The organism is Pseudomonas sp. WHRI 8519, from assembly GCF_040224055.2.
GTDB classification, from domain to species: Bacteria; Pseudomonadota; Gammaproteobacteria; order Pseudomonadales; family Pseudomonadaceae; genus Aquipseudomonas; species Aquipseudomonas putida_X.
The window spans coordinates 5,924,669-5,982,339 of sequence record NZ_CP167996.1 but is presented as its reverse complement, the minus strand read 5'-3'; the positions used below and the strand labels follow the sequence as shown (position 1 = coordinate 5,982,339).

Annotated in this window: 23 protein-coding genes, 4 tRNA genes and 7 rRNA genes (2 of these 34 running past the window's edge); 17 read left to right on the top strand and 17 right to left on the bottom strand. The window is 59.3% G+C overall.

Features of this window, described 5'->3' with window-relative positions; genetic code table 11:
• The 3 genes from ABRP30_RS27300 to ABRP30_RS27290 form a co-directional block, all read right to left on the bottom strand.
• Positions 1–1,558 carry the 5' portion of a Na/Pi cotransporter family protein gene (locus ABRP30_RS27300; protein ID WP_241806778.1) on the bottom strand. 101 nt of this gene lie to the left of the window's left edge, so only the first 1,558 of its 1,659 coding nucleotides appear in the window; its start codon is at positions 1,556–1,558; its stop codon lies beyond the left edge, outside the window.
• Between the two features lie 228 nt (positions 1,559–1,786).
• Complete coding sequence (locus ABRP30_RS27295) at positions 1,787–2,557, bottom strand: TerC family protein (RefSeq protein WP_267819638.1); 771 nt, start codon at positions 2,555–2,557, stop codon at positions 1,787–1,789.
• Between the two features lie 73 nt (positions 2,558–2,630).
• Complete coding sequence (locus ABRP30_RS27290) at positions 2,631–3,938, bottom strand: CitMHS family transporter (protein ID WP_012316833.1); 1,308 nt, start codon at positions 3,936–3,938, stop codon at positions 2,631–2,633.
• 267 nt (positions 3,939–4,205) lie between these two features.
• Between ABRP30_RS27290 and ABRP30_RS27285 the strand changes: the two genes are divergently transcribed.
• Positions 4,206–4,607 carry a GFA family protein gene (locus ABRP30_RS27285; protein ID WP_349975532.1) on the top strand — a complete coding sequence of 134 codons (402 nt, stop codon included), beginning with the start codon at positions 4,206–4,208 and terminating at the stop codon, positions 4,605–4,607.
• A 104-nt stretch (positions 4,608–4,711) separates the two neighbouring features.
• Here ABRP30_RS27285 and ABRP30_RS27280 read toward each other — a convergent pair whose 3' ends face one another.
• From ABRP30_RS27280 to gcvA, 10 genes are all read right to left on the bottom strand, one after another.
• Positions 4,712–6,670 (bottom strand): DUF4105 domain-containing protein, encoded by a 1,959-nt coding sequence (locus tag ABRP30_RS27280; protein WP_349975531.1) that lies wholly within the window; start codon positions 6,668–6,670, stop codon positions 4,712–4,714.
• Complete coding sequence (locus ABRP30_RS27275) at positions 6,667–6,987, bottom strand: DUF2388 domain-containing protein (protein ID WP_225779918.1); 321 nt, start codon at positions 6,985–6,987, stop codon at positions 6,667–6,669. Before ABRP30_RS27275 ends, ABRP30_RS27280 begins: the two co-directional genes overlap by 4 nt.
• On the bottom strand, positions 6,972–7,316 hold the full coding sequence (locus tag ABRP30_RS27270) for a DUF2388 domain-containing protein (protein WP_267819630.1): 345 nt from the start codon (positions 7,314–7,316) through the stop codon (positions 6,972–6,974). The genes ABRP30_RS27275 and ABRP30_RS27270 overlap by 16 nt, the downstream gene beginning before the upstream one ends.
• Before the next feature lie 83 nt (positions 7,317–7,399).
• Positions 7,400–7,717, bottom strand: coding sequence for a DUF2388 domain-containing protein (locus ABRP30_RS27265; protein WP_241806772.1), 318 nt, complete (start codon positions 7,715–7,717; stop codon positions 7,400–7,402).
• Between the two features lie 314 nt (positions 7,718–8,031).
• The gene (locus ABRP30_RS27260) at positions 8,032–8,247 is read right to left on the bottom strand and encodes a DUF1127 domain-containing protein (RefSeq protein ID WP_241806771.1); all 216 of its coding nucleotides are present in this window, start codon (positions 8,245–8,247) and stop codon (positions 8,032–8,034) included.
• A gap of 374 nt (positions 8,248–8,621) precedes the next feature.
• The gene (locus ABRP30_RS27255; RefSeq protein ID WP_039604671.1) at positions 8,622–10,115 is read right to left on the bottom strand and encodes an acetyl-CoA hydrolase/transferase family protein; all 1,494 of its coding nucleotides are present in this window, start codon (positions 10,113–10,115) and stop codon (positions 8,622–8,624) included.
• A gap of 187 nt (positions 10,116–10,302) precedes the next feature.
• Positions 10,303–11,739, bottom strand: a complete 1,437-nt coding sequence (locus ABRP30_RS27250) for an NAD(P)(+) transhydrogenase (Re/Si-specific) subunit beta (RefSeq protein WP_241806768.1) — start codon at positions 11,737–11,739, stop codon at positions 10,303–10,305.
• A 2-nt stretch (positions 11,740–11,741) separates the two neighbouring features.
• A complete protein-coding gene (locus tag ABRP30_RS27245) occupies positions 11,742–12,056 on the bottom strand; it encodes an NAD(P) transhydrogenase subunit alpha (protein WP_012316824.1) in 315 nt (104 codons plus the stop codon).
• A gap of 11 nt (positions 12,057–12,067) precedes the next feature.
• Entirely contained in the window at positions 12,068–13,189 is a 1,122-nt protein-coding gene (locus ABRP30_RS27240) for a Re/Si-specific NAD(P)(+) transhydrogenase subunit alpha (RefSeq protein WP_349975530.1), read from the bottom strand.
• Between the two features lie 409 nt (positions 13,190–13,598).
• Entirely contained in the window at positions 13,599–14,507 is a 909-nt protein-coding gene (gene gcvA, locus ABRP30_RS27235) for a transcriptional regulator GcvA (protein WP_349975529.1), read from the bottom strand.
• Positions 14,508–14,668: 161 nt separating this feature from the next.
• On the opposite strand from gcvA, the gene ABRP30_RS27230 reads away from it, so the two are divergent.
• From ABRP30_RS27230 to rrf (ABRP30_RS27170), 13 genes are all read left to right on the top strand, one after another.
• Positions 14,669–15,850 (top strand): acyl-CoA dehydrogenase, encoded by a 1,182-nt coding sequence (locus ABRP30_RS27230; protein WP_349975528.1) that lies wholly within the window; start codon positions 14,669–14,671, stop codon positions 15,848–15,850.
• Positions 15,851–15,864: 14 nt separating this feature from the next.
• A complete protein-coding gene (locus ABRP30_RS27225) occupies positions 15,865–17,085 on the top strand; it encodes a CaiB/BaiF CoA-transferase family protein (RefSeq protein ID WP_349975527.1) in 1,221 nt (406 codons plus the stop codon).
• A gap of 568 nt (positions 17,086–17,653) precedes the next feature.
• Positions 17,654–19,190: ribosomal RNA gene (locus tag ABRP30_RS27220) — 16S ribosomal RNA — on the top strand.
• Positions 19,191–19,276: 86 nt separating this feature from the next.
• Positions 19,277–19,353: transfer RNA gene (locus tag ABRP30_RS27215), tRNA-Ile, on the top strand.
• Between the two features lie 26 nt (positions 19,354–19,379).
• Positions 19,380–19,455: transfer RNA gene (locus tag ABRP30_RS27210), tRNA-Ala, on the top strand.
• Positions 19,456–19,697: 242 nt separating this feature from the next.
• Positions 19,698–22,589: ribosomal RNA gene (locus ABRP30_RS27205) — 23S ribosomal RNA — on the top strand.
• A 134-nt stretch (positions 22,590–22,723) separates the two neighbouring features.
• Positions 22,724–22,839, top strand: a 5S ribosomal RNA gene (rrf, locus tag ABRP30_RS27200).
• Positions 22,840–23,289: 450 nt separating this feature from the next.
• A 16S ribosomal RNA gene (locus tag ABRP30_RS27195) occupies positions 23,290–24,826 on the top strand.
• A gap of 86 nt (positions 24,827–24,912) precedes the next feature.
• A tRNA-Ile gene (locus tag ABRP30_RS27190) sits at positions 24,913–24,989 on the top strand.
• Between the two features lie 26 nt (positions 24,990–25,015).
• Positions 25,016–25,091: transfer RNA gene (locus ABRP30_RS27185), tRNA-Ala, on the top strand.
• Between the two features lie 242 nt (positions 25,092–25,333).
• A 23S ribosomal RNA gene (locus ABRP30_RS27180) occupies positions 25,334–28,225 on the top strand.
• A gap of 134 nt (positions 28,226–28,359) precedes the next feature.
• Positions 28,360–28,475: ribosomal RNA gene (gene rrf, locus ABRP30_RS27175) — 5S ribosomal RNA — on the top strand.
• Between the two features lie 109 nt (positions 28,476–28,584).
• Positions 28,585–28,700 (top strand): 5S ribosomal RNA (rrf, locus tag ABRP30_RS27170).
• The 16S, 23S and 5S rRNA genes sit together here with 4 tRNA genes alongside, the layout of an rRNA operon.
• Before the next feature lie 165 nt (positions 28,701–28,865).
• Here rrf (ABRP30_RS27170) and ABRP30_RS27165 read toward each other — a convergent pair.
• Positions 28,866–29,555 carry a GntR family transcriptional regulator gene (locus ABRP30_RS27165; RefSeq protein ID WP_267819619.1) on the bottom strand — a complete coding sequence of 230 codons (690 nt, stop codon included), beginning with the start codon at positions 29,553–29,555 and terminating at the stop codon, positions 28,866–28,868.
• A 204-nt stretch (positions 29,556–29,759) separates the two neighbouring features.
• Between ABRP30_RS27165 and lapG the strand changes: the two genes are divergently transcribed.
• Together lapG and lapD are read left to right on the top strand one after the other, a co-directional pair.
• On the top strand, positions 29,760–30,521 hold the full coding sequence (gene lapG, locus ABRP30_RS27160) for a cysteine protease LapG (RefSeq protein ID WP_267824136.1): 762 nt from the start codon (positions 29,760–29,762) through the stop codon (positions 30,519–30,521).
• A 10-nt stretch (positions 30,522–30,531) separates the two neighbouring features.
• Positions 30,532–32,478: a cyclic di-GMP receptor LapD gene (gene lapD, locus ABRP30_RS27155; protein WP_349976633.1), complete on the top strand. Its 1,947-nt coding sequence runs from the start codon at positions 30,532–30,534 to the stop codon at positions 32,476–32,478.
• Positions 32,479–32,532: 54 nt separating this feature from the next.
• Here the strand turns inward: lapD and ABRP30_RS27150 are convergent, their stop codons facing one another.
• Genes ABRP30_RS27150 through ABRP30_RS27140 form a run of 3 tightly spaced genes read right to left on the bottom strand, consistent with a single transcriptional unit; the run spans position 32,533 to position 37,437 of the window.
• Complete coding sequence (locus tag ABRP30_RS27150) at positions 32,533–33,909, bottom strand: HlyD family type I secretion periplasmic adaptor subunit (RefSeq protein WP_241807203.1); 1,377 nt, start codon at positions 33,907–33,909, stop codon at positions 32,533–32,535.
• Positions 33,899–36,055 carry a type I secretion system permease/ATPase gene (locus ABRP30_RS27145; RefSeq protein WP_241807202.1) on the bottom strand — a complete coding sequence of 719 codons (2,157 nt, stop codon included), beginning with the start codon at positions 36,053–36,055 and terminating at the stop codon, positions 33,899–33,901. The genes ABRP30_RS27150 and ABRP30_RS27145 overlap by 11 nt, the downstream gene beginning before the upstream one ends.
• A gap of 44 nt (positions 36,056–36,099) precedes the next feature.
• On the bottom strand, positions 36,100–37,437 hold the full coding sequence (locus ABRP30_RS27140; RefSeq protein ID WP_267819615.1) for a TolC family outer membrane protein: 1,338 nt from the start codon (positions 37,435–37,437) through the stop codon (positions 36,100–36,102).
• Between the two features lie 351 nt (positions 37,438–37,788).
• On the opposite strand from ABRP30_RS27140, the gene ABRP30_RS27135 reads away from it, so the two are divergent.
• On the top strand, positions 37,789–57,671 hold the 5' portion of the coding sequence (locus ABRP30_RS27135) for an immunoglobulin-like domain-containing protein (RefSeq protein ID WP_372490376.1). Its footprint extends 4,672 nt past the window's final position; 19,883 of the gene's 24,555 nt are visible here — the first part of the coding sequence; it begins with the start codon at positions 37,789–37,791; its stop codon lies beyond the right edge, outside the window.

The window sequence follows — 57,671 nt, the reverse complement described above, 5'->3', positions numbered from 1 at the left end:
ACCGCTTCATGTCCGCGATCAGCTCCAAGTGTAGCGAACTGGTCTCGATACTTTGCACCACCTTGCGTTGCAAACGGCTGACATGGGCATGGGCCAGGCGCCTTTCCTGGGCACGGAAGCGGCGTTTTTCCCGCAACAGCAAGCGCGCGCTCTCTGGGTCTGCGCTGAGAAATACCGAAAGGCCCAAGCGCAGGTTGGTCAGCAATTGCTCTTGCAGGCCGGTGAGCTCCTGCAGGCCGACTTGGGAAAACTCCCGGCGTTGGCTGGTCTTCTGCTGTTGGACCTTGCGCAGCATGCGTTCGACCAGGTCACTGGCCAGCTTGAGGTTGATCGCCAGTTCGATGATTTCGGCCCAGCGCCTGTTGTCCTGATCGCTGAGGTCTTCCCGAGGCATTTGCGCCAGGTACAGTTTTATGGCGCTGTACAGCGCTTCGGCGTCTTCGCCCAAGGCGCGGACCTGCTGTGGCAGGGCGGCCTGGGTGCCGCGCAGGGCGTTGAGCATGGCTTCGAGCAGGCTGTCGACGATATCGCCCAGGCGCAAGGTCTCGCGGGCAGCGTTGGCCAGGGCCAGGCTCGGCGTTGTGAGCGCCGAGGCGTCCAGATGGCGTGGGCGCACTTGGCCGTTACCGTTCTCGCGCTCTGGCAACAACGCGTTGCACAGGCGCCCCATGGGCTTGACGGTGGGCAGCAGGATCAGACAACGCAGTGTGTTGTAGAGCAGGTGGAAGCCGATCACCAGCTCCTGGGGGCTGAAGCTGAGCGAGTCCATCCACGCCACCAGTGGGTGCAGCACCGGTATGATCAGTACCAGCCCGATCAGCTTGTACAAAAGGCTGCCCAAGGCCACCCGCCGGCCCGCAGCGTTCTGCATGCTGGTGCTGAGAAACGCCAGCAGCCCGCTGCCGATGTTGGCGCCGACCACCAGGCCGATGGCCACTGGCAGGCTGATGAGCTCAGCGCCGGCCAGGGTGGCGGTCAGCAGCACTGCCGCCAGGCTGGAGTACGACACCATGGCGAACACCGCGCCAACCAAAGCATCGAGCAGGATGTCCCCGGTCAGTGAGGCGAACAGTACCTTCACGCCCTGAGCCTGGGTGATCGGGGTGGCCGCCTGAACGATCAGCTGCAGCGCCAGAATGATCAGGCCCAGGCCGATGCCTACCCGGCCCAGTTGGCCTGCACGCGTCTGCTTGCGCGACAGGAAAAAGATCACACCCAGGAACACCAGCAGTGGTGAGAGCCAGGAAAGGTCCAGGGTAAGCACCCTGGCCATCAGTGCGGTGCCGACGTCTGCACCGAGCATGATGGCCAAGGCGGGGGTCATGGCCATCAAGCCCTGGCCGACGAATGACGTCACCAGCATGGCGGTGGCGTTGCTGCTTTGAACCACGGCCGTGACCAGGATGCCGGCGATGAACGCCAATGGCCGCCGGTCCATGTTCTGGCTCAGAACCCGGCGCAGGTTGGAGCCGAACACTCTCAGGATGCCGGTTCGCACGATGTGCGTGCCCCATACCAGCAACGCGACGGCGGAAAGCAGGTTGAGCAGGGTCAGCATGGTGTAGCCCCCCTCTTATCCGGGCTCCAAGGGCGGAGCCAATGGGTGAAACGGTAAGCCTGGCCCGGGGGTGGGTGTTTTTATCCAGTGCTTACTCAAGCTTTAGTTGTTTTGCGGACCTGTCGCCAGCTTGGCATGCTCGGCCAGCATTTGAAACCTGCCTGTCATGAAATCCAAGGCATGAAAAAGGGCCCTGATGAGGGCCCTCGACTACGGCGTTCGCGGTGCTTACTGGCCCGGAATGTCCTTGCGCAATTTCACTGCGTCCTGCTCCTTGCCGCGCTTGCGCGCCATGGCGGTGCGCATGCGGATGTTGATGGCCTCCACCCCAAGGGAGAACGCCATGGCGAAGTAGACATAGCCCTTGGGCACATGTACATCGAAAGATTCGGCGATCAGCACAGTACCCACAACGATCAGGAACGAAAGTGCGAGCATCTTCAGCGAAGGGTGCTTGTCGATGAAGTTGCTGATGGCACCGGCGCACAGCATCATCACCAGTACTGCAACGATGATTGCCGCGACCATCACGGGCACATGCGAAACCATGCCGACAGCGGTGATCACCGAGTCCAGGGAGAACACGATGTCGATGATGGCGATCTGAATGATCGTGAAGAGGAAGGTGCCGCCCTTGCCCTTGGGCTCCTCACCGCTTTCGTCCTCACCTTCCAGGCCGTGGTAGATCTCCTGGGAGCTTTTCCACAGCAGGAACAGGCCGCCACAGAACAGAATCAGGTCGCGGCCCGAGATGCCTTGGCCGAATACCACGAAAAGGTCGGCAGTCAGGCGCATGACCCAGGTGATCGATAGCAACAGCATAATGCGGGTGACCATGGCCAGGGCCAGGCCGAAGATTCGGGTGCGCGCCTGCATGTGCTTGGGCATGCGGCTGACCAGAATCGAGATCATGATGATGTTGTCGATACCGAGAACGATCTCAAGCGCAGTGAGGGTGAAAAAGGCAACCCAGATTTCCGGGCTGGTCAGCCATTCCATGTGTATTCCTTCGAGCGATAGTGGCGAAGCGCCCTTGCACAGGGCACTTCGCGTTGCGGTGACAGGCGTTTATTTAAAGACTGCTGAACAGCGGAAAAATGCCCATCAGCAGTGCGGCGAGCATTATGCACATGCACACCAGTACTGCCCACTTGAGGGTGAAGCGCTGATGATCACCGAATTCGATGCCTGCCAGCGCCACCAGCAGGTAGGTCGAGGGTACCAGCGGGCTCAGCAGGTGTACCGGTTGACCGACGATCGACGCGCGGGCCATTTCCACCGGGCTGATGCCGTAGTGGCTGGCCGCTTCCGCCAGCACCGGCAGCACCCCGTAATAGAAGGCGTCATTGGACATGAAGAAGGTGAACGGCATGCTCACGATCGCGGTGATCACCGCCAGGTAAGGGCCCAGCGCCTCGGGAATGACCGCCAGCAAGCTTTTGGACATGGCCTCGACCATGCCGGTACCCGACAGGATGCCGGTGAAGATACCTGCAGCGAAGATCAGCCCGGTTACGGCGAGCACGCTGCCAGCGTGGGCGGCGATACGGTCCTTCTGCTGCTGAAGGCAGGGGTAGTTGACGATCATGGCGATGCTGAAGGCGATCATGAACAGCACCGGCAGTGGCAGCAGGCCTGCGATCAGTGCAGCCATCAGCGCGGCGGTGAGCGCACCGTTGAACCACAGAAGCTTGGGCCGGCGTGCGTCGGGGAACTGCGACACGGTAATTTCGCTGTGATCGATGTCGTCGGTAGGCAGGTGCAGCTCACCCAGGCGGGCACGCTCACGCTTGCCGTACATGTAGGCGATGGCGAGGATCGCCAGCACGCCGAAGACCATGGCCGGGATCATCGGTACGAAAATGTCCGACGGGTCTACGTGCAGGGCACTGGCTGCGCGGGCAGTGGGGCCGCCCCATGGGGTCATGTTCATGACCCCACCGGCGAGTATGATCAAGCCGGCCATGATCCGCGGGCTCATGCCCAGGCGGCTATACAGGGGCAGCATGGCGGCGCAGCAGATCATGTAGGTGGTGGCGCCGTCACCGTCCAGCGAGACCACCAGGGCCAGGACAGCGGTGCCGACCGAGACTTTCAGCGGGTCGCCCTTGACCAGCTTGAGGATCTTGCGCACCGCCGGGTCGAACAGGCCGGAGTCGATCATCAGGGCGAAGTAAAGGATGGCGAACATCAGCATGACGCCTGTGGGCGCGAGCTTGCTGATGCCTTCGAGCATCATCGGGCCGATCTTGGCGGAAAAACCACCGAACAGGGCGAACAGGATCGGTACCAGGATCAGTGCGATCAAGGCCGACAGGCGCTTGGTCATGATCAGGTACATGAAGGTGATGACCATGGCAAAGCCGAGGAAGGTCAGCATGGCAATACTCCAGGCGTGGCGCGGCGAAAGGAAAGTCGATCGGGGCGAATCAGCGCGTCAAGCGCTGCACGGGGAGCAAGCGGAGGGGTACTGCGAAAGGGCGGGCACAGGAATACATCAGAATCACCATTGTTGTTGTTGATTGGGCCGGGCGCGGAATAGTCCGGGTGCCCTGGCTGACCGGTCTTGTGCCGGTAGTGGTGGCTATCCTATGGGTGCAAGCTTTCAGCCAGCTTTCGCCAGAAAAAGGGCGACGGGAGGTAGGAGATGTCTGATGTAACTGAAGGTGGCTGCCATTGCGGCGCCTTGCGCTATTGCTTGAAGGGTGAGTTGGCCAATATCGCCCATTGCCATTGTTCGATCTGCCGGCGGGTCAGCGGGGGCCTGCTGGTGACCTGGCTCACCGTGCCGCGCTCCGGTTTCCAATGGGTGGCGGGCAGGCCGCAGTGCTATGTGGCACCGGCCAGTTGCAAGCGCTACTTCTGTGGTGATTGTGGTGCACATGTGGCATTGGTGACGTCGCATAGCCCGGGCAGCATCGATGTGACGGTAGCGACGCTGGACCACCCGGAACGGGTGCGGCCCACGCGGCACATCTGGACCGGGAGCCGGTTACCTTGGCTGCATGTGGATGAAGGTTTGCCTGAGGAGCAAGAGGAAAAACCCTAGCGTATGGACGCATTACTACCCTGTCGCCGGCAATTGGCCCTCATACATGACCCATGGTGCACGCTGGGGGAGCCGCCTTGCCGGCGATAGGGCCAGAAGGGCGATCAAGGTAGTTGCAGGCCGCCTGCTGCCTTGTGCAGCGCCCGCAGGTGTTCACCGATCTGCTTCACATTGGCCTCGACCGCTGCAATTTCCTTGGCCCGCGAAGGCTCCAGCAGAGCCCTGACTTCTCTGTCGAGGTCAGTGCTCAAACGCAGCAGCTGCGACTGCCGTTCACTACTGACTTTCTCCAGATGCTCGCGCTCATCCGGCTGCGGCAGCCCGTATCCCTTGGTATCCAGCAGTTCGGCCGGGCGGCTGAGGAAGCCACTGTTGGCGAGCATCTGTTTGAGTGTCTGGTCGGCCTTGTTGACACTGCCGTCTTTCAGCGCGGCCGCATTCAGATAGCGCTGTTTCACTTCATCCTGAGCCAGCAGCAGTTGGCGGCGCAGGCTGGCCTGTTCCAGCAGCAGCAAGGCGGCGCTGGTGCGCAGGTCGGCTTGCGAGAACCAGCCGCGGCGTTGTTCGGCGTCCTGGGCCAGCCAGTCCTCGACCTTGTCCTGCTTGACTGGCAGCTGTTTCTTCAGCACATCGAACATCGCCTGGTAGCGGTCGCGATAGGAGTCGAAACGGTAGCCCAGGCGCAAGGCTTCGCGCGGGTCGTCGAGCACGCTGGTATCGGCCAGTCCGCGACCTTTCAATACGGCGAGCAAACCGTTGGGCATGATGCTGTCGAGGTCGTTCAGGCGCGGGTTGGCGGTGCCGCTGCGCAACAGTTTCAAGGACTCTACCGCACAGTTGTTGGACAGGAACCAGTAGTTGCCGTCATAACTCCAGTGCATCTCTGCGGCCTGGCGTACCAGGTTTTCTACTTCGTCGCGGTTGAGCTTCAACGGCACCGACGCCAGGCTGCGCAGTTCGGTCTTGGTGTATTCGTCGATCACCTGGGCCAGCGGTAGCACGAACAGCCTTGACGGATAGGCTCCAACCAGGCCATCCCAGCTGGACAGTTGAACGTCGTTGACGAACGCCCGGTAGGAGAGCACCAGGTGCTGGTCGAGGTCCAGGCGGCAGTCTGGCCCCCTTGGGCGGCCGGGTTTGCAGATCACCAGGCGCAACATGCTGTGGCCCCAGCGGCTTACCAGGTTCTGGTTGGCCTCGGCCAGGAGAAAGTCCACCTCGTAGACCCGCTCTGGGTCGATTTCGCCCAACGGCTGGCGGGCGAAGTCGCTGCCGGCGTTGAGGAATGGCAATCCCTTGGCGCACGTTGTCTGCTTGGGCGCCCAGCCGAAATGATCAGTCAGGTACTGATTGAGCGCTGGCCGACGGCAGCCATAGCTCGGGTCCAGGAGGAAGTACTCCATGTTGACCGCGATGTATTCCTTGGGGCTGCTCAGCTCATAGCTGTCGGGGCTGCGCAGGAACTGGCCATTGTGCTGTTCGCGCTCACCGCGGCGGCCGACGTATTGCGGCCAGCCGGCCAGGTCGAGCAGGCGCGGGTCATCGCTCAGGGTAAAGCGGCGCTCGGCCTGGCCGCGACACTGCTCGGGCAGGCCGACCTTACCCACGGTGCCTTGCTGGCGTTTGCAGCGGGCGATCAACGAGTGTTCAGCACTGGGCCAGAGTCGGGCTCGGTCGTATATGTGGGTAAGTTCGTGCAGGACTGTAGCCAGCAACTCCTCACGCACCGTGCCATGCGGACGGTTGGTGCGCTCTTTGGCGGCACTGCCGTCCGCCAGGCTGGGCAGCAGGCGCCGGTTGAGCTGCAGGGTCGAGACCAAGGAGGCCTGGCCGTAGGCGTCAGCTGGCATGTTGTCGTTCCAGCTGACTTCGACGCGCCGGTTGAGCTGTTGCTTGAAGCGGGGAGGGAGCTTGGCCAGAGCCTCATCAAGCAGAGTTTGGGTGGCTTGAGCCTGCTGTGGGGTCAAGCCGGCTGCCTGCAGCTCGAGCTGCAGGTCAGCCAGGGCGGGCGTGCCCAGCAGCGTCAGGGCGCAGCCGAGCAACCAGGCACGTACGCGGTTCACAGCGCCAGGATGGCTTCGGCCAGCACCTGGTCGCTGGCGTCGCGCGCTTCAGGCACGCGTTCGCGCAGTGTGTTGAAAGCGGCCTCAAGCTGGGCGCCACGAATATCACCGTTGCTGGCGACGAAGCTTGCGGCGTCGTCATGGGCTTCACGCACGACCTTGGAGTCGCGGATCGAGGTGGTGGTGTCAGAGGTGAAGTCGATCGAGCGGCCGAAGGCTCGCACGATGATGTTGCTGGTGGCCACCAGAGTTTGTGCCTGGGCCAGGTCGGCCAGCAGCAGCATGCCGAGGGTAGCGGCGATCAGCGGTTTACGCATGGAGCATCTCCGGAAATACAGGGAGTCAGATTTAGTGATTGGACGAGAATTGCTTCTGCCAGTTCACGGTCGCCGATAGATTGACGAATGTCGTCGTGTCGTAGCGACTTGAACGCTGCTTCCAGGCGTGCTCCGTGAATCAGGCCGTCGCTGGCGACGAAGGCTGCGGCATCATCGCGAGCCTGCCTGACCAGCTTGCGGTCGAATGGGGCAGTCGTGACCTGGCTGGTGACGTAGCCTGTGATGACCAGGCCTTGCGTGGTGGTGTCCATGGCATGGGCACTGCCCATGGTGACTACGCAGAACAGTAGCGGCAACAGATAACGCATTGGCTTTCTTACGACAGGAACAGGAACGTCGAAGGCTAGCCCACAAGTACCGGCCAGGGCCAGCGCTTGTGGGCTGTAGCAGGTCAGAGCGCCAGGATGGCCTGAGCCAACTGCGCATCGCTGGCCTGCAGGGCTGGCATGTTCGAGCGGATGTGCAGCAAAGCGCTTTCGAGCTTGGCGCCGCGAATGGCGCCCTGGCTACCCACGTAGCTGGCCGCGTCGTCGCGCGCGGCCTGCACGATCTTGTCATCGCGGAACGACGAAGACACATCGGAGGTGGCGTCGGTGGAGGCGGCAACCGCGCCAACGACTGCGTCAGTAGTGACAATGAAGCTGGTGGCGTGGGCAGTGCCGGCCAGGCCGAGCAGCAGGGCTGCGCCAATCAGGTATTTACGGGTCATGGTCGTGCACTCCTGGGGAAGGTTCGGGTAGATCTGCTTGAGACGCTCACACGGGTCGTCCGTCACGGTGGCTTTGAGCATCTGGTTTTTATCAGACCGCCCAGTCAAGCGTATCACGCGCCGGAATGAATGGATGTTAATGAACGGCGCACAAGCAAACTGTTATGGTTGTTTTTTGAATCTACAAAACTGTACTTGTTGCTGACGGCAGCGCCTCGGTTGAACCACCGGGCAAACTCATAAAAAAACCCGCTGCAGTTTCCTGCAACGGGTTTGGAAATTCGCGGTGCCGGCCGCAGCCGGCGAGCCGGGGCTTAGCGCCAGAACGGCTTGCTCAGCTCTTCGTAACGCTGCGACTCGCTGATACCGGCATCTGCCAGCAGGCGGGCATCCAGGCGAGCCAGTTGACGACGGCTGGCCATGCGGCGCTGCCACAGCAGCAGGGTAGAGAGCGCGCGCAGCGGCAGGGAAGCGTGGGTTTGCTGGGCGTTGTTTTCAAAAACGAGACCGGAACTGAGGGTACGTTCCATGATGTTTCATCCTTCCGCTTATGGCGGGACTAGGGAGTGGTTTAACTGATGCCAATGATCCTCCTTTGCTGTCCATAACAGTAGATACAGTTCTGCTGCATAACGATGGTTCAGTTAACTGTGTAACCCTACTGTTGCACTCGAAACAGGCGCAACTGTACTGGTCGGCACTGTTTTGGTGCTTTTTTGAGATTTGGATGGGTTTGCTCAGGCGGAGCGGAGAGGAATTACCGGTACAGTAGTACAGTTTTTTGGCTTGGTGAGTGCCTTGCTGAATCGACTAGGCGCGAAAGGGCTGCAGAGCAGCCCTCACAGTATCGCTGGGGATGGGAAACGCGTGGCGGCCAATGGCAGTGGCTGGCCGCTGCTACAGATCAGCTGGCGAGCATGCGCCCACTTTCTTCCAGATTTTCGTGCCAGCTCAGCGCTTCACGCAGGATATGCGGGGTATGGCCGCCGCGCAGGCAAGCCCGATCGAAATAGTCGTTCAACGCCGCACGGTAATCCGGGTGGACACAGTTATCGATGATCGCCCGTGCCCGCTCCCGCGGCGCGAGGCCCCTCAGGTCTGCCAGCCCCTGCTCAGTCACCAGGATGTCCACATCGTGTTCGGTGTGGTCGACATGGCTCACCATAGGTACAACGCTGGAGATCGCGCCGCCTTTCGCGATCGACTTGGTGACGAATACGGCCAGGTGCGCATTACGGGCGAAATCGCCGGAGCCACCGATACCGTTCATCATCCGGGTGCCACAGACGTGCGTGGAGTTGACGTTGCCGTAGATGTCGAACTCCAGCGCGGTGTTGATGCCGATGATGCCCAGGCGGCGCACGACCTCAGGGTGGTTGGAGATCTCCTGCGGGCGCAGGACCAGTTTGTCCTTGTAGCGCTCCAGGTTGCCGAATACGTCGGCATTGCGACGGCCCGACAGGGTGATGGAGCTGCCTGAGGCAAAACTCAGCTTGCCAGCGTCGATCAGGTCGAAGGTCGAGTCCTGAAGCACTTCGGAGTACATGGTCAGGTCTTCGAACGGCGACTCGATCAAGCCACACATCACCGCGTTGGCGATGCTGCCGATGCCGGCCTGCAGTGGGCCGAGCCTGTTGGTCATGCGGCCTGCATCCACTTCGTTCTTGAGGAAGTTGATCAGGTGGTCGGCGATGGCCTGGGTTTCGTCGTCCGGCGGCAGCACCGTGGACGGCGAATCTGGCTGGTCGCTGATGACGATGCCGACGATCTTGGCGGGGTCGATCGGGATCGCGGTGCTGCCGATGCGATCATCCACTTTCACCAGCGGGATCGGCGTGCGGGTCGGGCGATAGGTCGGGATATAAATGTCGTGCAGGCCTTCGAGGTTGGCGTTGTGCGACAGGTTGATCTCGACAATCACCTGCTTGGCGAAGATCGCGAAGCTCGCCGAGTTGCCCACCGAGGTGGTCGGCACGATGTGGCCCTGTTCGGTGATGGCCACCGCTTCGATTACCGCGATGTCCGGCAATTTGAGCTGCTGATTGCGCAGTTGCTCTACGGTTTCCGACAGGTGCTGGTCGATGAACATCACCTGACCGTCGTTGATGGCTTTGCGCAGGGTGCTGTCGACCTGGAACGGCATGCGGCGCGCCAGCACGCCGGCCTCGGTCAACTGCTTGTCCAGGTCATTGCCCAGGCTGGCGCCGGTCATCAGGCTGATTTTCAGAGGCGACAGCTTGGCGCGTTCGGCCAAGGCATGCGGTACGGCCTTGGCTTCGCCGGCGCGGGTGAAACCGCTCATGCCGACGGTCATGCCGTCCTCGATCAGGCCAGCGGCATCAGCCGCACTCATTACCTTGCTGTGCAGGGAGGACAAGCGGATACGATCACGGTACATGGATTGTTATCTCGGGCTACTGAAGCTACTGCCGGGCAGTCTAGAGATTTACCCCGGCGCCGTCCCACGACCATGGTCGTATGAGGCGCCCGGGAATAGAGCCATTGATCTGGATAAGCAAAATGCAGAAGCCCCGGGAGGGGACTCGCCGGGGCTTCTTCACGTTCGACGTGTTGGTGGAAGCGGGTTACTCGACGGCTTTGACCATATCCTCGATGACCTTCTTCGCGTCACCGAATACCATCATGGTCTTGTCCAGGTAGAACAGTTCGTTGTCCAGGCCGGCGTAGCCGCTGGCCATGGAGCGTTTGTTGACGATGACGGTTTTGGCTTTGTACGCCTCCAGGATCGGCATGCCCGCGATCGGCGACTTTGGATCGTTCTTCGCCGCCGGGTTGACCACGTCGTTGGCGCCAAGCACCAACACGACGTCGGCCTGGCCGAACTCGGCGTTGATGTCTTCCATCTCGAACACCTGGTCGTAAGGCACTTCGGCCTCGGCCAGCAGTACGTTCATATGCCCGGGCATTCGCCCTGCCACTGGGTGGATGGCGTACTTCACGGTCACGCCGTTGTGGGTCAGCTTCTCGGTCAGTTCCTTGAGCGCGTGCTGGGCACGGGCTACCGCCAGGCCGTAGCCGGGTACGATGATCACCGTGTCGGCGTTACTCAGCAGGAAGGTCGCGTCATCCGCCGAGCCAGACTTCACTGGGCGTTGCTCTTTCGAGCCTTGCGCCGCGCCGGCATCGACATCTCCGCCGAAGCCGCCAAGGATGACGTTGAAGAACGAGCGATTCATCGCTTTGCACATGATGTACGAGAGGATCGCACCGCTGGAGCCCACCAGGGAGCCGGCGATGATCAGCATCGAGTTGTTCAGCGAGAAGCCGATACCGGCTGCCGCCCAACCCGAATAGCTGTTGAGCATCGACACCACCACCGGCATGTCTGCACCGCCGATCGGGATAATGATCAGCACACCCATGATGAAGGCCAGGACCAGCATCAGGGTGAAGGCGCTGTAGTGGCCGGTGAAGGTGAACAGCAGGCCCAGGGCAATCGTGGTCAGGCCCAGAATCAGGTTCAGCTTGTGCTGGCCGGCGAACTGTACCGGTGCGCCTTGGAAAAGGCGGAACTTGTACTTGCCCGACAGCTTGCCGAACGCGATCACGGAGCCTGAGAAGGTGATTGCACCGATTGCAGCGCCAAGGAACAGCTCCAGGCGGTTACCGGTGGGGATCGGGTCGCTGATGCTAGCGACAATGCCCATCGATTGCGGTTCGAGTACTGCCGCGATGGCGATGAACACCGCCGCCAGGCCGATCATGCTGTGCATGAAGGCGACCAGCTCCGGCATCTTGGTCATCTCCACGCGCTTGGCCATGATCGAACCGGCAGTCCCGCCGACCAGCAGGCCGACGATGACGTAACCGATACCGGCAGTTGCCAGCTCTGCGCCAAGCTTATAGATGAGGCCAACCGTGGTGAGGATCGCGATCCCCATGCCGATCATGCCGAACAGGTTGCCGCGCCGCGACGTGGTCGGGTGCGACAGGCCCTTGAGTGCCTGAATGAAACAGACCGAGGCGACGAGATAGAGGAGCGTTACCAGATTCATGCTCATGCTTACTTCTGCGCCTCGTTCTTGGTTTTCTTCTTGAACATCTCAAGCATGCGACGGGTGACCAGGAAGCCACCGAACACGTTGACTGCAGCCAGAGCCACCGCGAGGGTGCCCATCAGTTTGCCGGCCGGGGTCACGGTCAGCGCGGCAGCCAGCATGGCGCCGACGATGACGATGGCCGAGATGGCGTTGGTGACCGCCATCAGGGGCGTGTGCAGTGCCGGGGTCACGTTCCAGACCACGTGATAGCCGATGTAGATGGCCAGCACGAAGATGATCAGGTTGTAGATGCCGTGGGAAATCAGCATGTCTTCCATTGTCGTGCTCCTTAGCCGTTCTTGCGCACGACCTGGCCGTCGCGGCACATGAGGCACGCGGCGACGATGTCGTCTTCGAGGTTGATGACCAGCGCACCGTCCTTGTCGAACAGCAGCTTCATGAAATCCAGCAGGTTGCGTGCATACAGTGCCGAGGCATCTGCCGCCACCTGGGCCGGCAGGTTGGTCGGGCCGACGATGGTCACGCCGTTTTCTATCACGACCTGGTCGGCGACGGTCAGCGGGCAGTTGCCGCCTTGGGCGGCGGCCAGGTCGATGACCACCGAGCCTGGCTTCATCTGCGCCACGGTTTCGGCGCTGAGCAGCGTCGGAGCCTTGCGGCCAGGGATGAGCGCCGTAGTGATGACGATGTCGGCCTGTTTGGCCCGCTCATGCACGGCCTGGGCCTGACGCTGCATCCAGCTGGCCGGCATCGGCCGGGCATAGCCGCCGACGCCTTCTGCGCACTCGCGTTCCTCATCGGTCTCGTAGGGCACGTCGATGAACTTGGCGCCCAGCGACTCGATCTGCTCCTTGACCGCCGGGCGTACGTCGGACGCCTCGATGGCTGCGCCCAGGCGCTTGGCGGTGGCAATGGCTTGCAGGCCGGCGACGCCAGCACCCAGGATCAGCACGCGCGCGGCTTTCACAGTACCGGCGGCGGTCATCAGCATCGGCATGAAGCGCGGGTAGTGATGGGCAGCCAGTAGCACGGCCTTGTAACCGGCGATGTTGGCCTGGGACGACAGCACGTCCAGGCTCTGGGCCCGCGATGTGCGCGGCGCGGCTTCCAGGGCGAAGGCAGTGATACCGCGCTCTGCCATCTTGCCGATCAGCTCGTTGTTGAAGGGGTTGAGCATGCCCACCAGAAGGCTGCCGCTGTTGATCAGGGCCAGCTCTTGGTCGTTGGGGCCGACCACCTTGAGAACCAGTTGGGCGCCGTAGGCATCGGCTGCGCTTCCCAGGGAAGCACCCACAGCCTCATAGGCACTGTCCGGAATGCTGGCATTGAGCCCTGCCCCCCGTTGGACGGTGACCTGATGGCCCTGGCCAATCAGTTTCTTGATGGTTTCCGGGGTCGCAGCGACCCTTGTCTCACCGGTCTGCGTCTCGAGAGGAACACCAATGTGCACGACTATTTCTCCTGCGGTGACCTTTTTGTCTTTATGAAGCCAGCGCACTTCGGGTGGTGCGCGGGTTTGGCTATTGGGCGCCAGCCCGCCGAATCCAGGGCGGGCGGAGCATTTTGCAGACGAACCCAAGGCCCTTCAACCGGTTCTGGAGCGAAACGAAGTTAAAACTACAAGTCACCCTGTGACCGTATGTCGCAACGAGTGGGCCGCAGCCCGTCAAGCATGGGCTATTGGCAGGTTAGGGGATTTTTTGAATTTTTTTGCATTGATTTCGCGGATGGACTCGCGATGGTCGTAAAACCCTCTGAAAGCCGCGTGTTTAACGGTTTTATTGAGGTTTTTCGATTCACCTGAACAGTTTGCTTATATGCGACAAAAACATACATCTGTAGGTGTTCAAAATAATTGACTACAAAGGTAGGGAAGGGGCGGTGTAGTGCTGTGCCTGCGCCAGGAGCCAATCACGGAATGCCCGCAGCGATGCCGACTCGGCCTTGCGTTCGGGAATCATCAGATAATAGGCCTTGTCGCTGGACAGGGCGTATCTGTTAGCGACCACCAGCCTGCCTTGCTCCAGCTCCCGCTGAATCAAGAATGGTGGTATCAGCGCGATGCCCATCTGGTGGATTGCAGCCTGGGCCAGCATGGAGAACAGTTCATAGCGCGGACCTGTCATATCGCCGGAAACGTTCATGCCCAAACCGTTGAACCACTGGCGCCAGGCGTAGGGCCGGGTGGTCTGCTGCAGCAGCGGTAGGTTGGCGATACGCGTCGCGTCGAGCATGCCGTGGCCGTCCAGCAAGGCCGGGCTGCACACAGGTACCGGGTTTTCGCCCATCAGGCGGTGGGCGTGCGTGCCTGACCAGTCGCCATCGCCAAAATAGATAGCGGCATCGAACGCCGTGTCGGCAAACAGGAATGGCCGTGTGCGGTTGGTCAGGTTGACGGTGACGTCCGGGTGTCGCTGCTGGAAGTCCTTGAGCCGAGGCAGCAGCCATTGGGTGCCGAAGGTCGGCACCACGGCCAGTTCGATCACGTTGGCACCTTGCTGGCGCATTACCGACAAGGTGTCGCGCTCTACTGCATCCAGCTGGGCGGCGACCTGGCGGCTATAGGACAGTCCCGCCTCGGTCAGCTTGACGCCGCGCCGCGAACGCCGGAACAGCTCTACGTTGAGAAACGCTTCAAGGCCGCCGATCTGGCGACAGACGGCGCCCTGGGTCAGCGCAAGCTCCTGAGCAGCCTTGGTAAAGCTTTCGTGGCGCGCTGCCGCTTCGAAGCAGACCAATGCGGTGGTACTGGGGATCTTGCGGCGCATGTACGGCAACCTCACTCATAGTGTTTGCGACACTGGGTTTTTAGCGTTTCGGAGTGACAAATTATCACTAATGCGTGCGCAATCCTCGTTTGTCCTCGTTGTAGATCAGGCCTAGGATCAAAGGCACAAGAATCTGCTCCCCTATTTCGAGGATTTCGTTCATGGCCGGTAAAGCAAGCTTCAACTGGATCGACCCGCTGCTGCTGGACCAGCAGCTCACTGAAGAAGAGCGCATGGTTCGTGACAGCGCCTATCAGTTCGCCCAGGACGAGCTGGCACCGCGGGTGCTGGAGGCGTTCCGCCATGAGCAGACCGACCCCGCTATCTTTCGCGAAATGGGTGAGGTCGGACTGCTGGGCGCAACCATTCCCGAGCAATATGGCGGGAGTGGCCTTAACTACGTGTGCTACGGGCTGATTGCCCGGGAAGTGGAACGTATCGACTCCGGCTACCGCTCGATGATGAGTGTGCAGTCTTCACTGGTGATGGTGCCGATCAACGAATTCGGTACCGAGGCGCAGAAACAGAAGTACCTGCCCAAGCTCGCCAGCGGCGAGTGGATCGGTTGCTTTGGCTTGACCGAACCTAACCATGGCTCCGACCCGGGCTCGATGATCACTCGTGCCAGGACAGTGGACGGTGGCTATCGCCTGAGCGGCAGCAAGATGTGGATCACCAACAGCCCGATCGCCGATGTGTTCGTGGTCTGGGCCAAGGATGACGCGGGGGATATCCGGGGCTTTGTCCTTGAAAAGGGTTGGCAGGGTCTCAGTGCGCCGGCAATCCACGGCAAGGTCGGCCTGCGCGCGTCGATCACCGGCGAAATCGTGATGGACAATGTGTTCGTGCCAGAGGAGAACATCTTCCCGGAAGTGCGTGGCCTCAAAGGTCCGTTCACCTGCTTGAACTCTGCCCGTTATGGTATTTCCTGGGGTGCTCTGGGGGCGGCTGAAGCCTGCTGGCACACCGCTCGCCAGTACACCCTGGACCGTCAGCAGTTCGGTCGCCCGTTGGCTGCCAACCAGCTTATCCAGAAGAAATTGGCCGACATGCAGACCGAAATCACCTTGGCCCTGCAAGGCTGCCTGCGTTTGGGGCGGATGAAGGACGAGGGCACCGCTGCGGTGGAAATCACTTCGATCATGAAGCGCAACTCGTGCGGCAAGTCGCTGGAGATTGCGCGTATGGCCCGTGACATGTTGGGTGGTAATGGTATTTCCGACGAGTTCGGTGTTGCGCGTCATCTGGTCAATCTTGAGGTGGTCAACACCTATGAGGGAACCCATGATGTACACGCGCTGATTCTGGGGCGCGCGCAAACCGGCATCCAGGCCTTCTATTGATAAGGAGCCGGGTCATGGGTGCGCTATCTCATCTGCGGGTGCTGGATCTCTCCCGTGTGCTGGCTGGGCCTTGGTCCGGTCAGATTCTGGCTGACCTGGGCGCCGATGTGATCAAGGTCGAGCGCCCAGGCTGTGGCGACGATACCCGCGCCTGGGGGCCGCCCTTCCTCAAGGATGCACAAGGCGAGAACACCAGCGAGGCGGCTTACTACTTGTCGGCCAACCGCAACAAGCGTTCGGTGACCATCGACTTTACGCAGCCGGAGGGGCAGCGCCTGGTGCGTGAGCTGGCTGCGAAGTCGGACATCGTCATCGAAAACTTCAAGGTAGGCGGGTTGGCTGCCTATGGGCTGGATTACGCGAGCCTGAAGTCGGTGAATCCCAAGCTTATCTATTGCTCGATCACTGGCTTCGGTCAGACCGGGCCCTACGCGAAGCGCGCCGGCTATGACTTCATGATCCAGGGGCTGGGCGGGCTGATGAGCCTGACCGGGCGCCCGGATGGTGAGGAAGGTGCCGGGCCTGTGAAGGTGGGGGTAGCGCTTACCGATATTCTGACTGGGCTGTATTCGACCGTGGCCATACTGGCGGCCCTTGCCCATCGCGACCAGACCGGGGTTGGGCAGCACATCGATATGGCCTTGCTGGATGTGCAGGTAGCATGCCTGGCCAACCAGGCGATGAACTACCTCACTACCGGCAACGCGCCTCGCCGGCTGGGCAATGCACATCCTAATATTGTGCCTTATCAGGATTTCCCGACCGCAGATGGCGACTTCATTCTCACCGTGGGCAACGATGGCCAGTTCCGCAAGTTCGCCGAGGTGGCTGGTCAGCCTCAATGGGCTGATGACCCACGTTTCGCAACCAACAAGCTGCGCGTGGCCAATCGGTCGCAGCTGATTCCCTTGATTCGCCAGGCCACAGTGTTCAAGACAACGGCGGAGTGGGTGAGCCAGTTGGAGGCTGCGGGCGTACCCTGTGGGCCGATCAATGATCTGGCGCAGATGTTCCAGGATCCGCAGGTGCTTGCTCGCGGCCTGGCAGTGAGCATGCCGCATGCCTTGGCTGGGAGTGTGCCGCAGGTGGCCAGCCCTATCAGGTTATCGGAAACGCCTGTTGAGTATCGTCGTGCGCCGCCGTTGTTGGGTGAGCATACGGAGGCGGTTCTTGGGGATGTACTTGGGTTGGATGGCGATGCGCTGGGGCGTTTGCGCAGTGCCGGTGTGGTCTGAGGCTATATATAGGTGATGAAAAGCGGGGAGGCCGACAGGCCTCCCCGCTTGGCTTCTCAGCGATGGTGAAGTTTATTGGAATTAAGCCTTGACGTGTTCTCGATTCCCCTTATAATGCGCCCCACTTCCAGCGTAGTCGGAACGAGAAACTCCTTGAAATTCAATGAGTTGCTTAATCCAGGTAGTGCTGGAGGTGCTTCGGTCATTTGATCGATAGCGGTTGAAATGGTGGTTGACAGCGCTTTTAAGCGCTGTATTATTCGCCTCCCGCTACGAGAGATCGAAGCGAGCCAAGTGTTTGAAGCTAAACGAGTTTCTCGCAAAAAACTTCAAAATAAACGCTTGACAGGCTCTGAGGAAAGCGTAGAATGCGCGCCTCGGTTGAGACGAAAAGCTCTTAACCAAACGCTCTTTAACAAATCGAATCAAGCAATTCGTGTGGGTGCTTGTGAGTATGGACTGATAGTCAAAAAGATTATCAGCATCACAAGTGACCATGCGAGAAATCACATAGTCATTTGAGATTGCTGAGCCAAGTTTAGGGTTTCTTAAAAACCCAAGCAGTATTGAACTGAAGAGTTTGATCATGGCTCAGATTGAACGCTGGCGGCAGGCCTAACACATGCAAGTCGAGCGGATGACGGGAGCTTGCTCCTTGATTCAGCGGCGGACGGGTGAGTAATGCCTAGGAATCTGCCTGGTAGTGGGGGACAACGTTTCGAAAGGAACGCTAATACCGCATACGTCCTACGGGAGAAAGCAGGGGACCTTCGGGCCTTGCGCTATCAGATGAGCCTAGGTCGGATTAGCTAGTTGGTGGGGTAATGGCTCACCAAGGCGACGATCCGTAACTGGTCTGAGAGGATGATCAGTCACACTGGAACTGAGACACGGTCCAGACTCCTACGGGAGGCAGCAGTGGGGAATATTGGACAATGGGCGAAAGCCTGATCCAGCCATGCCGCGTGTGTGAAGAAGGTCTTCGGATTGTAAAGCACTTTAAGTTGGGAGGAAGGGCATTAACCTAATACGTTAGTGTTTTGACGTTACCGACAGAATAAGCACCGGCTAACTCTGTGCCAGCAGCCGCGGTAATACAGAGGGTGCAAGCGTTAATCGGAATTACTGGGCGTAAAGCGCGCGTAGGTGGTTTGTTAAGTTGGATGTGAAAGCCCCGGGCTCAACCTGGGAACTGCATCCAAAACTGGCAAGCTAGAGTACGGTAGAGGGTGGTGGAATTTCCTGTGTAGCGGTGAAATGCGTAGATATAGGAAGGAACACCAGTGGCGAAGGCGACCACCTGGACTGATACTGACACTGAGGTGCGAAAGCGTGGGGAGCAAACAGGATTAGATACCCTGGTAGTCCACGCCGTAAACGATGTCAACTAGCCGTTGGAATCCTTGAGATTTTAGTGGCGCAGCTAACGCATTAAGTTGACCGCCTGGGGAGTACGGCCGCAAGGTTAAAACTCAAATGAATTGACGGGGGCCCGCACAAGCGGTGGAGCATGTGGTTTAATTCGAAGCAACGCGAAGAACCTTACCAGGCCTTGACATGCAGAGAACTTTCCAGAGATGGATTGGTGCCTTCGGGAACTCTGACACAGGTGCTGCATGGCTGTCGTCAGCTCGTGTCGTGAGATGTTGGGTTAAGTCCCGTAACGAGCGCAACCCTTGTCCTTAGTTACCAGCACGTTATGGTGGGCACTCTAAGGAGACTGCCGGTGACAAACCGGAGGAAGGTGGGGATGACGTCAAGTCATCATGGCCCTTACGGCCTGGGCTACACACGTGCTACAATGGTCGGTACAGAGGGTTGCCAAGCCGCGAGGTGGAGCTAATCTCACAAAACCGATCGTAGTCCGGATCGCAGTCTGCAACTCGACTGCGTGAAGTCGGAATCGCTAGTAATCGCGAATCAGAATGTCGCGGTGAATACGTTCCCGGGCCTTGTACACACCGCCCGTCACACCATGGGAGTGGGTTGCACCAGAAGTAGCTAGTCTAACCTTCGGGAGGACGGTTACCACGGTGTGATTCATGACTGGGGTGAAGTCGTAACAAGGTAGCCGTAGGGGAACCTGCGGCTGGATCACCTCCTTAATCGACGACATCAGCCTGCTGATGAGCTCCCACACGAATTGCTTGATTCTTTGTATAAAGACGATGCTGTAACGCGACCCTGTTATAGGTCTGTAGCTCAGTTGGTTAGAGCGCACCCCTGATAAGGGTGAGGTCGGCAGTTCAAATCTGCCCAGACCTACCAATTACTTGGTGCGGCCTAGAAAATACGGGGCCATAGCTCAGCTGGGAGAGCGCCTGCCTTGCACGCAGGAGGTCAGCGGTTCGATCCCGCTTGGCTCCACCACTCTTTCAGGTTGTACAGCTTTCAGAACTTAGAAATGAACATTCGGTGATGAATGTTGATTTCTGGCTTTTGTCAGATCGTTCTTTAAAAATTCGGATATGTGATAGAAATAGACTGAACACCAGTTTCACTGCTGGTGGATCAGGCTAAGGTAAAATTTGTGAGTTCTGCTCGAAAGAGCAACATGCGAATTTTCGGCGAATGTCGTCTTCACAGTATAACCAGATTGCTTGGGGTTATATGGTCAAGTGAAGAAGCGCATACGGTGGATGCCTTGGCAGTCAGAGGCGATGAAAGACGTGGTAGCCTGCGATAAGCTTTGGGGAGTCGGCAAACAGACTGTGATCCAGAGATCTCTGAATGGGGGAACCCACTCAGCATAAGCTGAGTATCTTGTACTGAATACATAGGTGCAAGAGGCGAACCAGGGGAACTGAAACATCTAAGTACCCTGAGGAAAAGAAATCAACCGAGATTCCCTTAGTAGTGGCGAGCGAACGGGGACCAGCCCTTAAGTTGGTTTGAGATTAGTGGAACGCTCTGGAAAGTGCGGCCATAGTGGGTGATAGCCCCGTACACGAAAATCTCTTATCAATGAAATCGAGTAGGACGGAGCACGAGAAACTTTGTCTGAACATGGGGGGACCATCCTCCAAGGCTAAATACTACTGACTGACCGATAGTGAACCAGTACCGTGAGGGAAAGGCGAAAAGAACCCCGGAGAGGGGAGTGAAATAGAACCTGAAACCGTATGCGTACAAGCAGTGGGAGCCTACTTTGTTAGGTGACTGCGTACCTTTTGTATAATGGGTCAGCGACTTATATTCAGTGGCGAGCTTAACCGAATAGGGGAGGCGTAGCGAAAGCGAGTCTTAATAGGGCGTTTAGTCGCTGGGTATAGACCCGAAACCGGGCGATCTATCCATGGGCAGGTTGAAGGTTAGGTAACACTGACTGGAGGACCGAACCGACTACCGTTGAAAAGTTAGCGGATGACCTGTGGATCGGAGTGAAAGGCTAATCAAGCTCGGAGATAGCTGGTTCTCCTCGAAAGCTATTTAGGTAGCGCCTCATGTATCACTGTAGGGGGTAGAGCACTGTTTCGGCTAGGGGGTCATCCCGACTTACCAAACCGATGCAAACTCCGAATACCTACAAGTGCCGAGCATGGGAGACACACGGCGGGTGCTAACGTCCGTCGTGAAAAGGGAAACAACCCAGACCGTCAGCTAAGGTCCCAAAGTCATGGTTAAGTGGGAAACGATGTGGGAAGGCTTAGACAGCTAGGAGGTTGGCTTAGAAGCAGCCACCCTTTAAAGAAAGCGTAATAGCTCACTAGTCGAGTCGGCCTGCGCGGAAGATGTAACGGGGCTCAAACCATGCACCGAAGCTACGGGTATCACCTTTGGTGATGCGGTAGAGGAGCGTTCTGTAAGCCTGTGAAGGTGAGTTGAGAAGCTTGCTGGAGGTATCAGAAGTGCGAATGCTGACATGAGTAACGACAATGCGAGTGAAAAACTCGCACGCCGAAAGACCAAGGTTTCCTGCGCAACGTTAATCGACGCAGGGTTAGTCGGTCCCTAAGGCGAGGCTGAAAAGCGTAGTCGATGGAAAACAGGTTAATATTCCTGTACTTCCAGTTATTGCGATGGAGGGACGGAGAAGGCTAGGCCAGCTTGGCGTTGGTTGTCCAAGTTTAAGGTGGTAGGCTGAGATCTTAGGCAAATCCGGGATCTCAAGGCCGAGAGCTGATGACGAGTTGCCTTTAGGCGACGAAGTGGTTGATGCCATGCTTCCAAGAAAAGCTCCTAAGCTTCAGATAACTGGGAACCGTACCCCAAACCGACACAGGTGGTTAGGTAGAGAATACCAAGGCGCTTGAGAGAACTCGGGTGAAGGAACTAGGCAAAATGGCACCGTAACTTCGGGAGAAGGTGCGCCGGTGAGGGTGAAGGACTTGCTCCGTAAGCTCATGCCGGTCGAAGATACCAGGCCGCTGCGACTGTTTATTAAAAACACAGCACTCTGCAAACACGAAAGTGGACGTATAGGGTGTGACGCCTGCCCGGTGCCGGAAGGTTAATTGATGGGGTTAGCGCAAGCGAAGCTCTTGATCGAAGCCCCGGTAAACGGCGGCCGTAACTATAACGGTCCTAAGGTAGCGAAATTCCTTGTCGGGTAAGTTCCGACCTGCACGAATGGCGTAACGATGGCGGCGCTGTCTCCACCCGAGACTCAGTGAAATTGAAATCGCTGTGAAGATGCAGTGTATCCGCGGCTAGACGGAAAGACCCCGTGAACCTTTACTATAGCTTTGCACTGGACTTTGAATTTGCTTGTGTAGGATAGGTGGGAGGCTTTGAAGTGGGGACGCCAGTTCTCATGGAGCCATCCTTGAAATACCACCCTGGCAACTTTGAGGTTCTAACTCAGGTCCGTTATCCGGATCGAGGACAGTGTATGGTGGGTAGTTTGACTGGGGCGGTCTCCTCCCAAAGAGTAACGGAGGAGTACGAAGGTGCGCTCAGACCGGTCGGAAATCGGTCGTAGAGTATAAAGGCAAAAGCGCGCTTGACTGCGAGACAAACACGTCGAGCAGGTACGAAAGTAGGTCTTAGTGATCCGGTGGTTCTGTATGGAAGGGCCATCGCTCAACGGATAAAAGGTACTCCGGGGATAACAGGCTGATACCGCCCAAGAGTTCATATCGACGGCGGTGTTTGGCACCTCGATGTCGGCTCATCACATCCTGGGGCTGAAGCCGGTCCCAAGGGTATGGCTGTTCGCCATTTAAAGTGGTACGCGAGCTGGGTTTAGAACGTCGTGAGACAGTTCGGTCCCTATCTGCCGTGGACGTTTGAGATTTGAGAGGGGCTGCTCCTAGTACGAGAGGACCGGAGTGGACGAACCTCTGGTGTTCCGGTTGTCACGCCAGTGGCATTGCCGGGTAGCTATGTTCGGAAGAGATAACCGCTGAAAGCATCTAAGCGGGAAACTTGCCTCAAGATGAGATCTCACTGGGATCTTGAATCCCCTAAAGGGCCGTCGAAGACTACGACGTTGATAGGTTGGGTGTGTAAGCGCTGTGAGGCGTTGAGCTAACCAATACTAATTGCCCGTGAGGCTTGACCATATAACACCCAAGCAATTTGCTTCTGCAGATTGCGGTGGTGAAGATGATACGAACCGAAAGTTCGCAACGAACCACACATATCGCATATCCGGATTCGCTGGGCTGTCCATCTGGGCATTCTGGCTACAGAATTTCTTGACGACCATAGAGCATTGGAACCACCTGATCCCATCCCGAACTCAGTAGTGAAACGATGCATCGCCGATGGTAGTGTGGGGTTTCCCCATGTGAGAGTAGGTCATCGTCAAGATTCATTTCGCAAAACCCCTATCTGCGCGAGCAGGTAGGGGTTTTGTCTTTAAGTAGAAGCTGAAGCTTCTTGCTGGCCTGATCGAAAGACAGATTAGCAGCGTAAAAAAGGTGGTTGACAGTGTTTTCGAATGCTGTATTATTCACCTCCCGCGACGAGAGATCGAAGCGAGCCAAGTGTTTGAAGCTAAACGAGTTTCTCGCAAAAAACTTCAAAATAAACGCTTGACAGGCTCTGAGGAAAGCGTAGAATGCGCGCCTCGGTTGAGACGAAAAGCGCTTAACCAAACGCTCTTTAACAAATTGAATCAAGCAATTCGTGTGGGTGCTTGTGAGTACGGACTGATAGTCAAAAAGATTATCAGCATCACAAGTGACCATGCGAGAAATCACATAGTCATTTGAGATTGCTGAGCCAAGTTTAGGGTTTCTTAAAAACCCAAGCAGTATTGAACTGAAGAGTTTGATCATGGCTCAGATTGAACGCTGGCGGCAGGCCTAACACATGCAAGTCGAGCGGATGACGGGAGCTTGCTCCTTGATTCAGCGGCGGACGGGTGAGTAATGCCTAGGAATCTGCCTGGTAGTGGGGGACAACGTTTCGAAAGGAACGCTAATACCGCATACGTCCTACGGGAGAAAGCAGGGGACCTTCGGGCCTTGCGCTATCAGATGAGCCTAGGTCGGATTAGCTAGTTGGTGGGGTAATGGCTCACCAAGGCGACGATCCGTAACTGGTCTGAGAGGATGATCAGTCACACTGGAACTGAGACACGGTCCAGACTCCTACGGGAGGCAGCAGTGGGGAATATTGGACAATGGGCGAAAGCCTGATCCAGCCATGCCGCGTGTGTGAAGAAGGTCTTCGGATTGTAAAGCACTTTAAGTTGGGAGGAAGGGCATTAACCTAATACGTTAGTGTTTTGACGTTACCGACAGAATAAGCACCGGCTAACTCTGTGCCAGCAGCCGCGGTAATACAGAGGGTGCAAGCGTTAATCGGAATTACTGGGCGTAAAGCGCGCGTAGGTGGTTTGTTAAGTTGGATGTGAAAGCCCCGGGCTCAACCTGGGAACTGCATCCAAAACTGGCAAGCTAGAGTACGGTAGAGGGTGGTGGAATTTCCTGTGTAGCGGTGAAATGCGTAGATATAGGAAGGAACACCAGTGGCGAAGGCGACCACCTGGACTGATACTGACACTGAGGTGCGAAAGCGTGGGGAGCAAACAGGATTAGATACCCTGGTAGTCCACGCCGTAAACGATGTCAACTAGCCGTTGGAATCCTTGAGATTTTAGTGGCGCAGCTAACGCATTAAGTTGACCGCCTGGGGAGTACGGCCGCAAGGTTAAAACTCAAATGAATTGACGGGGGCCCGCACAAGCGGTGGAGCATGTGGTTTAATTCGAAGCAACGCGAAGAACCTTACCAGGCCTTGACATGCAGAGAACTTTCCAGAGATGGATTGGTGCCTTCGGGAACTCTGACACAGGTGCTGCATGGCTGTCGTCAGCTCGTGTCGTGAGATGTTGGGTTAAGTCCCGTAACGAGCGCAACCCTTGTCCTTAGTTACCAGCACGTTATGGTGGGCACTCTAAGGAGACTGCCGGTGACAAACCGGAGGAAGGTGGGGATGACGTCAAGTCATCATGGCCCTTACGGCCTGGGCTACACACGTGCTACAATGGTCGGTACAGAGGGTTGCCAAGCCGCGAGGTGGAGCTAATCTCACAAAACCGATCGTAGTCCGGATCGCAGTCTGCAACTCGACTGCGTGAAGTCGGAATCGCTAGTAATCGCGAATCAGAATGTCGCGGTGAATACGTTCCCGGGCCTTGTACACACCGCCCGTCACACCATGGGAGTGGGTTGCACCAGAAGTAGCTAGTCTAACCTTCGGGAGGACGGTTACCACGGTGTGATTCATGACTGGGGTGAAGTCGTAACAAGGTAGCCGTAGGGGAACCTGCGGCTGGATCACCTCCTTAATCGACGACATCAGCCTGCTGATGAGCTCCCACACGAATTGCTTGATTCTTTGTATAAAGACGATGCTGTAACGCGACCCTGTTATAGGTCTGTAGCTCAGTTGGTTAGAGCGCACCCCTGATAAGGGTGAGGTCGGCAGTTCAAATCTGCCCAGACCTACCAATTACTTGGTGCGGCCTAGAAAATACGGGGCCATAGCTCAGCTGGGAGAGCGCCTGCCTTGCACGCAGGAGGTCAGCGGTTCGATCCCGCTTGGCTCCACCACTCTTTCAGGTTGTACAGCTTTCAGAACTTAGAAATGAACATTCGGTGATGAATGTTGATTTCTGGCTTTTGTCAGATCGTTCTTTAAAAATTCGGATATGTGATAGAAATAGACTGAACACCAGTTTCACTGCTGGTGGATCAGGCTAAGGTAAAATTTGTGAGTTCTGCTCGAAAGAGCAACATGCGAATTTTCGGCGAATGTCGTCTTCACAGTATAACCAGATTGCTTGGGGTTATATGGTCAAGTGAAGAAGCGCATACGGTGGATGCCTTGGCAGTCAGAGGCGATGAAAGACGTGGTAGCCTGCGATAAGCTTTGGGGAGTCGGCAAACAGACTGTGATCCAGAGATCTCTGAATGGGGGAACCCACTCAGCATAAGCTGAGTATCTTGTACTGAATACATAGGTGCAAGAGGCGAACCAGGGGAACTGAAACATCTAAGTACCCTGAGGAAAAGAAATCAACCGAGATTCCCTTAGTAGTGGCGAGCGAACGGGGACCAGCCCTTAAGTTGGTTTGAGATTAGTGGAACGCTCTGGAAAGTGCGGCCATAGTGGGTGATAGCCCCGTACACGAAAATCTCTTATCAATGAAATCGAGTAGGACGGAGCACGAGAAACTTTGTCTGAACATGGGGGGACCATCCTCCAAGGCTAAATACTACTGACTGACCGATAGTGAACCAGTACCGTGAGGGAAAGGCGAAAAGAACCCCGGAGAGGGGAGTGAAATAGAACCTGAAACCGTATGCGTACAAGCAGTGGGAGCCTACTTTGTTAGGTGACTGCGTACCTTTTGTATAATGGGTCAGCGACTTATATTCAGTGGCGAGCTTAACCGAATAGGGGAGGCGTAGCGAAAGCGAGTCTTAATAGGGCGTTTAGTCGCTGGGTATAGACCCGAAACCGGGCGATCTATCCATGGGCAGGTTGAAGGTTAGGTAACACTGACTGGAGGACCGAACCGACTACCGTTGAAAAGTTAGCGGATGACCTGTGGATCGGAGTGAAAGGCTAATCAAGCTCGGAGATAGCTGGTTCTCCTCGAAAGCTATTTAGGTAGCGCCTCATGTATCACTGTAGGGGGTAGAGCACTGTTTCGGCTAGGGGGTCATCCCGACTTACCAAACCGATGCAAACTCCGAATACCTACAAGTGCCGAGCATGGGAGACACACGGCGGGTGCTAACGTCCGTCGTGAAAAGGGAAACAACCCAGACCGTCAGCTAAGGTCCCAAAGTCATGGTTAAGTGGGAAACGATGTGGGAAGGCTTAGACAGCTAGGAGGTTGGCTTAGAAGCAGCCACCCTTTAAAGAAAGCGTAATAGCTCACTAGTCGAGTCGGCCTGCGCGGAAGATGTAACGGGGCTCAAACCATGCACCGAAGCTACGGGTATCACCTTTGGTGATGCGGTAGAGGAGCGTTCTGTAAGCCTGTGAAGGTGAGTTGAGAAGCTTGCTGGAGGTATCAGAAGTGCGAATGCTGACATGAGTAACGACAATGCGAGTGAAAAACTCGCACGCCGAAAGACCAAGGTTTCCTGCGCAACGTTAATCGACGCAGGGTTAGTCGGTCCCTAAGGCGAGGCTGAAAAGCGTAGTCGATGGAAAACAGGTTAATATTCCTGTACTTCCAGTTATTGCGATGGAGGGACGGAGAAGGCTAGGCCAGCTTGGCGTTGGTTGTCCAAGTTTAAGGTGGTAGGCTGAGATCTTAGGCAAATCCGGGATCTCAAGGCCGAGAGCTGATGACGAGTTGCCTTTAGGCGACGAAGTGGTTGATGCCATGCTTCCAAGAAAAGCTCCTAAGCTTCAGATAACTGGGAACCGTACCCCAAACCGACACAGGTGGTTAGGTAGAGAATACCAAGGCGCTTGAGAGAACTCGGGTGAAGGAACTAGGCAAAATGGCACCGTAACTTCGGGAGAAGGTGCGCCGGTGAGGGTGAAGGACTTGCTCCGTAAGCTCATGCCGGTCGAAGATACCAGGCCGCTGCGACTGTTTATTAAAAACACAGCACTCTGCAAACACGAAAGTGGACGTATAGGGTGTGACGCCTGCCCGGTGCCGGAAGGTTAATTGATGGGGTTAGCGCAAGCGAAGCTCTTGATCGAAGCCCCGGTAAACGGCGGCCGTAACTATAACGGTCCTAAGGTAGCGAAATTCCTTGTCGGGTAAGTTCCGACCTGCACGAATGGCGTAACGATGGCGGCGCTGTCTCCACCCGAGACTCAGTGAAATTGAAATCGCTGTGAAGATGCAGTGTATCCGCGGCTAGACGGAAAGACCCCGTGAACCTTTACTATAGCTTTGCACTGGACTTTGAATTTGCTTGTGTAGGATAGGTGGGAGGCTTTGAAGTGGGGACGCCAGTTCTCATGGAGCCATCCTTGAAATACCACCCTGGCAACTTTGAGGTTCTAACTCAGGTCCGTTATCCGGATCGAGGACAGTGTATGGTGGGTAGTTTGACTGGGGCGGTCTCCTCCCAAAGAGTAACGGAGGAGTACGAAGGTGCGCTCAGACCGGTCGGAAATCGGTCGTAGAGTATAAAGGCAAAAGCGCGCTTGACTGCGAGACAAACACGTCGAGCAGGTACGAAAGTAGGTCTTAGTGATCCGGTGGTTCTGTATGGAAGGGCCATCGCTCAACGGATAAAAGGTACTCCGGGGATAACAGGCTGATACCGCCCAAGAGTTCATATCGACGGCGGTGTTTGGCACCTCGATGTCGGCTCATCACATCCTGGGGCTGAAGCCGGTCCCAAGGGTATGGCTGTTCGCCATTTAAAGTGGTACGCGAGCTGGGTTTAGAACGTCGTGAGACAGTTCGGTCCCTATCTGCCGTGGACGTTTGAGATTTGAGAGGGGCTGCTCCTAGTACGAGAGGACCGGAGTGGACGAACCTCTGGTGTTCCGGTTGTCACGCCAGTGGCATTGCCGGGTAGCTATGTTCGGAAGAGATAACCGCTGAAAGCATCTAAGCGGGAAACTTGCCTCAAGATGAGATCTCACTGGGATCTTGAATCCCCTAAAGGGCCGTCGAAGACTACGACGTTGATAGGTTGGGTGTGTAAGCGCTGTGAGGCGTTGAGCTAACCAATACTAATTGCCCGTGAGGCTTGACCATATAACACCCAAGCAATTTGCTTCTGCAGATTGTGGTGGTGAAGATGATACGAACCGAAAGTTCGCAACGAACCACAAATATCGCATATCCGGATTCGCTGGGCTGTCCATCTGGACATTCTGGCTACAGAATTTCTTGACGACCATAGAGCATTGGAACCACCTGATCCCATCCCGAACTCAGTAGTGAAACGATGCATCGCCGATGGTAGTGTGGGGTTTCCCCATGTGAGAGTAGGTCATCGTCAAGATTCATTTCGCAAAACCCCTATCTGCGCGAGCAGGTAGGGGTTTTGTCTTTAAGTAGGAACCATAGAGATTCGCGGGTACGTCCACAGGACGGACCGGCACACAGAATTTCTTGACGACCATAGAGCATTGGAACCACCTGATCCCATCCCGAACTCAGCAGTGAAACGATGCATCGCCGATGGTAGTGTGGGGTCTCCCCATGTGAGAGTAGGTCATCGTCAAGATTCAAATCCAAAGCCCCTGTCTGCGCTGCAGACAGGGGCTTTGTCTTTTCCGGGTATGCGCGTAGCTCCGCCATGCGTCGTGCCTGCAACCGCTGGGCAGCCAGATAACCAGCCTGCTGCGGTATTCGCTAAAGCGTGTTGGCAAACGTCATGTGCAAGCCCTGCTTACTGAGCGGCCTGCTTGTCCAGGTAATTCCTGATAACCCGCGCGCCATTGTTCAGATGCTGCTCCAACACCCTCACGGCCTCATCGACCAGCTTGTCGCTGGCGGCATCCGCCAGTGCGTTGTGATCGTCCTGGGTCAGCTTGCCCAGCCCCATCGACGACAGATGAAAACGCAAGAAGCGCTCCTCTTCGTTGAGCTCGTTCTCGATCAGGTGCAGGAGTTTCTGGTTCTGAGCCTTGCAGTACAAGGCCATGTGGAATAGCCGGTTGAGGCGGCCGATTTCGGCGTGGCGAGTCTCACTTTCCAATTGCCGGATGTAACCACGTGCGCGGGCGATATCATCGGCATCTAGCAGGGGAATGGATTGGCGCAGCGCTTCGGACTCCAGCAGAACCCGCAATGCATAACTGTCGACCGCATCTTCGCCAATCAAGGGTGCCACAACCGCGCCCTTGTGCATCTCCACCTTGAGCAATGACTGCGCTTCCAGCTGGCGCAGCGCCTCACGCACAGGCATGCGGCTGACGCCATACAGGGTAGCCAGTTCTTGTTGACGCACGGCGGTACCAGGCGGCAGGCGGCCATCGAGTATAGCGCTGCGTAAGCGTTCTTCGATCACGCCACGAGCCAGGTTTGCCGGTAGCTGTTCGCTCGCCAGCACATTGCTGAGTTTGATTTTCTCGGCCACGCGAAGTCTGCCTCGACGACTAAAGTTGGATCCAATGACACTAGTAACTGGCAAGGGCCTTTGTCAAACCAGCGCCCTCAGTGGGGCGAGCGAAAACAAGGCCATAAGATATGGTGGAGGAAGAAGCCTGGCAAAGGAAGCGACATATACAAAGCATTAGCTGGAAAGTTTTGCGCGCCCGACCACCGGAGGGATGATTGCAGGATGCCATTGTTTTTTATGCTGACAGGCCGCACCATCGCTGCTTTCGACTGGTCTGAGCAGGTCTTCGCAGTGGCGATACCCTCGGTAATCAAAACCGCCGCGCGACGTATCGGCCTTGCCGTTTTGCTGGGCAGCTTGCTGCTGGGCGGTTTGCGTGCGGATTGGGATTTTTCCGAGATCAGTCGCAAGTCGCAGACCCTGTATGGCCCACTGGGCGCTGGCAAAGGTCGCATCGATGCCTGGCAGAGGATGATGGCCACTCAAAACCAAGGCTCCGAGCTACAACGCTTGCAGGCAGCCAACCAGTTTTTCAACCAGCAGTTGCGCTATGTCGAAGACATCGACCTATGGCATGAAGTCGACTATTGGGCCACGCCCATTCAGGCCTTGATCAAGGGCGCTGGCGATTGTGAAGACTATGCTATCGCCAAATATTTCAGCCTGCGACGCATGGGCATTCCAAGTGAAAAGCTGCGCATCACCTACGTCAAGGCCTTGCGCCAGAATCGCGCGCACATGGTGCTGACCTATTATTCAAGCCCACAAGCCCAGCCGCTGGTACTCGATAGCTTGATGGACGCGATCAAGCCGGCTAGCCAGCGTACTGACCTCTTGCCGGTCTACGCCTTCAATGGTGAAGGCCTCTGGTTGACCGGGGCTGCGGGTAACAAGAAAGTCGGTGACACCAAGCGTTTGTCCCGCTGGCAGGACTTGCTAAAGAAAATGCAGGCCGAAGGGTTCCCGGCCGAACCGGTTTACTGAAGGAGCACAGATGTCACTGTTCAAACAATTGCTGTTGGCCATTTGCCTGTTCCTGGTGGTCGCGTTCAGCGGCAGCTTCATGGTCAGCCTGGAGAGTTCACGCAGCCAGTACGTCAACCAGCTGCGCTCACACGCCCAGGATGCTGCCACGGCGCTGGCGCTTTCGTTGACGCCGAACATTGATGACCCGGCGATGGTAGAGCTGATGGTCAGCTCGATCTTTGACAGTGGCTATTATTCGAGCATCAAGGTCGTCGACCTGGGCTCGAATGCGGTGCTGGTGGAGCGTCACGCCGAGCCGGACCCTGGTGGTGTTCCTGCGTGGTTCATCCACTTGATCGGCCTCGAAGCCGCCGGCGGTGATGCCATCGTCAGCCGGGGCTGGCAACAGGCTGCGCGTGTCGAAGTTATCAGCCACCCGATGTTCGCCATCTCCAAACTCTGGCAGAGCGCTTTGGGCAGCCTGGGCTGGCTGCTGCTCTGCGGCGCAGCCAGCGCGGTACTCGGAGCCTTGCTGTTACGTCGCCAATTGCGGCCGCTGGACTACATGGTCGAGCAGTCACACGCCATCGCCCGCCGCGAGTTCCTCAGCCTGCCTGAGCTGCCGCGCACGCCCGAGTTGCGTCGTGTGGTGCAAGCCATGAACCAGATGGTCGAGAAGCTCAAGGCCTTGTTCAACGAGCAGGCTGAGCGCAGCGAGCGGCTACGTACCGAGTCGTATCAGGACAGCCTGACCGGGCTTTCCAACCGCCGGTACTTTGAAATGCAGCTCAATACCCGAGTCAGCAACCTTGAAGAGGCGAGGGCCGGTTACCTGCTGTTGTTGCGTGTTCAGGACCTCACAGGCCTCAACGCCCGCTTGGGGGGCCAACGAACCGACCAGCTGTTGCAGGCGGTCGGCGTACAGCTGCAGCGTACCTGTGCCAAGTTCCCGGAGACCAACGACCTGATTTCCCGCAGCCGTGGCGGTGAGTTCGCTGTGCTTGCCCCAGGCATGGTGCACGAAGAGGCAGTACAGCTTGCCCAGGCCCTGGAGGCGACGCTACAGAGCCTGCACGAGACCGGCGCCACCGATGTCGACCCGGTAGCTTGTATCGGCCTTGCGCCATTCAGCCCGGGCGATGCGCCGCAAGCGCTGTTGAAACTTGCCGATGAGGCCCTGGCCCGGGCTGAAAACCAGCCGACACCCGGCTGGGTTTGCCTTGAGCAAGGTGCCGCGGCTATTGCTGGCGATAGCCATCACGACTGGCACACGCGGCTTGAACAAGCCTTCGTCAACGGCCAGTTCGAACTGTTCTTCCAACCGGTTGTGGATTGCAAGGACGTGCACTGCGTACTGCACTACAAAGTCATTTCACGGCTGCACGATGATGACGGCGAGGCAGTCCCGGCCGGCCGCTTTCTGCCGTGGCTGGAGCGCTTTGGCTGGATGCCGCGGCTGGATGTTCTGGTGCTTGAAAAAGTGCTGGCGCACCTGCGTAGCCATGATCAGGTGCTTGCGCTCAACCTGTCGGCTGCGACCTTGGCCGACCCCAACGCTCTGCAGCGGGTATACGATCTGCTTGGGCAATACACTGCACTGGGGCCGCGTCTGGTCCTGGAAATCGGTGAGGAGCAATTGCCTGCGCAAGCCGTGCTCGAGCAGTTGACTCGACGCTTGCACGGGCTTGGTTTCGGGCTGGCGCTGCAGCGTTTTGGTGGCCGCTTCAGCATGATCGGCAACCTGGCGCACTTGGGCCTGGCGTACCTGAAGATCGATGGAAGCTACATCCGCAATATCGACCACGAGCAACACAAGCGTTTGTTCATCGAAGCCATTCAGCGGGCAGCGCACAGTATTGATCTGCCGCTGATTGCCGAACGGGTCGAGACCGAAGGAGAGCGTCAGGTACTACTGGAAATGGAGGTTCAAGGTATTCAGGGGCAGTTGGTGGGTGAGCCCGCCCCGTGGCGCTGACTGCGCCAGAGAGAGCACGTGCAGCACCCACCTCAGGTGCTGCACGTGTGACAGTCAGCGTTCGCGCAGGGCTTCAGAGCGGGCCTTCATGATCGGTTTTAGCAGGTAGCTCATGATGGTCTTCTTGCCGGTCATGATATCCACCGTCGCTACCATTCCCGGGATGATCAGCAAAGGTTTCTCGTCGGTGCCCAAGTGGCTTTTTTCCGTGCGCAGCTTGATCAGATAGTACGTGGTCTTCTTGTCTTCATCGGTGATGGTGTCGGCACCGATCTGCTCCAGCGTGGCCTTCAAACCGCCGTATATGGTGTAGTCGTAGGCTGTGAACTTGACCGTCGCTTCTTGGCCAGGGTGCAAGAATGCGATGTCCTTGGGCAGGATCTTCGCCTCGACTACGAGGCTGTCATCCAGCGGCACGATCTCGACGATATCGCTGCCGGGCTGGATCACGCCACCGACAGTGTTTACCAGCAGCTGCTTGACGATGCCGCGTACCGGTGAGCTGACCATTGTGCGGTTGACCCGGTCATCCAGCGCCTTGCCCGTGGCGGTGGCCTTGTTCAACTCGGTACGTGCCTCGTTGAGCTGGGTCAGCGCCTCGCTGCGAAACTTGCCGCGGGTTTCTTCAATCTTGCTTTGCACTTCCTTGATAGCCGCTTCGGCGCGCGGAATCGCCAGTGCGGTGGAGTCCATCTGCCCGCGGTTCTCTACTTCTGCGCGGCGCAAACGTAGCACTTCCACCTGGGAGATAGCGCCTTGGGCCACCAGCGGCTCGGACATGGCAATTTCCTGGCGCAGCAACTGCAGGCTGTTGGCGTACTGTGCCCGCTTGGAGGTGAACTCGCGCAGTTCCTGCTGTTTCTGCACCAGTTGCTGTTCCAGGCCGCTGATCTCATCATGCAGTTGCTGACGCCGGCTCTGATACAGCGACTGCTCGCTGGCGGCCTGGTTCGGTGCGGCCTTGCGCAGCTCTTCATCGATTTGTAGCGGCTTGTCGTCCACTTCTGCGCTCAGGCGCTGCACCCGCAGGGCCATCGCCAGACGATCGGCTTCGGTTTCACCAACGTTGGACGCGAAGCGTGTTTCGTCCAGCCGCAGCAATGGCTCACCGACTTCGACGATCTGCCCCTCCTTGGCATAGATCTGCGCGACGATGCCCCCTTCCAGGTTCTGAATTTTCTGCACTTTGGAGGATGGAATGGCCTTGCCTTCACCGCGGGTAACTTCATCGATGGGAGCCACGCTGGCCCAGACGATCATGACCAGGAAGAAGGCGATGATGCCCCAGATGGTCAGGCGCACGATGCGCGGTGCGTCTTCGATCAGCGCTTTGTTGACCTCGGGCAGCGGTTGCCCGGCAAGGGATTCCGAGCCTTTGAAGTAACGGCGCAGGCTGTCCTTGAAACGCCCTATATCCAGCTTATGCAACACTGATCTGCCCCTTTTTCAGCGCATCCATGACGGCGGCTTTCGGGCCATCCGCAACAATCTGTCCTCGGTCGATGACGATCAACCGGTCCACCAGCGACAGCAAGGACGCCCGGTGGGTGACCAGCAAAACGGTCTTGCCTTCGATGACGGCAGCCAGGCGCTGCTTGAGGCGTTCTTCACCGGTGTTGTCCATGGCACTGGTGGGCTCGTCCAATAGCAGGATCTGCGGGTTGAGCAGCAGCGCCCGGGCCAGGGCGACGTTCTGCCGCTGCCCACCGGAAAGGTTCTGGCCGCGTTCGCCAACCTGCAGTTCGTAGCCGTCGGGGTGCAGGCGAGCGAATTCATGCACGCCGGCCAGCTCGGCAGCTTGCAGGATCAGTTCGTCTTCAATGTAGCGGGCACCGCTGACAAGATTGTCGCGCAAGGTGCCTGCCAGCAATTGAATGTCTTGCGGGACATAGCCGACGTTATGGCGCAACTCACTGACGTCGATCTGGCGGATGTCTACGCCATCGACCAGCAAGGAGCCATTGTCTGCCTCGTACAGGCCGACGATCAGCTTTGCCAGCGAGCTTTTGCCCGAGCCGCTGCGCCCGATGATGCCGACCTTCTCCCCCGGGCGGATGTTCAGGTTGATACCTTTGAGCGCCATGTTCTGCTGATTGGGGTAGGTGAAATCTACCCCCCGGAATTCGACCGCGCCCTGCAGCACCTGACGGCTCAGCGGACGCTCTTCGAAATTGCGCTCCTGCGGTAGCTCCATCATCTGGTCGGTGGCCACCATGGTCACCTTGGCCTGCTGGTAGCGGGCCAGCAACCCGTTGAGCGAGCTCAGCGGGCCGAGGGCGCGCCCGCTGAGCATGTAGCAGGCGACCAGGCCGCCCATGCTCAGGTTGCCGTCGATGATCAGGTAAACCCCAACGCAGATCATCGCCACGCCCGCCAGCTGCTGGATGAGCAAGGTGATGTTCATGGCCAGGCTCGACAGCACCTTGACGCGCAGTTCGAGGCGGCTGAGGGTGCCAAGTGTCTGCTCCCACATGTACTGGCGTTCGCTCTCGGCGTTGTTGACCTTGACTGCGTCCAGGCCGGCCAGCGTTTCGATCAGGCTGGACTGGCGCTCCGATGCCAGCGCCATGGTGCGCTCCATGGTCGCCATCAGCGGCTTCTGCAGTGCATAGCCGATGCCCAATGCAAGCGGGAAGGCCAGGATCGGGATCCATACCAGATGCCCGCCGATGATGGCGATGACAAGCAGGATCAGCAGGGTGAACGGCAGATCGATCAGGGTGGTCAATGTGAGCGAAGCGAGGAAGTCGCGCAGGCCTTGGAATTCATGGATGTTCTGGGCAAAGCTGCCGACTCGCGCAGGGCGATACTTCATCGACATGCCGACGATCCGCTCGAACAGCGTCGCTGAAATGATCAGATCGGTCTTCTTGCCTGCAAGATCCAGACAGAGGCCGCGCAAGCCTTTGAGAATCAGATCGAATATGTAGGCAAAGCCAATGCCTACCGCCAGCACCCATAGCGTCGACGTGGCCTGGTTGGGAACCACCCGGTCGTACACATTCATCACGAACAAAGGCGCAGCCAGCGCAATCAGGTTGATCACCAGGCTGGCAGCGATGGCGTCGATGTACAGCCACTTGCTGCGCATCAGCGTGTCGCGGAACCACGAGCGGGCGCGCGGGATGAGATTGCCGTGGTTCACATCGAACTTGTGCTGCGGCTGGGCGAAGAACACTTTGCCGCTGTAGTCGCCCTGCAGCGCCTCGCGGCTCACCAGCATCTCACCGCCGTCGCTTTCACTGAGCAGCAAGCGGGCGGTGTCTTCGTTTTCCCAGCCCACCAGCACAGCGCTGCGGCCCTCTTTGAGCAGCAACATGGCCGGCATGGCGATGCTCGGGATCTGCTCCAGCTTGCGCTGAAGTAACCGCCCTTGCAGCCCGGCACGGGCAGCGGCGCGAGGCAGCAGATCGGGGCTCAGGCGCTGGGCCGGCAAGGGCAGGCCGGTAGTCAGCATGGCCCTGCTTGCAGGCTTCTGATGCAGAACACACAGGGTCAGCAGACTATCCAGCAACGGATCATCGTGCTGACTGCGTGGATCGTGGCTGAGGTTCACTCGACTGACTTCGGATTCCACGCGGCGCTCTCTTCATCCTTGCGGGTAGATGATGCGAGTGCGGCTCAGTTCATGCCTGGCAGGTTCACTCGCGGTTTCACGTCATTCTGCACAACGGTGGCCATCGGTGCTACGACACCCTGGCTCTTGAGCAGTTGGCCAATGGTCGCCTTGATTCGGTATTGAGTAAACAATTGTATGTTCTTCACCTCAACCAGACGGCGCTGAGCAGTGAAGGTTTCATTTTCACTGTCGAGCAAGTCGAGCAGCGTGCGTTCGCCAAGGCTGAACTGCTGCTGGTAAGCGCTGCGCACCCGGTTGCTGTGATCGACGTATTGCTGGGCGATTGGCAGCTGGGCGTTGGCGTTCTCTTGCGCATTCCATGCCAGGCCCAGTTCTTCGTTGAGCTGGCGCAGGGCGTTATTGCGAATATCCAGCGCCTGGTTGGCCAAGTATGACTTGGACTCCAGGTCAGCCTTGTTGCTGCCGCCGGCGTACAGGTTGAAGTTCATGCGCAGCATGGCCTGCCACTCATTGTTATGGCCGACAGTGCCATCAATGTTGTTATCGGCCGTTCGTCCGAGTTCTGCATCGAAGCGCGGATAGAAGCTCGACTTCGCTGCGTCGTACTGTTTTTCTGCCGCGGCGATGTCCGACTCTGCCGAGCGCAGTACTGGGCTGCTTTCTACCATCTGCGCGCGCGCTTCTTCCAGAGTCGCCGGCAGCAGGTCGATGAAAGGCGCCGGGGCGCTCAGCTCATCCGGCATCTGGCCTACCACGCTGAGGAAGTTGGTGTTGGCATCGGCAAGGTTGGTCTGCTCGGTGATCAAGTTGTTGCGCGCTTGAGCCAAACGGGCTTCGGCCTGATCAAGGTCTGCCAGACGGCCAACACCACGGCTGGTACGTAGCTTGATCTGGTCTAGGATGCGTTCGTGGTTGCGCAGGTTTTCCTCAGCAAGGCGGACCATCTCGCGGCGCGACAGCACGTCCAGATAAACTTGAGCCACGTCGAGCGCGGTGCGCTCCGAGGTGTCCATCAGCGAGTAGGCGCGTGCATTAACGGTGGCTTGTTGACGGCCTACTTCACTGGAAGTGGCAAAACCGTCAAAAACCATTTGGCGAAGACGGATTGCTGACTCACCGCGATTGAGGGTTTCCCAACGGTTGCCGGTACTAGGGCTGTCAGTCCCCTCACGTCCGTAACCAGCGGTTACGTCTACCCGCGGCAAATAGCCGCCCTGGGCTGCACGCAACTGGTAATCGGCTGCCACCCGGGCGTTGACACCCGCCTGGATCTCCGGATGAACCTCGAGGGCTTTCTGCATGGCTTCGGGCAAGGTTTGTGCTTGTACGAAAGTGGCGGCAAAGGCGAATGGAAGAGCGGTAAACAGTGACGCACGCATTTTTACTGATCCCCGAGGGCGCTGTTGTCCTGAATCACGGTCGAAGCGGTTCAGGTCTGGAAAATGACAACCTGATTTGACCGATGAGCAACTTCCGACGGGGCACTGGTATTAGTACTAAAGGAAGGGATAGCAACCGTTCAAATATCAATGTGACATTACATTGCCAATTGTTTAGGATGACGACCAGAAGGTCAATACTTTGGCATAAAGTTAATAGCCGGCAGTTATAGACGATATTTTGACGTCAAGCATGCCGGAAACAGTTATCGACACACTTGCGTCTGCAGTGGCACGTATACGCTGCTCGGAGCATGGAACCAGATCACATCGGGTAACCCGGAGAGTCCAATGAGCAGCGTTGTAGCCATCGTAAAAAGTATTGTTGGCCAAGTCATCGCAGTATCCCCAGAAGGCATCCGGCGTGTACTCATTGAAGGTGATCGCCTGTTGGCCGGTGAAGAAGTGCTCACCGGCCCGGGCGGTGCCGTCACCCTCGAACTGGCCGATGGTCGCTTGCTCGATCTGGGGCGTGATACCCAGTGGAGCGCTGATGCACCCGACAGCAGCACCGACTTGGGTCAGGCCACCGCGCAGGCCGCGCCGTCGGTGGAAGAGCTGCAACAAGCGATCGCTGCGGGCGTGGACCCTACCACCGAACTGGAAGCGCCGGCAGCAGGGCCTGCAGCGGCAGGTGGCGGTTCGGTTGGCGGAGGGCACAGTTTTGTGCTGTTGGAAGAAACAGCAGGCTCGGTGGACCCGACCATCGGTTTCCCGACGGACCCTCTGAGCTTCGCCGCCGACCTTGATGACGAGGAGGTCGGCGCGCTGGATACCGATGCCAACGACACCACCGCCGATACTCCGGCAACGGTCGCCACTGGCCTGACCCTCACCGCCACCCCTTCGATCTCCGAAGCGGGTGGCGTTATCGTTTATACCGCGACGGTCGGCCAGGCACCTACTTCCAACCTGACCGTAACACTGTCCAATGGGGCAGTGATCGTCATTCAGGCGGGCCAGACCAGCGGCACCGTGAACGTGACGATCCCGGCTAACGATACCCCATACGTCGATGGCGGCCAGATCTCCGCCACCGTGACGGGAACCAGTGGCGGTACTGGCATCACCGTGACCTTGCCGCAGACGCCTGCGGTGACTCAGGTTACCGATACAGTAGACAACACGACTGCGACCCTTACCGCTTCGCCAAGCGTCACCGAAGGTGGCGTGATCACTTACACCGTAACCCTGAGCAACCCCGCCCAGACCCCGGTGACCGTGACGCTGTCGAACGGCCAGACCATTACCGTTGGCGCGGGCAATACCACGGGCAGCGTGGACTTCCAGACGCCGGCCAATGATGTTTACAACAATGGCTCGACGGTCACCGCCACCATCACCGGCGCCACCGGTGGCAATTTTGAGCAGTTGTCGATCAATCCCCAGCGCGCTGTAACCACTATCAGCGACAGCATTGACACGTCGACGGTCACCCTGACTGCAACCCCAAGCGTGGTCGAGGGCGGCACCGTGGTGTACACCGCCTCGGTGTCGGCGCCTGTCACTGGATCACCGCTGGTCGTAACCCTGGCCAATGGTCAGAGCATCACCATCGGTGTCGGTGAGTCGTCCGGTTCGGTCAACTTTGTTGCGCCGAACAACATTTACAACACCAATGCACCGCTGACCAACAGCATTACCAAAGTCGAGGGCGGGAATTACGAGAAGTTGGATACCGCAGGTACTCCAACCACCACGGTTACTGACAGCCCGGCTACCCAGGCGACCACCAACCTGGTGCTGAGCGCCACTGGCGATGTCGCCGAGGGCGGTCAGATCGTTTACACCGCCACGCTGAGCAACCCAGCGGGTACGGCGATGACCGTGACCTTGAGCAACGGCGCGACCATCAATATCGCGGCCGGCCAAACCTCCGGCACGGTCTCTGTTCCAGCCCCGGCGGATGACGTCTACAAAGACGCCGGTCAGGTCAAAGTCAGCGTTACTGGCACCACCGGTGGTGACTTCGAGAACCTCGCAGTCAACCCGGCTGAGGCCGTAACCAACGTCAGCGACACGCTCGATACCAGCACGGTGACCCTGACCGCCACTCCAAGCGTGGTCGAGGGCGGCACCGTCGTGTATACCGCCTCGGTGTCGGCGCCGGTCACCGGCAGCCCACTAGTGGTGACCCTGGCCAACGGCCAAACCATCACCATCGGCGTTGGCGAGTCGTCCGGTTCGGTCAACTTTGTTGCGCCGAATAACGTCTACAACACCAACACCCCGCTGACCAACAGCATCACCAAGGTCGACGGCGGTAATTACGAGAAGCTGGATACCGCAGGTACTCCAAACACCACGGTTACCGACAGTCCGGCTACTCAGGCAACCACCAACCTGGTGCTAAGCGCCACTGGCGATGTCGCTGAAGGCGGTCAGATCGTCTACACCGCGACCTTGAGCAACCCAGCGGGCACGGCGATGACCGTGACCCTGAGCAACGGCGCGACCATCAATATCGCGGCAGGCCAGACCACTGGCACGGTCTCTGTTCCAGCCCCGGCGGATGACGTTTACAAAGACGCCGGTCAGGTCAAAGTCAGCGTTACCGGCACCACCGGTGGTGACTTTGAAAATCTTGCGGTCAATCCGGCTGAAGCCGTGACCAATGTCAGCGACACGCTCGATACGTCGACCGTGACCCTGACGGCGAATGCTTCGGTAATCGAAGGTGGCGTGGTCACCTACACGGCGTCGGTTAGCGCTCCGGTCACCGGTTCGCCGTTGGTCGTGACATTGGCTAACGGCCAAACCATCACCATTGGTGTCGGTGAATCGTCCGGCTCGGTCAACTTCACCGCACCGAACAACGTCTACAACACCAATGCACCGCTGACTAACAGCATCACCAAGGTTGAAGGCGGCAATTACGAACAGCTCGACACCGCTGGCACCCCGACCACCACAGTCACCGATAGCCCGGCTACCCAGGCGACCACGAACCTGGTGCTAAGCGCGACTGGCGATGTCGCTGAAGGCGGTCAGATCGTTTACACCGCGACCTTGAGCAACCCAGCGGGTACGGCAATGACCGTCACGCTGAGCAATGGCGCGACCATCAATATCGCTGCAGGCCAGACCACTGGCCAAGTGACCGTCGCAGCACCGGCCGATGACGTCTACAAAGACGCCGGCCAGATCAAAGCCACCATCACTGGCACTACCGGTGGCGACTTCGAGAACCTCGCAGTCAATCCGGCTGAAGCCGTGACCAATGTCAGCGACACGCTCGATACGTCGACCGTGACCCTGACGGCGAATGCTTCGGTAATCGAAGGTGGAGTGGTCACCTACACGGCGTCGGTTAGCGCTCCGGTCACCGGTTCGCCGCTGGTCGTGACCCTGGCCAATGGTCAGAGCATCACCATCGGTGTCGGTGAATCGTCCGGTTCGGTCAACTTCACCGCACCGAACAACGTCTACAACACCAATGCACCGCTGACTAACAGCATCACCAAGGTTGACGGCGGTAACTACGAGAAGCTGGATACCGCGGGTACTCCAACTACGACGGTCACCGACAGCCCGGCTACGCAGGCGACTACCAACCTGGTGCTGAGCGCCACCGGCGATGTCGCCGAAGGCGGCCAGATCGTTTACACCGCGACCTTGAGCAACCCAGCCGGCACGGCGATGACCGTGACCCTGAGCAATGGTGCGACCATCAATATCGCGGCCGGCCAGACCTCTGGCCAAGTGACCGTCGCTGCCCCGGCTGATGACGTGTACAAAGACGCCGGCCAGGTCAAAGCGACCGTCACTGGTACCACCGGTGGCGACTTCGAGAACCTCGCAGTCAATCCGGCTGAAGCCGTGACCAATGTCAGCGACACGCTCGATACCAGCACGGTGACCCTGACCGCCACTCCAAGCGTGGTCGAGGGCGGTACCGTGGTGTACACCGCGTCCGTGTCGGCCCCAGTCACCGGCAGCCCACTGGTGGTCACCCTGGCCAACGGCCAGAGCATCACCATCGGTGTCGGTGAGTCGTCCGGCTCGGTCGACTTCACCGCGCCGAACAACGTCTACAACACCAATGCACCGTTGACCAACAGCATTACCAAGGTCGACGGTGGTAATTACGAGAAGCTGGATACCGCGGGCACCCCGACCACGACGGTCACCGACAGTCCGGCTACCCAGGCGACTACCAACCTGGTGCTGAGCGCCACTGGCGATGTCGCCGAAGGCGGTCAGATCGTCTACACCGCCACGCTGAGCAACCCAGCGGGTTCGGCGATGACCGTGACGCTGAGCAATGGCGCGACCATCAATATTGCGGCCGGCCAGACCTCTGGCCAAGTGACCGTCGCCGCACCAGCCGATGACGTCTACAAAGACGCGGGCCAGGTCAAAGTCAGCGTTACTGGCACCACCGGTGGTGACTTCGAGAACCTCGCAGTGAATCCGGCGGAGGCCGTGACAAACGTCAGCGATACGCTCGACACGTCGACCGTCACGTTGACCGCCACTCCAAGCGTGGTCGAGGGCGGCACCGTGGTGTACACCGCGTCGGTGTCGGCGCCTGTTACTGGTTCGCCGCTGGTCGTGACCCTGGCCAACGGTCAAAGCATCACCATCGGTGTCGGAGAGTCGTCCGGCTCGGTCGACTTCACCGCGCCGAACAACGTCTACAACACCAATGCACCGCTGACCAACAGCATCACCAAGGTTGAAGGCGGTAATTACGAACAGCTCGACACCGCCGGCACCCCGACCACCACAGTCACCGACAGCCCAGCTACCCAGGCGACCACCAACCTGGTGCTGAGTGCCACCGGCGATGTCGCTGAAGGCGGTCAGATCGTCTACACCGCGACCTTGAGCAATCCAGCCGGCACGGCGATGACCGTCACCCTGAGCAACGGCGCGACCATCAATATCGCGGCCGGCCAGACCTCTGGCACGGTCTCTGTTCCAGCCCCGGCGGATGACGTTTACAAAGACGCCGGCCAGGTCAAAGCCACCATCACCGACACCACCGGTGGTGACTTCGAGAACCTCGCAGTCAATCCGGCTGAAGCCATAACTAACGTCAGCGATACGCTCGACACGTCGACCGTCACGTTGACCGCCACTCCAAGCGTGGTCGAGGGCGGCACCGTGGTGTACACCGCGTCGGTGTCGGCCCCAGTCACCGGCAGCCCACTGGTGGTCACCCTGGCTAACGGCCAAACCATCACCATCGGTGTCGGCGAATCGTCCGGCTCGGTCGACTTCACCGCGCCAAACAACGTCTACAACACCAATGCGCCGCTGACCAACAGCATTACCAAGGTCGACGGCGGTAATTACGAACAGCTCGAAACCGCGGGCACCCCGACCACCACGGTCACCGACAGCCCGGCTACCCAGGCGACTACCAGCCTGGTGCTGAGCGCCACCGGCGATGTCGCCGAAGGCGGTCAGATCGTTTACACCGCCACGCTGAGCAACCCGGCAGGCACGGCGATGACCGTGACCCTGAGCAACGGCGCGACCATCAGTATCGCGGCTGGCCAAACCACCGGCACGGTCTCTGTTCCAGCCCCGGCTGACGATGTTTACAAAGACGCCGGTCAGGTCAAAGCCACCGTCACCGGTACCACCGGTGGCGACTTTGAGAACCTCGCAGTCAATCCGGCTGAAGCCGTGACCAATGTCAGCGACACCCTTGATACCAGCACGGTGACCCTGACGGCTAATGCCTCGGTTGTCGAAGGCGGGGTGGTCACCTACACGGCGTCGGTTAGCGCTCCGGTCACCGGTTCGCCGCTGGTCGTGACATTGGCTAACGGCCAAACCATCACCATTGGCGTCGGCGAATCGTCCGGCTCGGTCGACTTCGTTGCGCCGAATAACGTCTACAACACCAATGCACCGCTGACTAACAGCATCACCAAGGTTGAAGGCGGCAATTACGAACAGCTCGACACCGCCGGTACTCCAACTACGACGGTCACCGACAGTCCCGCTACTCAGGCCACCACTAACCTGGTGCTGAGTGCGACTGGCGATGTCGCCGAGGGCGGTCAAATCGTCTACACCGCCACGCTGAGCAATCCCGCCGGCACGGCGATGACCGTCACGCTGAGCAACGGCGCGACCATCAATATCGCGGCCGGCCAAACCTCCGGCACGGTCTCTGTTCCGGCCCCGGCCGATGACGTCTACAAAGACGCCGAGCAGGTCAAAGCCACCATCACCGACACCACCGGTGGTGACTTCGAGAATCTCGCAGTCAATCCGGCTGAGGCCGTGACCAACGTCAGCGATACGCTCGATGTGTCGACCGTGACCCTGACGGCCAATGCTTCGGTTGTCGAAGGTGGCGTGGTTACCTACACCGCCTCGGTGTCGGCGCCTGTTACCGGTTCGCCGCTGGTCGTGACATTGGCTAACGGCCAAACCATCACCATCGGTGTCGGCGAATCGTCCGGCTCAGTCAACTTCACCGCACCGAACAACGTCTACAACACCAATGCACCGCTGACCAACAGCATCACCAAGGTTGAAGGCGGGAATTACGAACAGCTCGAAACCGCGGGCACCCCGACCACGACGGTCACAGACAGTCCGGCTACCCAGGCGACTACCAGTTTGGTGCTGAGTGCCACCGGCGATGTCGCCGAAGGCGGCCAGATCGTCTACACCGCGACCTTGAGCAACCCCGCGGGCACGGCGATGACCGTCACGCTGAGCAACGGCGCGACCATCAATATCGCGGCAGGCCAGACCTCCGGCACGGTCTCTGTTCCAGCCCCGGCTGACGATGTTTACAAAGACGCCGGTCAGGTCAAAGCCACCGTCACCGGTACCACCGGTGGCGACTTTGAGAACCTCGCAGTCAATCCGGCTGAAGCCGTGACCAATGTCAGCGATACGCTCGATACGTCGACCGTGACCCTGACGGCGAATGCTTCGGTAATCGAAGGTGGCGTGGTGACCTACACCGCCTCGGTGTCGGCGCCGGTCACCGGCAGCCCACTAGTGGTGACCCTGGCCAACGGCCAAACCATCACCATCGGCGTTGGCGAGTCGTCCGGTTCGGTCAACTTTGTTGCGCCGAATAACGTCTACAACACCAACACCCCGCTGACCAACAGCATCACCAAGGTCGACGGCGGTAATTACGAGAAGCTGGATACCGCAGGTACTCCAAACACCACGGTTACCGACAGCCCGGCTACGCAGGCGACTACCAACCTGGTGCTGAGCGCCACCGGCGATGTCGCCGAGGGCGGCCAGATCGTCTACACCGCGACCTTGAGCAACCCAGCCGGCACGGCGATGACCGTGACGCTGAGCAACGGCGCGACCATCAATATCGCGGCAGGCCAGACCTCTGGCACGGTCTCTGTTCCAGCCCCGGCGGATGACGTTTACAAAGACGCCGGCCAGGTCAAAGCGACCGTCACTGGTACCACCGGTGGTGACTTCGAGAACCTCGCGATCAATCCGGCTGAGGCCGTGACCAATGTCAGCGATACGCTCGATACGTCGACCGTGACCCTGACGGCGAATGCTTCGGTAATCGAAGGTGGCGTGGTGACCTACACCGCCTCGGTGTCGGCGCCTGTTACTGGTTCGCCACTGGTCGTAACCCTGGCCAATGGTCAAACCATCACCATCGGCGTTGGCGAGTCGTCCGGTTCGGTCGACTTTGTTGCGCCGAATAACGTCTACAACACCAATGCACCGCTGACCAACAGCATCACCAAGGTTGAAGGCGGCAATTACGAACAGCTCGACACCGCTGGCACCCCGACCACCACAGTCACCGATAGCCCGGCTACCCAGGCGACCACCAACCTGGTGTTGAGTGCCACCGGCGATGTCGCTGAAGGCGGTCAGATCGTTTACACCGCCACGCTGAGCAACCCAGCGGGTACGGCAATGACCGTCACGCTGAGCAATGGCGCGACCATCAATATCGCTGCAGGCCAGACCACTGGCCAAGTGACCGTCGCAGCACCGGCCGATGACGTCTACAAAGACGCCGGCCAGATCAAAGCCACCATCACTGGCACTACCGGTGGCGACTTCGAGAACCTCGCAGTCAATCCGGCTGAGGTCGTGACCAACGTCAGCGACACCCTCGATACCAGCACGGTGACCCTGACCGCCACTCCAAGCGTGGTCGAGGGCGGTACTGTGGTGTACACCGCCTCGGTGTCGGCCCCAGTCACCGGTAGCCCGCTGGTCGTGACCCTGGCCAACGGCCAGAGCATTACCATCGGCGTCGGTGAGTCGTCCGGTTCGGTCAATTTCACCGCGCCGAATAACGTCTACAACACCAATGCACCGCTGACTAACAGCATTACCAAGGTTGAAGGCGGGAATTACGAACAGCTCGACACCGCGGGCACCCCGACCACCACGGTCACCGACAGCCCGGCTACCCAGGCGACCACCAACCTGGTGCTGAGCGCCACCGGCGATGTCGCCGAAGGCGGCCAGATCGTCTACACCGCCACGCTGAGCAACCCAGCGGGTACGGCGATGACCGTGACGCTGAGCAACGGCGCGACCATCAATATTGCGGCCGGCCAAACCTCTGGCCAAGTGACCGTCGCCGCACCGGCCGATGACGTTTATAAAGACGCTGGTCAGGTCAAAGTCAGCGTTACTGGTACCACTGGTGGCGACTTCGAGAACCTCGCAGTCAATCCGGCTGAAGCCGTGACTAACGTCAGCGATACGCTCGATACCAGCACGGTGACCCTGACCGCCAATGCTTCAGTAGTCGAAGGTGGCGTGGTCACCTACACGGCGTCGGTTAGCGCTCCGGTCACCGGTTCGCCGCTGGTCCTAACCCTGGCTAACGGCCAAACCATCACCATCGGCGTCGGCGAATCGTCCGGCTCGGTCAACTTCACCGCGCCAAACAACGTCTACAACACCAATGCGCCGCTGACCAACAGCATCACCAAGGTCGACGGCGGTAATTACGAGAAGCTGGATACTGCCGGTACTCCAATCACCACAGTCACCGACAGTCCTGCTACCCAGGCGACCACCAACCTGGTGCTGAGCGCCACTGGCGATGTCGCCGAGGGCGGTCAGATCGTTTACACCGCCACGCTGAGCAACCCAGCGGGTACGGCGATGACCGTGACCTTGAGCAACGGCGCGACCATCAATATCGCGGCTGGCCAAACCACCGGCACGGTCTCTGTTCCAGCCCCGGCGGATGACGTCTACAAAGACGCCGGTCAGGTCAAAGCCACCGTCACCGGTACCACCGGTGGCGACTTCGAGAACCTCGCAGTGAATCCGGCTGAGGCCGTGACCAATGTCAGCGATACGCTCGACACGTCGACCGTGACCCTGACGGCCAATGCCTCGGTTGTCGAAGGCGGGGTGGTCACCTATACGGCGTCAGTTAGCGCTCCGGTCACCGGCAGCCCACTTGTGGTCACCCTGGCCAACGGCCAAACCATCACCATCGGTGTTGGCGAGTCGTCCGGTTCGGTCAACTTCACCGCACCGAACAACGTCTACAACACCAATGCGCCGCTGGCCAACAGCATCACCAAGGTTGAAGGCGGCAATTACGAACAGCTGGATACCGCGGGCACCCCGACCACGACGGTCACCGACAGTCCGGCTACCCAAGCGACTACCAGTTTGGTGCTGAGCGCCACCGGCGATGTCGCTGAAGGCGGTCAGATCGTTTACACCGCCACGCTGAGCAACCCAGCGGGCACGGCGATGACCGTGACGCTGAGCAACGGTGCGACCATCAATATCGCGGCAGGCCAGACCACTGGCACGGTCTCTGTTCCAGCCCCGGCGGATGACGTTTACAAAGACGCCGGTCAGGTCAAAGTCAGCGTTACCGGCACCACCGGTGGTGACTTCGAGAACCTCGCAGTCAATCCGGCTGAAGCCGTAACCAATGTCAGCGATACGCTCGACACGTCGACCGTGACCCTGACTGCCAATGCCTCGGTTGTCGAAGGCGGGGTGGTCACCTATACGGCGTCGGTTAGCGCTCCGGTCACCGGCAGCCCACTCGTGATCACCCTGGCCAACGGTCAGAGCATCACCATTGGCGTCGGTGAGTCCTCCGGCTCGGTCGACTTTGTTGCGCCGAATAACGTCTACAACACCAATGCACCGTTGACCAACAGCATCACTAAGGTCGACGGTGGTAATTACGAGAAGCTGGATACCGCCGGTACTCCAACCACCACGGTTACCGACAGTCCTGCTACCCAAGCGACTACCAGCCTGGTGCTGAGCGCCACCGGCGATGTCGCTGAAGGCGGCCAGATCGTTTACACCGCCACGCTGAGCAACCCAGCGGGTACGGCGATGACCGTGACCCTGAGCAACGGCGCGACCATCAACATCGCTGCAGGCCAGACCTCTGGCCAAGTGACCGTCGCCGCACCGGCTGATGACGTCTACAAAGACGCCGGCCAGGTCAAAGCCACCGTCACCGGTACCACTGGCGGTGACTTCGAGAAGCTGGCGGTGAGTCCGGCTGAGGCCGTAACCAACGTCAGCGATACCCTCGACACGTCGACCGTCACTTTGACCGCCACTCCAAGCGTGGTCGAGGGCGGTACCGTGGTGTACACCGCGTCCGTGTCGGCCCCAGTCACCGGCAGCCCACTTGTGGTCACCCTGGCCAACGGCCAGAGCATTACCATCGGCCTCGGTGAGTCGTCCGGCTCGGTCAACTTCACCGCGCCAAACAACGTCTACAACACCAACACCCCGCTGACCAACAGCATTACCAAGGTCGACGGCGGTAATTACGAGAAGCTGGATACCGCAGGTACTCCAAACACCACGGTTACCGACAGTCCTGCTACTCAGGCGACCACCAATCTGGTGCTGAGCGCGACTGGCGATGTCGCTGAAGGCGGTCAGATCGTTTACACCGCGACCTTGAGCAACCCAGCGGGCACGGCGATGACCGTGACTCTGAGCAACGGCGCGACCATCAATATCGCCGCCGGCCAGACCTCCGGTACGGTCTCTGTTCCGGCCCCGGCCGATGACGTCTACAAAGACGCCGGCCAGGTCAAAGCCACCATCACTGGCACTACCGGTGGCGACTTCGAGAACCTCGCAGTCAATCCGGCTGAAGCCGTGACCAATGTCAGCGACACGCTCGATACGTCGACCGTGACCCTGACGGCGAATGCTTCGGTAATCGAAGGTGGAGTGGTCACCTACACGGCGTCGGTTAGCGCTCCGGTCACCGGTTCGCCGCTGGTCGTGACCCTGGCCAATGGTCAGAGTATCACCATCGGTGTCGGTGAATCGTCCGGTTCGGTCAACTTCACCGCACCGAACAACGTCTACAACACCAATGCACCGCTGACCAACAGCATCACCAAGGTCGACGGCGGTAATTACGAACAGCTCGACACCGCTGGCAACCCGACCACCACAGTCACCGACAGCCCGGCTACCCAGGCGACCACCAACCTGGTGCTGAGCGCCACTGGCGATGTCGCTGAAGGCGGTCAGATCGTTTACACCGCGACCTTGAGCAACCCAGCGGGTACGGCAATGACCGTCACGCTGAGCAATGGCGCGACCATCAATATCGCTGCAGGCCAGACCACTGGCCAAGTGACCGTCGCAGCACCGGCCGATGACGTCTACAAAGACGCCGGCCAGGTCAAAGCCACCATCACTGGCACTACCGGTGGCGACTTCGAGAACCTCGCAGTCAATCCGGCTGAAGCCGTGACCAATGTCAGCGACACGCTCGATACGTCGACCGTGACCCTGACGGCGAATGCTTCGGTAATCGAAGGTGGAGTGGTCACCTACACGGCGTCGGTTAGCGCTCCGGTCACCGGTTCGCCGCTGGTCGTGACCCTGGCCAATGGTCAGAGCATCACCATCGGTGTCGGTGAATCGTCCGGTTCGGTCAACTTCACCGCACCGAACAACGTCTACAACACCAATGCACCGCTGACCAACAGCATCACCAAGGTCGACGGCGGGAATTACGAGAAGTTGGATGCTGTGGGCACTCCAACCACTACGGTCACTGACAGCCCTGCTACCCAGGCGACCACCAATCTGGTGCTGAGCGCGACTGGCGATGTCGCTGAAGGCGGTCAGATCATTTACACCGCGACCTTGAGCAACCCCGCGGGCACGGCGATGACCGTCACGCTGAGCAACGGTGCGACCATCAATATCGCGGCCGGCCAGACCTCCGGTACGGTCTCTGTTCCAGCCCCGGCGGATGACGTTTACAAAGACGCCGGCCAGGTCAAAGCGACCGTCACTGGTACCACCGGTGGTGACTTTGAAAATCTTGCGGTCAATCCGGCTGAAGCCGTGACCAATGTCAGCGACACGCTCGATACCAGCACGGTGACCCTGACCGCCACTCCAAGCGTGGTCGAGGGCGGTACTGTGGTGTACACCGCGTCCGTGTCGGCCCCAGTCACCGGCAGCCCACTGGTGGTCACCCTGGCCAACGGCCAGAGCATCACCATCGGTGTCGGCGAGTCGTCCGGCTCGGTCAACTTCACCGCGCCGAACAACGTCTACAACACCAATGCACCGTTGACCAACAGCATCACCAAGGTTGAAGGCGGCAATTACGAACAGCTGGATACCGCGGGCACCCCGACCACCACAGTCACCGATAGCCCGGCTACCCAGGCGACCACCAACCTGGTGCTGAGCGCCACCGGCGATGTCGCTGAAGGCGGTCAGATCGTCTACACCGCGACCTTGAGCAACCCAGCCGGCACGGCGATGACCGTCACCCTGAGCAACGGCGCGACCATCAACATTGCAGCCGGCCAAACCTCTGGCCAAGTGACCGTCGCCGCACCAGCTGATGACGTTTACAAAGACGCTGGCCAGGTCAAAGTCAGCGTTACTGGTACCACCGGTGGTGACTTCGAGAACCTCGCAGTCAATCCTGCTGAAGCCGTAACCAATGTCAGCGATACGCTCGATACGTCGACCGTCACTTTGACCGCCACTCCAAGCGTGGTCGAGGGCGGCACCGTGGTGTACACCGCGTCCGTGTCGGCCCCAGTCACCGGCAGCCCACTGGTGGTCACCCTGGCCAACGGCCAGAGCATCACCATCGGTGTCGGCGAATCGTCCGGCTCGGTCGACTTCACCGCACCGAACAACGTCTACAACACCAATGCGCCGCTGACTAACAGCATCACCAAGGTTGAAGGCGGTAACTACGAGAAGCTGGATACCGCGGGTACTCCAACTACGACGGTCACCGACAGCCCGGCTACGCAGGCGACTACCAACCTGGTGCTGAGCGCCACCGGCGATGTCGCCGAAGGCGGCCAGATCGTTTACACCGCGACCTTGAGCAACCCAGCCGGCACGGCGATGACCGTGACCCTGAGCAATGGTGCGACCATCAATATCGCGGCCGGCCAGACCTCTGGCCAAGTGACCGTCGCTGCCCCGGCTGATGACGTGTACAAAGACGCCGGCCAGGTCAAAGCGACCGTCACTGGTACCACCGGTGGCGACTTCGAGAACCTCGCAGTCAATCCGGCTGAAGCCGTGACCAATGTCAGCGACACGCTCGATACCAGCACGGTGACCCTGACCGCCACTCCAAGCGTGGTCGAGGGCGGTACCGTGGTGTACACCGCGTCCGTGTCGGCCCCAGTCACCGGCAGCCCACTGGTGGTCACCCTGGCCAACGGCCAGAGCATCACCATCGGTGTCGGTGAGTCGTCCGGCTCGGTCGACTTCACCGCGCCGAACAACGTCTACAACACCAATGCACCGTTGACCAACAGCATTACCAAGGTCGACGGTGGTAATTACGAGAAGCTGGATACCGCGGGCACCCCGACCACGACGGTCACCGACAGTCCGGCTACCCAGGCGACTACCAACCTGGTGCTGAGCGCCACTGGCGATGTCGCCGAAGGCGGTCAGATCGTCTACACCGCCACGCTGAGCAACCCAGCGGGTTCGGCGATGACCGTGACGCTGAGCAATGGCGCGACCATCAATATTGCGGCCGGCCAGACCTCTGGCCAAGTGACCGTCGCCGCACCAGCCGATGACGTCTACAAAGACGCGGGCCAGGTCAAAGTCACCGTCACCGGCACCACCGGTGGTGACTTTGAAAATCTTGCGGTCAATCCGGCTGAAGCCGTGACCAATGTCAGCGATACCCTCGATACCAGCACGGTGACCCTGACCGCCAATGCTTCAGTAGTCGAAGGTGGCGTGGTCACCTACACCGCGTCGGTTAGCGCTCCGGTCACCGGTTCGCCGCTGGTCGTAACCCTGGCTAACGGCCAAACCATCACCATCAGCGTTGGCGAGTCGTCCGGTTCGGTCAACTTTGTTGCGCCGAATAACGTCTACAACACCAACACCCCGCTGACCAACAGTATTACCAAGGTTGAAGGCGGCAATTACGAACAGCTGGACACTGCCGGTACTCCAACCACCACAGTCACCGACAGCCCGGCTACCCAGGCGACTACCAACCTGGTGCTGAGCGCCACCGGCGATGTCGCTGAAGGCGGTCAGATCGTCTACACCGCCACGCTGAGCAACCCAGCGGGTACGGCAATGACCGTCACCCTGAGCAACGGCGCGACCATCAATATCGCTGCAGGCGAGACCTCCGGTACGGTCTCTGTTCCGGCACCGGCCGATGACGTCTACAAAGACGCCGGTCAGGTCAAAGTCACCGTCACGGGTACCACCGGTGGTGACTTCGAAAATCTTGCGGTCAATCCGGCTGAGGCAGTGACCAACGTCAGCGATACGCTCGACACGTCGACCGTCACGTTGACCGCCACTCCAAGCGTGGTCGAGGGCGGTACTGTGGTGTACACCGCCTCGGTGTCGGCCCCGGTTACCGGTAGCCCGCTGGTCGTGACCCTGGCCAACGGCCAGAGCATCACCATCGGCGTCGGCGAGTCGTCCGGTTCGGTCGATTTTGTTGCGCCGAATAACGTCTACAACACCAACACCCCGCTGACCAACAGTATTATCAAGGTTGAAGGCGGCAATTACGAACAGCTGGACACCGCCGGTACTCCCACCACCACGGTCACCGACAGCCCGGCTACCCAGGCGACTACCAACCTGGTGCTGAGCGCCACCGGCGATGTCGCCGAGGGCGGTCAGATCGTCTACACCGCCACGCTGAGCAACCCTGCCGGCACGGCGATGACCGTCACCCTGAGCAACGGCGCGACCATCAATATCGCTGCAGGCCAGACCTCCGGTACGGTCTCTGTTCCGGCACCGGCCGATGACGTCTACAAAGACGCCGGTCAGGTCAAAGTCAGCGTTACTGGCACCACCGGTGGTGACTTCGAGAAGCTGGCGGTGAGTCCGGCTGAGGCCGTAACCAACGTCAGCGATACGCTCGATACCAGCACGGTGACCCTGACCGCCACTCCAAGCGTGGTCGAGGGCGGTACTGTGGTGTACACCGCCTCGGTGTCGGCCCCAGTCACCGGTAGCCCACTCGTGGTGACCCTGGCCAACGGCCAAACCATCACCATCGGCGTTGGCGAATCGTCCGGTTCGGTCAACTTCACCGCACCGAACAACGTCTACAACACCAATGCGCCGCTGACCAACAGTATTATCAAGGTTGAAGGCGGCAATTACGAACAGCTGGACACCGCCGGTACTCCCACCACCACGGTCACCGACAGCCCGGCTACCCAGGCGACTACCAACCTGGTGCTGAGCGCCACCGGCGATGTCGCCGAGGGCGGTCAGATCGTCTACACCGCCACGCTGAGCAACCCTGCCGGCACGGCGATGACCGTCACCCTGAGCAACGGCGCGACCATCAATATCGCTGCAGGCCAGACCTCCGGTACGGTCTCTGTTCCGGCACCGGCCGATGACGTCTACAAAGACGCTGGCCAGGTCAAAGTCAGCGTTACTGGCACCACCGGTGGTGACTTCGAGAAGCTGGCGGTGAGTCCGGCTGAGGCCGTAACCAACGTCAGCGATACGCTCGATACCAGCACGGTGACCCTGACCGCCACTCCAAGCGTGGTCGAGGGCGGTACTGTGGTGTACACCGCCTCGGTGTCGGCCCCAGTCACCGGTAGCCCACTCGTGGTGACCCTGGCCAACGGCCAAACCATCACCATCGGCGTTGGCGAGTCGTCCGGTTCGGTCAACTTTGTTGCGCCGAATAACGTCTACAACACCAACACCCCGCTGACCAACAGCATCACCAAGGTCGACGGCGGTAATTACGAGAAGCTGGATACTGCCGGTACTCCAACCACCACAGTCACCGACAGCTCCGCTACCCAGGCGACCACCAACCTGGTGCTGAGTGCTACCGGTGATGTCGCCGAAGGCGGTCAGATCGTCTACACCGCGACCTTGAGCAACCCAGCGGGCACGGCGATGACCGTGACGCTGAGCAACGGCGCGACCATCAATATCGCGGCCGGCCAAACCACCGGCACGGTCTCTGTTCCAGCCCCGGCTGACGATGTTTACAAAGACGCCGGCCAGGTCAAAGCCACCGTCACCGGTACCACTGGCGGTGACTTCGAGAAGCTGGCGGTGAGTCCGGCTGAGGCCGTAACCAACGTCAGCGATACCCTCGACACGTCGACCGTCACTTTGACCGCCACTCCAAGCGTGGTCGAGGGCGGTACCGTGGTGTACACCGCGTCCGTGTCGGCCCCGGTTACCGGTAGCCCGCTGGTCGTGACCCTGGCCAACGGCCAGAGCATCACCATCGGCGTCGGCGAATCGTCCGGTTCGGTCAATTTCACCGCGCCGAACAACGTCTACAACACTAATGCACCGCTGACCAACAGCATCACCAAGGTCGACGGCGGTAATTACGAGAAGCTGGATACCGCTGGTACTCCAGCTACGACGGTCACCGACAGCCCGGCTACGCAGGCGACTACCAACCTGGTGCTGAGCGCCACTGGCGAAGTCGCCGAGGGCGGTCAGATCGTTTACACCGCCACGCTGAGCAACCCAGCCGGCACGGCGATGACCGTGACCTTGAGCAACGGCGCAACTATCAACATCGCGGCAGGCCAGACCTCTGGCCAAGTGACCGTCGCGGCTCCGGCCGATGACGTCTACAAAGACGCCGGCCAGGTCAAAGCCACCATCACCGGTACCACCGGTGGCGACTTCGAGAAGCTGGCGGTCAACCCGGCGCAAGCCGTGACCAACGTCAGCGATACGCTCGACACGTCGACCGTCACGTTGACCGCCACTCCAAGCGTGGTCGAGGGCGGCACCGTGGTGTACACCGCGTCGGTGTCGGCCCCGGTTACCGGTAGCCCGCTGGTCGTGACCCTGGCCAACGGCCAGAGCATCACCATCGGCGTCGGCGAGTCGTCCGGTTCGGTCAATTTCACCGCGCCGAACAACGTCTACAACACTAATGCACCGCTGACCAACAGCATCACCAAGGTCGACGGCGGTAATTACGAGAAGCTGGATACCGCTGGTACTCCAGCTACGACGGTCACCGACAGCCCGGCTACGCAGGCGACTACCAACCTGGTGCTGAGCGCCACTGGCGAAGTCGCCGAGGGCGGTCAGATCGTTTACACCGCCACGCTGAGCAACCCAGCCGGCACGGCGATGACCGTGACCTTGAGCAACGGCGCAACTATCAACATCGCGGCAGGCCAGACCTCTGGCCAAGTGACCGTCGCGGCTCCGGCCGATGACGTCTACAAAGACGCCGGCCAGGTCAAAGCCACCATCACCGGTACCACCGGTGGCGACTTCGAGAAGCTGGCGGTCAACCCGGCGCAAGCCGTGACCAACGTCAGCGATACGCTCGACACGTCGACCGTCACGTTGACCGCCACTCCAAGCGTGGTCGAGGGCGGCACCGTGGTGTACACCGCGTCGGTGTCGGCCCCGGTTACCGGTAGCCCGCTGGTCGTGACCCTGGCCAACGGCCAGAGCATCACCATCGGCGTCGGCGAGTCGTCCGGTTCGGTCAACTTCGTTGCGCCGAACAACGTCTACAACACCAATGCACCGCTGACCAACAGCATCACTAAGGTCGACGGCGGTAACTACGAGAAGCTGGATACCGCGGGTACCCCGACCACCACGGTCACCGACAGCCCGGCTACTCAGGCCACCACCAACCTGGTGCTGAGCGCCACTGGCGATGTCGCTGAAGGCGGTCAGATCGTTTACACCGCGACCTTGAGCAACCCCGCGGGCACGGCGATGACCGTGACGCTGAGCAACGGTGCGACCATCAATATCGCGGCCGGCCAGACCTCCGGTACGGTCTCTGTTCCGGCACCGGCCGATGACGTGTACAAAGACGCCGGTCAGGTCAAAGTCACCGTCACCGGCACCACCGGTGGCGACTTCGAGAACCTCGCAGTGAATCCGGCTGAGGCCGTGACCAATGTCAGCGACACGCTCGACACGTCGACCGTCACGTTGACCGCCACTCCAAGCGTGGTCGAGGGCGGTACCGTGGTGTACACCGCCTCGGTGTCGGCCCCGGTTACCGGTGGCCCGCTGATAGTGACCCTGGCCAACGGCCAGAGCATTACCATCGGCGTCGGTGAGTCGTCCGGTTCGGTCAATTTCACCGCGCCGAACAACGTCTACAACACCAATGCGCCGCTGACCAACAGCATCACCAAGGTCGACGGCGGTAATTACGAGAAGCTGGATACCGCCGGTACTCCAACCACTACGGTCACTGACAGTCCGGCTACCCAGGCGACCACCAACCTGGTGCTGAGCGCCACCGGCAATGTCGCTGAAGGTGGTCAGATCGTCTACACCGCCACGCTGAGCAACCCAGCGGGCACGGCAATGACCGTGACGCTGAGCAACGGCGCGACCATCAATATCGCGGCTGGCCAAACCACCGGCACGGTCTCTGTTCCAGCCCCGGCGGATGACGTCTACAAAGACGCTGGCCAGGTTAAAGTCAGCGTTACTGGTGCCACCGGTGGTGACTTCGAGAAGCTGGCAGTGAATCCAGCTGAAGCCGTAACCAACGTCAGCGATACGCTCGATACCAGCACGGTGACCCTGACCGCCACTCCAAGCGTGGTCGAGGGCGGCACCGTGGTGTACACCGCCTCGGTGTCGGCCCCGGTTACCGGTAGCCCGCTGGTCGTGACCCTGGCCAACGGCCAGAGCATTACCATCGGCGTCGGTGAGTCGTCCGGTTCGGTCAATTTCACCGCGCCAAACAACGTCTACAACACCAATGCACCGTTGACCAACAGCATCACCAAGGTTGACGGCGGTAACTACGAGAAGCTGGATACCGCGGGTACCCCGACCACCACGGTCACCGACAGCCCGGCTACTCAGGCCACCACCAACCTGGTGCTGAGCGCAACTGGCGATGTCGCCGAGGGCGGTCAGATCGTTTACACCGCCACGCTGAGCAACCCAGCCGGCACGGCGATGACCGTGACCTTGAGCAACGGCGCAACTATCAACATCGCGGCAGGCCAGACCTCTGGCCAAGTGACCGTCGCGGCTCCGGCCGATGACGTCTACAAAGACGCCGGCCAGGTCAAAGCCACCATCACCGGTACCACCGGTGGCGACTTCGAGAAGCTGGCGGTCAACCCGGCGCAAGCCGTGACCAACGTCAGCGATACGCTCGACACGTCGACCGTCACGTTGACCGCCACTCCAAGCGTGGTCGAGGGCGGCACCGTGGTGTACACCGCGTCCGTGTCGGCCCCAGTCACCGGCAGCCCACTGGTGGTCACCCTGGCCAACGGCCAGAGCATTACCATCGGCGTCGGTGAGTCGTCCGGCTCGGTCAACTTCACCGCGCCAAACAACGTCTACAACACCAATGCACCGCTGACCAACAGCATCACCAAGGTCGACGGCGGTAACTACGAGAAGCTGGATACCGCGGGTACCCCGACCACCACGGTCACCGACAGCCCGGCTACTCAGGCCACCACCAACCTGGTGCTGAGCGCCACTGGCGAAGTCGCCGAGGGCGGTCAGATCGTCTACACCGCTACGCTGAGCAACCCCGCCGGCACGGCAATGACCGTGACGCTGAGCAACGGCGCGACCATCAACATCGCGGCCGGGCAGACCACTGGCCAAGTGACCGTCGCTGCACCGGCTGATGACGTCTACAAAGACGCCGGCCAGGTCAAAGCCACCATCACCGGTACCACCGGTGGCGACTTCGAGAAGCTGGCGGTCAACCCGGC

Bases quoted from the DNA above. Each gene is read 5' to 3' on its own strand.
- ABRP30_RS27250 (WP_241806768.1), bottom strand. From the start codon at position 11,739: ATGAGCATGAATCTGGTAACGCTCCTCTATCTCGTCGCCTCGGTCTGT.
- ABRP30_RS27270 (WP_267819630.1), bottom strand. From the start codon at position 7,316: ATGCGTTATCTGTTGCCGCTACTGTTCTGCGTAGTCACCATGGGCAGT.
- ABRP30_RS27295 (WP_267819638.1), bottom strand. From the start codon at position 2,557: ATGGAATGGCTGACCAGCCCGGAAATCTGGGTTGCCTTTTTCACCCTC.
- ABRP30_RS27255 (WP_039604671.1), bottom strand. From the start codon at position 10,115: ATGTACCGTGATCGTATCCGCTTGTCCTCCCTGCACAGCAAGGTAATG.
- ABRP30_RS27245 (WP_012316824.1), bottom strand. From the start codon at position 12,056: ATGGAAGACATGCTGATTTCCCACGGCATCTACAACCTGATCATCTTC.
- ABRP30_RS27265 (WP_241806772.1), bottom strand. From the start codon at position 7,717: ATGACCCGTAAATACCTGATTGGCGCAGCCCTGCTGCTCGGCCTGGCC.
- lapG (WP_267824136.1), top strand. From the start codon at position 29,760: ATGCCATTGTTTTTTATGCTGACAGGCCGCACCATCGCTGCTTTCGAC.
- ABRP30_RS27230 (WP_349975528.1), top strand. From the start codon at position 14,669: ATGGCCGGTAAAGCAAGCTTCAACTGGATCGACCCGCTGCTGCTGGAC.
- ABRP30_RS27260 (WP_241806771.1), bottom strand. From the start codon at position 8,247: ATGGAACGTACCCTCAGTTCCGGTCTCGTTTTTGAAAACAACGCCCAG.
- ABRP30_RS27285 (WP_349975532.1), top strand. From the start codon at position 4,206: ATGTCTGATGTAACTGAAGGTGGCTGCCATTGCGGCGCCTTGCGCTAT.
- gcvA (WP_349975529.1), bottom strand. From the start codon at position 14,507: ATGCGCCGCAAGATCCCCAGTACCACCGCATTGGTCTGCTTCGAAGCG.
- lapD (WP_349976633.1), top strand. From the start codon at position 30,532: ATGTCACTGTTCAAACAATTGCTGTTGGCCATTTGCCTGTTCCTGGTG.
- ABRP30_RS27140 (WP_267819615.1), bottom strand. From the start codon at position 37,437: ATGCGTGCGTCACTGTTTACCGCTCTTCCATTCGCCTTTGCCGCCACT.
- ABRP30_RS27225 (WP_349975527.1), top strand. From the start codon at position 15,865: ATGGGTGCGCTATCTCATCTGCGGGTGCTGGATCTCTCCCGTGTGCTG.
- ABRP30_RS27275 (WP_225779918.1), bottom strand. From the start codon at position 6,987: ATGCGTAAACCGCTGATCGCCGCTACCCTCGGCATGCTGCTGCTGGCC.
- ABRP30_RS27290 (WP_012316833.1), bottom strand. From the start codon at position 3,938: ATGCTGACCTTCCTCGGCTTTGCCATGGTCATCACCTTCATGTACCTG.